Source organism: Azospirillum palustre, from assembly GCF_002573965.1.
Taxonomy (GTDB): Bacteria; Pseudomonadota; Alphaproteobacteria; order Azospirillales; family Azospirillaceae; genus Azospirillum; species Azospirillum palustre.
The window spans coordinates 188,172-245,842 of record NZ_PDKW01000036.1 but is presented as its reverse complement, the minus strand read 5'-3'; the positions used below and the strand labels follow the sequence as shown (position 1 = coordinate 245,842).

44 protein-coding genes and 2 pseudogenes (1 of these 46 only partly in view) are annotated in these 57,671 nt (G+C 65.5%); 27 read left to right on the top strand and 19 right to left on the bottom strand.

Features of this window, described 5'->3' with window-relative positions; all coding sequences use genetic code 11:
- The 4 genes from CRT60_RS37440 to CRT60_RS01465 form a co-directional block, all read left to right on the top strand.
- Positions 1-276: the 3' portion of a right-handed parallel beta-helix repeat-containing protein gene (locus tag CRT60_RS37440; protein WP_098734678.1), read on the top strand. Its footprint begins 2,340 nt before the window's first position; only the last 276 of its 2,616 coding nucleotides appear in the window; its start codon lies beyond the left edge, outside the window; the stop codon is at positions 274-276.
- 161 nt (positions 277-437) lie between these two features.
- The gene (locus CRT60_RS01475) at positions 438-1,376 is read left to right on the top strand and encodes a hypothetical protein (RefSeq protein WP_244592203.1); all 939 of its coding nucleotides are present in this window, start codon (positions 438-440) and stop codon (positions 1,374-1,376) included.
- Positions 1,377-1,441: 65 nt separating this feature from the next.
- Complete coding sequence (locus CRT60_RS01470; RefSeq protein WP_244592202.1) at positions 1,442-2,659, top strand: lysylphosphatidylglycerol synthase transmembrane domain-containing protein; 1,218 nt, start codon at positions 1,442-1,444, stop codon at positions 2,657-2,659.
- Positions 2,656-4,206, top strand: coding sequence for a bifunctional class I SAM-dependent methyltransferase/glycosyltransferase family 2 protein (locus CRT60_RS01465; RefSeq protein ID WP_098734677.1), 1,551 nt, complete (start codon positions 2,656-2,658; stop codon positions 4,204-4,206). The genes CRT60_RS01470 and CRT60_RS01465 overlap by 4 nt, the downstream gene beginning before the upstream one ends.
- Before the next feature lie 4 nt (positions 4,207-4,210).
- On the opposite strand, the gene CRT60_RS01460 is transcribed toward CRT60_RS01465, so the two are convergent.
- The 6 genes from CRT60_RS01460 to CRT60_RS01435 form a co-directional block, all read right to left on the bottom strand.
- Positions 4,211-4,432: a hypothetical protein gene (locus CRT60_RS01460; protein WP_098734676.1), complete on the bottom strand. Its 222-nt coding sequence runs from the start codon at positions 4,430-4,432 to the stop codon at positions 4,211-4,213.
- A gap of 59 nt (positions 4,433-4,491) precedes the next feature.
- Positions 4,492-4,716: a hypothetical protein gene (locus CRT60_RS01455; protein ID WP_098734675.1), complete on the bottom strand. Its 225-nt coding sequence runs from the start codon at positions 4,714-4,716 to the stop codon at positions 4,492-4,494.
- A gap of 261 nt (positions 4,717-4,977) precedes the next feature.
- Positions 4,978-6,906: a PhoX family protein gene (locus CRT60_RS01450; protein WP_098734674.1), complete on the bottom strand. Its 1,929-nt coding sequence runs from the start codon at positions 6,904-6,906 to the stop codon at positions 4,978-4,980.
- A gap of 147 nt (positions 6,907-7,053) precedes the next feature.
- On the bottom strand, positions 7,054-7,359 hold the full coding sequence (locus CRT60_RS01445) for a hypothetical protein (protein ID WP_098734673.1): 306 nt from the start codon (positions 7,357-7,359) through the stop codon (positions 7,054-7,056).
- The gene (locus CRT60_RS01440) at positions 7,356-7,979 is read right to left on the bottom strand and encodes an NUDIX hydrolase (protein ID WP_098734672.1); all 624 of its coding nucleotides are present in this window, start codon (positions 7,977-7,979) and stop codon (positions 7,356-7,358) included. Before CRT60_RS01440 ends, CRT60_RS01445 begins: the two co-directional genes overlap by 4 nt.
- 99 nt (positions 7,980-8,078) lie before the next feature.
- Complete coding sequence (locus tag CRT60_RS01435; protein ID WP_167421605.1) at positions 8,079-9,062, bottom strand: phytanoyl-CoA dioxygenase family protein; 984 nt, start codon at positions 9,060-9,062, stop codon at positions 8,079-8,081.
- Between the two features lie 169 nt (positions 9,063-9,231).
- Here CRT60_RS01435 and CRT60_RS01430 point away from each other — a divergent pair, with 169 nt between their 5' ends.
- The 4 genes from CRT60_RS01430 to CRT60_RS01415 all read left to right on the top strand — a co-directional run bounded on the left by CRT60_RS01430 (position 9,232) and on the right by CRT60_RS01415 (position 14,581).
- Positions 9,232-10,380, top strand: a complete 1,149-nt coding sequence (locus CRT60_RS01430) for a sialidase family protein (protein ID WP_098734670.1) — start codon at positions 9,232-9,234, stop codon at positions 10,378-10,380.
- A gap of 77 nt (positions 10,381-10,457) precedes the next feature.
- Positions 10,458-11,576 carry an aromatic ring-hydroxylating oxygenase subunit alpha gene (locus CRT60_RS01425; protein WP_098734669.1) on the top strand — a complete coding sequence of 373 codons (1,119 nt, stop codon included), beginning with the start codon at positions 10,458-10,460 and terminating at the stop codon, positions 11,574-11,576.
- A gap of 99 nt (positions 11,577-11,675) precedes the next feature.
- On the top strand, positions 11,676-13,271 hold the full coding sequence (locus tag CRT60_RS01420; RefSeq protein WP_098734668.1) for a DUF1800 domain-containing protein: 1,596 nt from the start codon (positions 11,676-11,678) through the stop codon (positions 13,269-13,271).
- 14 nt (positions 13,272-13,285) lie between these two features.
- A complete protein-coding gene (locus tag CRT60_RS01415; RefSeq protein WP_098734667.1) occupies positions 13,286-14,581 on the top strand; it encodes a DUF1501 domain-containing protein in 1,296 nt (431 codons plus the stop codon).
- Positions 14,582-14,603: 22 nt separating this feature from the next.
- Here the strand turns inward: CRT60_RS01415 and CRT60_RS01410 are convergent, their stop codons facing one another.
- The 4 genes from CRT60_RS01410 to CRT60_RS01395 all read right to left on the bottom strand — a co-directional run bounded on the left by CRT60_RS01410 (position 14,604) and on the right by CRT60_RS01395 (position 16,765).
- Complete coding sequence (locus CRT60_RS01410) at positions 14,604-15,038, bottom strand: type II toxin-antitoxin system VapC family toxin (RefSeq protein ID WP_098734666.1); 435 nt, start codon at positions 15,036-15,038, stop codon at positions 14,604-14,606.
- Positions 15,038-15,283 (bottom strand): FitA-like ribbon-helix-helix domain-containing protein, encoded by a 246-nt coding sequence (locus tag CRT60_RS01405; protein ID WP_098734665.1) that lies wholly within the window; start codon positions 15,281-15,283, stop codon positions 15,038-15,040. The genes CRT60_RS01410 and CRT60_RS01405 overlap by 1 nt, the downstream gene beginning before the upstream one ends.
- Positions 15,284-15,359: 76 nt before the next feature.
- Positions 15,360-15,923 carry a GNAT family N-acetyltransferase gene (locus tag CRT60_RS01400; protein ID WP_098734664.1) on the bottom strand — a complete coding sequence of 188 codons (564 nt, stop codon included), beginning with the start codon at positions 15,921-15,923 and terminating at the stop codon, positions 15,360-15,362.
- Positions 15,924-16,000: 77 nt separating this feature from the next.
- Positions 16,001-16,765: an SDR family NAD(P)-dependent oxidoreductase gene (locus tag CRT60_RS01395; protein WP_098734751.1), complete on the bottom strand. Its 765-nt coding sequence runs from the start codon at positions 16,763-16,765 to the stop codon at positions 16,001-16,003.
- Between the two features lie 258 nt (positions 16,766-17,023).
- Between CRT60_RS01395 and CRT60_RS01390 the strand changes: the two genes are divergently transcribed.
- From CRT60_RS01390 to CRT60_RS01335, 13 genes are all read left to right on the top strand, one after another.
- The gene (locus CRT60_RS01390) at positions 17,024-18,118 is read left to right on the top strand and encodes a 3-oxoacyl-ACP synthase III family protein (RefSeq protein ID WP_098734663.1); all 1,095 of its coding nucleotides are present in this window, start codon (positions 17,024-17,026) and stop codon (positions 18,116-18,118) included.
- A gap of 156 nt (positions 18,119-18,274) precedes the next feature.
- On the top strand, positions 18,275-20,653 hold the full coding sequence (locus tag CRT60_RS01385) for an HAD family hydrolase (protein ID WP_098734662.1): 2,379 nt from the start codon (positions 18,275-18,277) through the stop codon (positions 20,651-20,653).
- Positions 20,654-20,765: 112 nt separating this feature from the next.
- A complete protein-coding gene (locus CRT60_RS35415) occupies positions 20,766-21,851 on the top strand; it encodes a hypothetical protein (RefSeq protein ID WP_143273011.1) in 1,086 nt (361 codons plus the stop codon).
- Between the two features lie 50 nt (positions 21,852-21,901).
- The gene (locus CRT60_RS01380; RefSeq protein WP_161957950.1) at positions 21,902-22,996 is read left to right on the top strand and encodes an FkbM family methyltransferase; all 1,095 of its coding nucleotides are present in this window, start codon (positions 21,902-21,904) and stop codon (positions 22,994-22,996) included.
- The gene (locus tag CRT60_RS01375; protein WP_161957949.1) at positions 22,993-24,378 is read left to right on the top strand and encodes a radical SAM protein; all 1,386 of its coding nucleotides are present in this window, start codon (positions 22,993-22,995) and stop codon (positions 24,376-24,378) included. The genes CRT60_RS01380 and CRT60_RS01375 overlap by 4 nt, the downstream gene beginning before the upstream one ends.
- 118 nt (positions 24,379-24,496) lie before the next feature.
- Positions 24,497-26,866: a sulfotransferase gene (locus tag CRT60_RS01370; RefSeq protein WP_098734659.1), complete on the top strand. Its 2,370-nt coding sequence runs from the start codon at positions 24,497-24,499 to the stop codon at positions 26,864-26,866.
- Between the two features lie 47 nt (positions 26,867-26,913).
- Positions 26,914-28,554, top strand: a complete 1,641-nt coding sequence (locus tag CRT60_RS01365) for a tetratricopeptide repeat protein (RefSeq protein WP_098734658.1) — start codon at positions 26,914-26,916, stop codon at positions 28,552-28,554.
- Between the two features lie 22 nt (positions 28,555-28,576).
- Entirely contained in the window at positions 28,577-30,244 is a 1,668-nt protein-coding gene (locus CRT60_RS01360) for a radical SAM protein (protein WP_161957948.1), read from the top strand.
- A gap of 163 nt (positions 30,245-30,407) precedes the next feature.
- The gene (locus tag CRT60_RS01355) at positions 30,408-30,941 is read left to right on the top strand and encodes an adenylyl-sulfate kinase (RefSeq protein ID WP_098734656.1); all 534 of its coding nucleotides are present in this window, start codon (positions 30,408-30,410) and stop codon (positions 30,939-30,941) included.
- A gap of 3 nt (positions 30,942-30,944) precedes the next feature.
- Positions 30,945-31,736 carry a class I SAM-dependent methyltransferase gene (locus tag CRT60_RS01350; protein ID WP_204561554.1) on the top strand — a complete coding sequence of 264 codons (792 nt, stop codon included), beginning with the start codon at positions 30,945-30,947 and terminating at the stop codon, positions 31,734-31,736.
- 5 nt (positions 31,737-31,741) lie between these two features.
- Positions 31,742-34,084: a PEP/pyruvate-binding domain-containing protein gene (locus tag CRT60_RS01345; protein ID WP_098734655.1), complete on the top strand. Its 2,343-nt coding sequence runs from the start codon at positions 31,742-31,744 to the stop codon at positions 34,082-34,084.
- Positions 34,081-34,677, top strand: a complete 597-nt coding sequence (locus CRT60_RS01340; RefSeq protein ID WP_098734654.1) for a gamma-glutamyl-gamma-aminobutyrate hydrolase family protein — start codon at positions 34,081-34,083, stop codon at positions 34,675-34,677. Before CRT60_RS01345 ends, CRT60_RS01340 begins: the two co-directional genes overlap by 4 nt.
- A gap of 57 nt (positions 34,678-34,734) precedes the next feature.
- Entirely contained in the window at positions 34,735-35,457 is a 723-nt protein-coding gene (locus tag CRT60_RS01335; protein ID WP_098734653.1) for a phosphocholine cytidylyltransferase family protein, read from the top strand.
- 13 nt (positions 35,458-35,470) lie between these two features.
- On the opposite strand, the gene CRT60_RS01330 is transcribed toward CRT60_RS01335, so the two are convergent.
- From CRT60_RS01330 to CRT60_RS01315, 4 genes are all read right to left on the bottom strand, one after another.
- The gene (locus CRT60_RS01330; protein WP_098734652.1) at positions 35,471-36,691 is read right to left on the bottom strand and encodes a glycosyltransferase family protein; all 1,221 of its coding nucleotides are present in this window, start codon (positions 36,689-36,691) and stop codon (positions 35,471-35,473) included.
- Between the two features lie 9 nt (positions 36,692-36,700).
- On the bottom strand, positions 36,701-37,735 hold the full coding sequence (locus tag CRT60_RS01325) for an FkbM family methyltransferase (protein ID WP_098734651.1): 1,035 nt from the start codon (positions 37,733-37,735) through the stop codon (positions 36,701-36,703).
- Between the two features lie 68 nt (positions 37,736-37,803).
- On the bottom strand, positions 37,804-38,832 hold the full coding sequence (locus CRT60_RS01320; protein ID WP_098734650.1) for an NAD-dependent epimerase/dehydratase family protein: 1,029 nt from the start codon (positions 38,830-38,832) through the stop codon (positions 37,804-37,806).
- A 127-nt stretch (positions 38,833-38,959) separates the two neighbouring features.
- Complete coding sequence (locus tag CRT60_RS01315) at positions 38,960-40,300, bottom strand: UDP-glucose dehydrogenase family protein (RefSeq protein WP_098734649.1); 1,341 nt, start codon at positions 40,298-40,300, stop codon at positions 38,960-38,962.
- Positions 40,301-40,734: 434 nt separating this feature from the next.
- Between CRT60_RS01315 and CRT60_RS01310 the strand changes: the two genes are divergently transcribed.
- From CRT60_RS01310 to CRT60_RS35410, 4 genes and pseudogenes are all read left to right on the top strand, one after another.
- Positions 40,735-41,907: a class I SAM-dependent methyltransferase gene (locus CRT60_RS01310; protein ID WP_098734648.1), complete on the top strand. Its 1,173-nt coding sequence runs from the start codon at positions 40,735-40,737 to the stop codon at positions 41,905-41,907.
- Positions 41,908-42,317: 410 nt separating this feature from the next.
- Positions 42,318-43,901: a radical SAM protein gene (locus CRT60_RS01305; protein WP_143273009.1), complete on the top strand. Its 1,584-nt coding sequence runs from the start codon at positions 42,318-42,320 to the stop codon at positions 43,899-43,901.
- A 128-nt stretch (positions 43,902-44,029) separates the two neighbouring features.
- Positions 44,030-44,164: pseudogene (locus CRT60_RS01300) on the top strand (IS5/IS1182 family transposase); the annotation flags it as partial.
- Positions 44,165-44,172: 8 nt separating this feature from the next.
- A pseudogene (locus CRT60_RS35410) lies at positions 44,173-44,313 on the top strand (IS110-like element ISAli16 family transposase); the annotation flags it as partial.
- 56 nt (positions 44,314-44,369) lie between these two features.
- Here the strand turns inward: CRT60_RS35410 and CRT60_RS01295 are convergent.
- Complete coding sequence (locus CRT60_RS01295; RefSeq protein WP_098734646.1) at positions 44,370-44,861, bottom strand: RT0821/Lpp0805 family surface protein; 492 nt, start codon at positions 44,859-44,861, stop codon at positions 44,370-44,372.
- Between the two features lie 186 nt (positions 44,862-45,047).
- Between CRT60_RS01295 and CRT60_RS01290 the strand changes: the two genes are divergently transcribed.
- Entirely contained in the window at positions 45,048-45,662 is a 615-nt protein-coding gene (locus CRT60_RS01290; RefSeq protein ID WP_244592201.1) for a GNAT family N-acetyltransferase, read from the top strand.
- A gap of 61 nt (positions 45,663-45,723) precedes the next feature.
- Here the strand turns inward: CRT60_RS01290 and CRT60_RS01285 are convergent, their stop codons facing one another.
- The 4 genes from CRT60_RS01285 to CRT60_RS01270 all read right to left on the bottom strand — a co-directional run bounded on the left by CRT60_RS01285 (position 45,724) and on the right by CRT60_RS01270 (position 48,421).
- Complete coding sequence (locus CRT60_RS01285; protein ID WP_098734644.1) at positions 45,724-46,044, bottom strand: DUF6916 family protein; 321 nt, start codon at positions 46,042-46,044, stop codon at positions 45,724-45,726.
- Between the two features lie 85 nt (positions 46,045-46,129).
- On the bottom strand, positions 46,130-46,801 hold the full coding sequence (locus tag CRT60_RS01280; protein ID WP_098734643.1) for a phage tail protein: 672 nt from the start codon (positions 46,799-46,801) through the stop codon (positions 46,130-46,132).
- 138 nt (positions 46,802-46,939) lie between these two features.
- Positions 46,940-47,653: a phage tail protein gene (locus CRT60_RS01275; protein ID WP_244592200.1), complete on the bottom strand. Its 714-nt coding sequence runs from the start codon at positions 47,651-47,653 to the stop codon at positions 46,940-46,942.
- Positions 47,654-47,749: 96 nt separating this feature from the next.
- Positions 47,750-48,421, bottom strand: a complete 672-nt coding sequence (locus tag CRT60_RS01270; RefSeq protein WP_098734641.1) for a phage tail protein — start codon at positions 48,419-48,421, stop codon at positions 47,750-47,752.
- A gap of 594 nt (positions 48,422-49,015) precedes the next feature.
- Here CRT60_RS01270 and CRT60_RS01265 point away from each other — a divergent pair.
- Positions 49,016-57,671: autotransporter-associated beta strand repeat-containing protein (locus CRT60_RS01265; protein ID WP_204561551.1), on the top strand; the 8,656-nt coding region annotated here is incomplete at its 3' end.

The following is a 57,671-nucleotide window of genomic DNA, read 5'->3' as shown; positions in this document are numbered from 1 at the left end:
TTCGGCACCGACACAACCCGGGCCGACCTGCATTACCTGGGCAGCGGCCGGACGGAGGGGCGGAGCACCGGCTTCGATGCCTCGGCCTATCTGGCCGCCAACGCCGACGTGGCGGCGGCCACCGGCGGTGACCTGACGGCGGCGATGCGGCACTACATCCTGAACGGCCGGCTGGAAGGCCGGGCGCTGAGCCCCGCTGCCGCCCCTGCCCCGGCCCGCGCCGCCGCGGCGCTGCTGCCGGACAGCGCCATGCTCGCCGCCGCCGGTGTGGGGTGAGCATGAACGACATCATGGAAGCGGGGGGCTCCCCCGACCCAGAGAGTCATTACCTGGGATTGCAGAAATTAATAAGCTTTTAGCTCGTAACGACGTTATCCTTCCTCCGATACATCCTGTCGGGGGGTAGCATGGTTACGAAGGCTGTACAGGAAGGCGCCATGTCGCCGCTCTCGTTGCTGACGAAGCTGAAGTCGGCACCGCCTTCCGCGCCTCCTCCTGCCCCATCCTCCTCTCCCGCATCCCCCAAGATCGTGTCGCCGACCGCGCCCCAGGCCAAGACTGCGACCGATACGGTGTCGCTGTCGGCACAGGCGGTCTCGAAGATGACCGGGGCGGCCGACGCTCCGGGAGGTCCGTCCGCACCGCCGGTCCAGCTGAAGATCCCAGGCGATCTCAGTTTCGCGGATTTCAAGGCGATGAGTGCGCGCATGGAGAAGGTCATGGATTATCATCTGGCGAGAGGAAACTTCATCCGACAGAGCATGGAGTCGCTGCGCAGCCAGTTCGGCTTCGAGGGGGAAGGCGAAGCCGCCGGCAATGTCTCGTTGAGTGGCGAGATCGGCAAGGTCGTCGAGCGGCAGGCGGTGTCGAGGGGCATCGCCATGCCGGAAAAATCCCAGGAGGTGAAGGACTGGGAGGCCGAGCGCCAGTCGGAAGCGTCGGTACCGCCGGAAGGCTGGGACAAGTCGTCCCTGATCACGCTGTTCCTGCCGGGCTCCCAGGGAACCGACGACAAGCAGGTGGAGATCTGGCTGGACAACCGGGCCTTCGACAAGCTGGGCAAGATGTCGGCCGACGAGGTCAAGGCCGGTCTGGTCGACATGCTGAACGGTCCCGATGCCGCGGCGTCGCAGGCGGCGGTGGACGATGGAGCGTTCGGCGCTGCGATGCGGGCGGACAGCGAGCACCATTCGGAATTCCAGAAGTCCAAGGCTCGGCTTGGCTTCTTCGATCCCGAGCAGGGGACGAGCGCCCAGCCCTGGCTGATGATCCAGTCGAGAAGCGAACCGGGCTACGTCCAGGAGAATGCCGGCAAGCTGGTCGATACGGTCATGTCGATCCTCAAGGAAGGGGCGGCCGGGCGCACGGCCGGCTGACACCCCCTCCGCCCGTCCCTTTTCCCGCCTGCCCCTCTCCCGCCTGACCGGGTGACAAGCCGGGCGTGAGCCGTTACAACGGCCCGTTCGGCGCCGCTGTCCCGCGGCACCCGGATTTCCATGCGGGGATGATGGCCCAGGCTCTTCTCGACACCCCCTTCGCCCAATCGGCGAAGCCCGGTTCCGGTCCTGCCCCCGGTCCGGACCAGCCCAGCCCAGGCCTGCCCAGTCCGGGGAAGCCGGCCGGACGGCGGTGGCCGGTGCTGGTCAAGCTGGCGGTGACGGTCGTGGTGCTTGCCGCGCTCGCCGCCGGGGCCGATTGGACCGGCATCGCCGCACGCCTGTCGGCCGCCGATCCGTGGCTGTTCGCCGCCGGCTTCGCCGTGAAGGCGATGACCCTGCCCTTCGCCTCGCAGCGGTGGCGGTCGGTCGGCCGCGCCGCCGGCTTTTCGCTGACCCGCTGGACTGCCTTCCGCCTGCAGATGGCCAGCGGATTCCTCGGCCAGATCCTGCCGGGGTCGGTCGGGGCCGACCTGCTGCGCGGCTGGTTCACCTGGCGGCTCGGCCATCCCGCCGGTCCGGTGATGCTGGCCCTGCTGGTCGACCGGCTGATGGCTCTGCTGGGCGTCGTGCTGATCGGGCTGGTCGGGCTGCCGCATCTGGCCGCGGTGGCGCCGCCCGCCGTCGCCGCCACCGTGCTGGTCGGGGCGCTGGTGCTGGCCGTCGCCATGGGGCTGCTGCTGCTGGCCGGGCGCATCCCGCGCGACCGGCTGCCGGTTCCCAAGCGGCTGCGCGACGGGGCGCTGGGGCGGACGGTGTGGACCGCCGTGGCGCAGCTGCGCGCCATGGGCGGCAACCCGGCCGCCTGGGCGGCGCTGGGCCACAGCATCGGTGTGCACCTCGCCACCATCGGGGCCACCATCCTGTTCGCCCGTTCGGTCGGCCTGCCGGTCGGCTGGCTCGACGGGCTGGCCATCGTGCCGGCCGCCATCGTCGCCGCGGCATTGCCCGTCTCGCTCGGCGGCTGGGGCGTGCGCGAGGGAGCGATGGTCGCCGGTTTCGCGCTGCTCGGCTTCAATGCCGACGCGGCCCTTCTGGTCTCGCTGCTGATCGGACTGTCGATCGCCGTCCTGTCGCTGCCCGGCGGCGTCTTCTGGCTGCTGCTGCGCAACGAGACCGCGGTCCAGCCAGACCACCAGACAACTGCCCGGACGGACCACCAGACGTCCCTTCAGACCGCTCCCGGCGGGGCTGACGCCTTTCCCACGGATTTTTCGCGATGACCGAACAGCCGACCTCGACGCTTTCCCAGCCCGTCACCGTGACGGCTGCCGAAGATGGCGCCCCCATGCCGGCCGCCATGCCGGACACCGCTGCCGGGACGCGCGGCCTCTCCCCGCGCCAGCAGCGCATCCGCTCGCTGTTCGACGCCATGGCCCCCCTGCGCGACCGCTGGGCCGAGCGCAACCGCGCCTTCCATGAGGCCGACCGCGCCTATCTGCGCTTCCTGATTCCGGAAGGGGCGACGGTGCTGGAGATCGGCTGCGGCGTCGGCGACACGCTGGCAGCGCTGAAGCCGGCGCGCGGCGTCGGCATCGACCTCAGCCCGGCGACCATCGCCGAGGCCAAGGGCCGCCATCCGCAGCTGGAGCTGATCGCCGCCGACGCCGAGGATCCGGCGACCATCGACACCATCGAGGGGCCGTTCAGCCACATCCTGCTGTCGGGCACCATCGGCTTCCTGGACGACATCGAGGAGACGCTGCGCCTGCTGCGCCGGGTCGCGACGCCGAAGACCCGCATCATCGTCAGCTACCATTCGCGTGTCTGGGAGCCGATCCTGTGGGCGGCTGAGAAGCTCGGGATGCGCATGCCGCAGGGCAAGCAGAACTGGCTGTCGACCAGCGACATCGTCAACCTGCTGGATCTGGCCGGCTGGGAACCGGTGCGCCGCGAATGGCGCCAGCTGATCCCGAAGCGGCTGCTCGGGCTCGGCACGCTGGTCAACCGCTACGTCGCCCCCCTGCCCGGCATCCGCCGGCTGTGCGTGCGCAACTATGTCGTCGCCCGGCCGCAGCCCACCGTCGAGGCGGTGACGGTCGACGGCAAGCCGGCCTCGGTCACCGTGCTGATCCCCTGCCGCAACGAGCGCGGCAACATCGAGAACGCCATCCGCCGGCTGCCCCGCTTCGCTCCCGACGTCGAGGTGATCTATGTCGAGGGCAACAGCCAGGACAACACCTTCGAGGAATGCCTGCGCGTCCGCGACGCCTATCCCGACTGGGACATCAAGGTCATGAAGCAGCCCGGCAAGGGCAAGGGCGACGCGGTGCGCGCCGGCTTCAATGTGGCGCGCGGCGACATCCTGATCATCCTCGACGCCGACCTGACGGTGCCGCCGGAGACGATGGGGAAATTCTACCAGGCCATGGTGTCGGGACGCGGCGAGTTCGTGAACGGCACGCGGCTCGTCTACCCGATGGCGCCGGAGGCGATGCGCTTCCTGAACTTCCTGGCCAACCGGGCCTTCGCGCGCATCTTCTCCTTCCTGCTGAACCAGCGCTTCACCGACACGCTGTGCGGCACCAAGGTGCTGTGGCGCAAGGATTACGAGACCATCGTCGCCAACCGCCATTACTTCGGCGATTTCGATCCGTTCGGCGATTTCGACCTGATCTTCGGTGCCGCCAAGCAGAACCTGAAGATCGTCGAGGTGCCGGTGCGCTATGCCGACCGCAGCTATGGCGAAACCCAGATCTCCCGCTTCACCCACGGCTGGCTGCTCGCCCGCATGGTGGTGTTCGCCTGGAAGAAGCTGAAGGCCTTCTGAGCCTTCACACCGGTTCGGCGGCGGCGAGCGGCAGGAAGGCCTGATAGCCGTCGCGCTGTTCGGTCAGGTTCAGCAGCAGGTCGGTCAGGCTGTCGCGGGCGAAAGTGTCGGTGGTCGAAGCCAGCCGGCGGCGGACGACGGCGATGAACTCCTCCAGCACGTCCAGGTGCAGGGTGGCGGAGGCGAGGACGTCCTGAGCGATCGGGGCGGCGTTCTGGGCGGTCATGATGGCGGTCTTTCGCGGAAGGAAGAGGGCGGCGGCAGGAGCGGACCGAAGCGGCCGGATCAGGCGGCGAGCGCGGTGACGATGGGTTCGGCGGCGGCCAGGACGGTGCGGTAGGTCTCGCGCTGCTCGGTCAGGCCGGCGAGCAGGTCGGCCAGGCTGTCGCGGGTGAAATCGCTGCTGCTGCCGTCCAGCTTCGACTGGGTGATCGCGATGAACTCATCGACCACATCCAGGTGCAGGGAAGCAGAAGCGAAGATGCTGGCGGCGCATTCGATCTTGGACATGGTGTCGATCCCTGTATTCGAGGTGGAGGCTCTTGCCCGTTCTGATGAGCTTATTGAGCCATTCCGCCAGTTAACGAGGCGTTAAGATCACCGATTGGTCCTAGGTCGATTGGTGATTACCTCTTCCAAGAAAAACGCCGCTGTACGATTTGGCGGTAGTGTTACTTCTTTCGATGCGGGTATGAAAAAACGCGGCCGGTTGCCCGGCCGCGTCCTTCCTGTCCGTCCAGCCCCCGGAGGGACCCGGTCGGGCCGTGTTTCTCAGACCGCCTGCGGCAGCCCGTGAATGTAGCCGACACCGCCGCTGCGGCGGTTGCGGTAGGCATCGTCGATCAGGCCGGCGAGGCTGTCCTTGACCTTGTCGTGCAGGCCCTTCTCCCAGTCGCCGGGGTGCTGGAAGTTGCTCATGATGTAGGAGAAGCCGTTGACGTCGTCGACCGCCTGCAGGCCGGTCGACTCCGCACCCGCCGGGCAGGACAGCAGGCGGGCCAGCTGTTTGGTGTCGGCGTTGTAGGCCCACAGGAAGTTGTTGACGTGGTTGCCGCTGTCCTCGCCGATGAACAGGGTGCGCAGCTTCTCGGAGAATTTCAGATTGTCCGGGTTGGCGATCAGGTCGGCGTCGGCGGTGTTGCCGATGGCGTCCGGGGTGGCGAGGTCGCGGCCGACCAGGGCCGGGACGGCGCTGAGATGCACCGGCACCCAGTCGCTGGCGATGGCCGCACCGGCGAGATCGGTCTGGCCGGCCTTCATCGGCAGCTGATAGACGGCGCCGGCGTTGATGGTGTTGACCTTGATGCCGCTCTTGCCGTCGCTCATCGACTTGTAGATGTAGGACATCGCCACATAGGCGGTCTTGTCCTTGGCGTTGACGGTGACGCCTTCCAGCTTGGTGAGCGCCAGCGTGGCGCCGACGGTGGGGGCGTAGCGGTGGGTCTCGAGGAAGGCGGCGGCCTTCTCCATGCCCGGCTTGAACTTGACCCACTGGGTCTTGCCGCTGAAGGGGATGAGGGTGAAGGACGGGTCCTTCGGATCCTCCTTCTTCACCTCGACGATGTCGGCGGCCTTCAGGCTGTCGGCCAGCTTTTCGATCTCGGCGCTGGTGGCGTGGCCCAGCTTGACCCATTTCAGGCCGAAGGCGCCGCCCTTGTCGAGGTCCTTGCCGGCCTCCTGCTCCATCTTCGCGGCATAGAGGGTGCCGGCGGACAGGTCCTTGGCCTTGTCGGCGATGAACATGAACAGGCCGCCGTTGGTGGCGTCGTCACCCATCAGCACGGTGCGCTCGTCCGGCATCACCTGCACCAGCTCGTGCGAGATGCGGCCCAGGCAATAATGCTTCTTGATCGTGCCGGTGCCGTCGGTGTTCACGATCACTTCCGGCAGGTGGCCGTAGTGGTACGGGTTGGCCTTGGTCTCGTCGCCGAACAGGTTCTTGCTGTAGGCGCGGAACTGGTCGTCGAGCGCGGTCGCGTCCGGCTCGTACTCCTCGCTCGACAGGTGGGTGTTCCAGGGCGACAGGCTGGCGCCGCAGGTGATCCACAGGCCATGCGCCGGGCTGGTGTCGACGCTGTGGTACTGCACCAGCTTGAGCGCGCCGGTCTCCTTGTTCTGGTCCAGCGTCAGGACGGCGATCGGCGACGGCAGCTTGCCGTACATCGAGGCGTCCTTGGAATCGCGGGTGGTGTATTCGAACTGGACCACGGCGAACAGCGTGTTGCCGGTGACGCCGGCCACCTTGGCGCCGGGGATCGGGTTCAGCAGGTTGCAGCCGTCCGGGCAGTCGGAGAAGAACTGCGCGGGGGTCGCCAGCGAGCTGTCCATGATCGGCTTGCCGGCGATGTCGACGTAGCCGCCGGCCAGCGTCGTGCCGCCCTTGCCGTCCGGAACCTGATCGCCGGTGATGAACAGCGGCTGGTAGCCGAGCGCGAAGCTCTGCTTGGAGCCGTCGGCCCAGGTCACGACCATGCTGGACTCGACCGTGGTCTTCGCCTGTGCCGCGGCGGCGGTGGGGGCGGCCATGCCGACGAACTCGACGGCGACCGGCGCGCCCTTGGCGGATGCGGCCTCGGCGCCCGAGGCGAACAGCAGCTCGCCGGCGCCGATGCCGGCGACCGGCAGCAGCGGCAGCCCGGCGAGGGCGCGGAGCACCGAACGGCGCGACGTTTCAGGCAGATGGACGGACAGATCGGTCATGGCGGATGTCTCCCGAACCCTCATCAGGGCAAGCGGCTGGCGTGCGCCGCGCCATCGGGCCATGGGCGGACCATGGGAGCCCGTTCGGCGCGGCCTTGTTCTTGGCGAGCGTCGGGAAGCTACCGCGGGGATGTTACAGTTTGACGGTCAGCGGGCGCTGAGCATGCAGGTGCGGTCCGACGGCATCGGCAGCGCCACCGGCTTGCCGTCCGCCCCGGTGCCGCGCACCACGCGGCCGCCGGCCTTCCCGCCAGAGGTCGGCTGAGAGGCGGGCTGTTCTGCGATCTCCGGGTCGGTGACCTGGCCGGCGACCGTCCATTGCCGGGTCTGCGGGTCCTGGCAGCGCAGCTCGTAGCGGCCCTTCATCGGCTCGGCTGCTGCGGGCGAGGCGGTCGGGAGGGCGGCGGCCAGGAGCAGGGCGGCCATCAGGGACATGGGGGAGCGACGGATCATCCGGCTTTTCCTCGGCTGGTTGTGTCCGCCGGGCGGGGGCGGGACACCGCCCGGGCGATGTCGGCCTGCCAGATCATGCTGACAAGGGCGATCTGGGTCAGCAGATGCATCTCGCCGCGGCCGATGGCCTCCAGCAGCTCCGCCCGCGTCAGGAACAGGATCTCGGTATCCTCCAGATCGTCGGAAACCGGATCGGCGACCCGGCGGCAGCCGGTGGCGTGGAACATGTGCGACCAGGCCCCGCCCTGGTTGGCGTTGACGATGTAGGCGCCGAGGTCGGTCCAGCTCTCCGCCTCCATCCCGGTTTCCTCCATCAGTTCGCGTCTGGCGGCGGCCAGCGGATCCTCGCCGGGCGACAGATGCCCGCCGGGAAACACCAGCCCGACCTTGCGCGGACCGTGGCGGTACTGGCGATAGGTGACGATCCGCCCGTCCGCCGTCTCGGCGAAGATGCAGGCGAAGGAGGGCTGGTCGAACTGGTAGTAATCGTCGATCCGCCGCCCGTCCGGCAGCTCCACCGTCTCGACCCGCACCTTCAGGAACGGATCGGCGTCCAGCAGCTCGCGGCTGCCCAGCACGGTCCAGGGTCGGTGCAGGCGGTAGGGGCGATGTCCGGGCATAGGCTGGGCTGTTCTCTGGCGGGTGCGGGGCCGCTATCGCCTATCAGTCCCCGCCCACCGGCGTCCAGCCCCCTCATGGGGAAGGACCGGGACGGAGCTTCAGGCCGCCACGTAGATCTGGTTCACGAAGGGATCCAGCCCGTCCGGCACAGCCGATGAACGGCGGTCGAGCGGCGGAACGGTCGGGCCGTGGGGGGTGCGGTTGACGTTGTACTGCCCGGACAGCAGCAGGCGCCGGCCCCGTTGCGGCAGGGCGCCCTTGTGGACGCCGTAGGTGTCGCCCAGGAACCGGCTGCCGGCCGGGCCCGTCATGGTCACCGTATCGGCGGTGCCGAAGGCGGCGTCGACCTGCGCGTCGGTCAGGGCGCGGCCGGTGGAGAGCAGGCGGCTGCGGTGGCTGCCCTTGACGAAAACATGCGGGCCGCCATCCTCGTCCACGTCGGTCAGGTAGAAGAAGATTTTGAAGCCGCGCAGGCTGTCGAGGTCGCGGTGGTGGCGCTGTGTGCCCTTGGCCGCCTCGCGCCCGCCAAAGCTCTCGCCGCCCCAGGACCACCAGCAGCCGATGTTGTCGAGGATCGGCTTGCAGCCGAGATACAGCTCCGCCGTCTCCAGCACCTGCGGATCGTTGAAGAGAGCCAGCACATGGGGTGCCTGCAGGATCTGGTCGATGCCATGATAGCCCATGTTGGACACCGGGCTGGGCGGGCTGTCGGGCCGGAACCAGCCCAGATGCGGGCGGAAAGGATCGTGGCAGGGGGTGTTCTCGAAATAGGCGCGCAGGTCCGCGACGACGGCCGGGTCGATGGGCTGCAGCAGCGGGGCGATGCCGTCCCTTTCCAGCGTCCGGCACCAGTCCCGCGCCTCCAGCGACGGATGGAAACCGGGTGTGCGCGGACGCCGCGCCGCGATCTGCGCCGCCAGCCGGTCGCGCAGGACCGGGTCGGTGACGATGGGCAGGATGTCGTAGATGGCGTAGCGGGGATCGGCCTTCGCCTTGCGCCAGTAAGCCAGCGGCGATGCGATGCGCGTCCGCACATTGTCCAGAAAGCTGCCGACGGGAGCGGGGACGAAGGAGGACGCCATGGGATGCGGCACCGCGTGAAAGGGGAATAGTCTTCGACGAAGACTCTCCATAAGAGCACCCGCCTTTCAAGCCGTATCCGCTTGTGCGCGCCGCTCCACCGCTGAGGCAGGGCGTCGCACGTTATAAGGCGTAGTGTCTTTTGAGAAATGAAGAAGGCAGGGAAACCCGATGACCATGACCGGTGTCGAACATCGCGTGCTGTACCGCGACCCGCGTTTCTATGCGTCCTTCCCGTCGCTGACCCCGGCGCCGGACGGTTCGGTGCTCTTGGCCTTCCGGCGGGCCCGCGACCATCGCTGGCTGCGCGGGCCGGAATACCGGGCGGGGGAGACCGGGTTCAACCATGTCGACCATCTCGATTCGCGGTCGCAGACCGTCCTGCTGCGGCTCGGCCCCGATGCGGAGCCGCTGGGAGAGGAAACGGTCCTGCCCGCCGACCCGCAGGCGGCCGACCAGGACGCCAGCCTGCTCACCCTTCGCGACGGCCGCATCCTGCTGACCGGCTTCCGCTGGTATCCGGTGCCGTCGTCGCAAGGGGACGCGCTGCGCGCGCTGGGGATCGGGCTGACCGGCAACCCGCAGAAGACCGGCGACCTCTACATCTTCTGGGGCGGCTACAGCCGGCATAGCGACGATGGCGGACGGAGCTGGACCGCGCACCGCGACCTGCCGCCCCTGCCCGGCCATCCCGACATCGTGCCGGGTCGGCGGCCCTTCCATGGCGGTGCGGTGCGCGGCCGGGCGGTGGAGGCGCCGGACGGCACGATCCTGCAAACCGGCTACACCTACCATCCTTCCACCGGCACCTATGCCAGCCATCTCTTCGTCTCGACCGACCGGGGGGAAAGCTGGGCGCACCGGGCGATCATCGCCATCGATCCCGAGGCCAGGGCCGGCTTCTGCGAGACGGCGCTGCATCTGGACGCCGACGGCGTGCTGCACGCCTTCCACCGCACCACCGGGCTGGACGACCATCTGGCAACCTCTCGCTCCAGCGACATGGGCCACAGCTGGGAGCCGTGGCGGCGCCATGCGGTGGTCGGCCATCCCTATGATCCCTGCCCGCTGCCGGACGGCCGGCTGCTGCTGGTCGGCGGCTACCGCCATGCGCCCTACGGCGTGCGCGCCCGCATCTACGACCCGCGCCGCCAACAGCCGGACGAGGGGACGGAGCTGGTGCTGCGCGACGATGGGCCGGCACCGGACCTGGGCTATCCCTGGGCGGCGGTGCTGCCGGACGGGCGCGCCATGGTCGCCTATTACATCTGCGACGCCACCGGCCTGCGCGGCATCGAGGCGACGCTGTTCCAGCCGTGAGAAGAGCCTGGGAGGACGGCCTGCGACCCGCTGTACCCTGGACCGGCCGGCGGGGCGCGGGCTACCCTTCCTGCATCATGGAAAGCCCCCTCCCCTTCGCCGCCGCCAAGGCCGTCCCCGGCATCGACCCCGCCGCCTACCACGACCCGGAGATCTTCCGGGCGGAGGAGGAACGGGTCTTCCGCCGGTCCTGGGTCTTCGCCGGATTCACCGATGATCTCGCCCGGCCCAACGACTATCTGACCCGGCGCATCGGCGGGCTGGACGTGCTGGTGCAGAATTTCGACGGGGAGCTGCGGGGCTTCCGCAATGTCTGCACCCACCGCTTCGCCATGATCCACCGGGCGCCGCGCGGCAACGGCATGCTGCGCTGCGGCTATCACGGCTGGACCTTCGACCGCGACGGCGTGCCCTATGGCATCCCCGGCAACGAGGCGAATTTCGGCCTCGACCGGGAGGGCCGCTGCGGCCGTGCCCTGACCCCGGCGGCGGTGGGGGTGTGCGGGCGCTTCGTCTTCCTGCGGGTGGCGGCGGAGGGGCCGGAGCTCGACGACTGGCTGGGCGGCTATGCCGACGTGCTGCGCCATGCCTCGGAGATCTTCGTCCGTTCCTTCGACGAGCGGTCGATGGAGTGGGCCGCCAACTGGAAGATGGGGGTGGAGAGCGTGCTGGAGGTCTACCACGCCGACCTCACCCACCCGACCACCTTTCGCAAGCTGGTGAAGGGCGACTGGCGCTGCGACTATGACGGCGCCCATTCCCGCGGCGTGACCGGCGTGTCGGACAGGAGTGCCCGCTGGTGGGACGGCGTGTCGGAGCGGCTGGGCTTCCGCCCGAGCCCGGCTTTGCGCGAGTACGACCATTTGCACATCTTCCCCAACCTGGAGATCGGCTTCACCCGCGGTGCCGTGATGAGCGTCCAGACCTACGACCCGCTTGGGCCCGACCGCTGCGCGCTGAGCCTCCGGCTGTTCCTGGCCGATCCGGACGGCGATGCCGGCAGGGGCGGTCCCGCTGCCCGCCGCCTGATCGAGGAGGGTGCCCGCGACCTCAACGTCGCCCTGCTGCGCGAGGACCAGGAGGCGTCGGAACTGGCCTTCCGCGGCTGCCGGCAGACGGACCGCCCGGCGGTGCTGGGCCTGAACGAGGAGCGCATCCAGCAGTTTCACACGGTTTGGCGGGGAATGATGGGCTGACTCCGTCTCCCGCCTCCGCCCCGCTTTTTGTCGCTGTCCAGGGGACCGGGAGTCTGCCACCATCGGGCGGGGGGCTTGGTCGTCGGAGGTTCATCCACCATGGGCGGCACCATGACGATTCCCCCTGCCGTTGTTTTCAGCCGGCTTGCCTTCGGTCCGCGGCCTGCGGAGCCCGACGCCGCCAGCGGCCGTCCCGACTGGCTGGCCCGCTGGCTTGACCGGCAGCTGTCTCCCGATCTTTCCCCCGATGGCCATGACGACCCCGAGGTCGAGCGCCGTCTCGCCGCGGCCAAGCTGCGCATCCGCTATCCCGCCGGGGACGGCTGGGAGGCGGTGGACGAGGACCGGCCGCTGGCCTGCCTGGGCCAGCCGATCGAGGCGCTGTGGCCGCTGGCCGCCAACCGTCCGGCGGTCGCCGGGCCGGAGCGGCAGAGGCCGCGGCTGGAGGTCGCAGCCGCCACCCTGATCCGCGCCGTCCACAGCCGCTGGCAGCTGCGCGAGGTGCTGGTCGATTTCTGGCACAACCATTTCAACGTCAACGCGGCGGGCGAGCCGGCGGTGGCCGCCGCGCTGCCCGTCTATGACCGCGACGTCATCCGCCGCCATGCGCTGGGCAATTTCCGCGCCTTCCTGGAGGCGGTGGCGACCAGCAGCGCCATGCAGGTCTATCTGAACAACCGCTCGTCCCGCGCCGGCGCCGCCAACGAGAATTACGCCCGCGAGCTGTTCGAACTGCATGGGCTGGGGCGCGACGCCTATCTGAACGCGCTGTACAACCGCTGGCGCGACGTGCCGGGGGCGCTGCGCGGCGCGCCCGACGGCTACATCGACCAGGATGTCTACGAGGCCGCCCGCGCCTTCACCGGCTGGACGCTGGAGGATGGCGCCGGGCTGGGCGGCGACGCCAGGCTGCCGGTGACCGGCCGCTTCACCTATGTCGAGGGCTGGCACGACAATTACCAGAAGCGGGTTCTGGGGCGGGAGTTCGACCCCTTCCAGTCGCCGATGGACGATGGGCGCCGCGTGCTCGACCTCGTCGCCGACCATCCGGCGACCGCCCGCAACCTCTGCACCGCGCTGTGCCGCCGGCTGGTCGCCGACGATCCGCCGGCCGGGCTGGTCGCCCTGGCGGCGCGGGTGTGGACGGAGAGCCGGAGCAAGCCGGACCAGATCGCCCGCGTCGTCCGCGCCATTGCGCTGTCCCCCGACTTCGCCCGCATCCGCGATGCCAAGGTGAAGCGCCCGCTGGAGCTGGTGGCGTCCTTCGCCTGCGGCGCCGGCATCGACCTCGTCCCCACCAACGCCCTGCTGGGCGAGTTGGACGGCAGCGGCCAGCGGCTGTTCGGCTGGCCCGCCCCTGTCGGCCATCCCGACCGGATGGAGTCCTGGTTGGGGGCCGCCGCCATGCGCCGGCGCTGGGCGCTGCTGCTCGGGCTGGCGGAGAACCGCTGGGAGACCGGGGCCATCGACCTCGCCGCCCGCTTCCCGGCTCCGCTGCCGGCGGCGGCGGCGGTGGACCGCTGGCAGGGGCTGCTGCATGGCGACGAGCCGGAGCCGGCGACCACCGCCGCCATCCTGACCGGCATGGGGCTGGCGGCCGACGCGATGCTGACCCCCGGCACCAAGGCCGGTGACGACCGGCTGCGGCGGGTTGCCGCCTTCGTGGCGATGGCGCCGCGCTTCAACCAGCGTTGAGGGAGGCTTGAGCCATGACGATTTCACGCCGTGGTGTGATGCAGGGCGGACTGGCGGCCGGCCTCGGGCTGGCCGGGGGCGGTCTGACGGGGATTCCCGGCGTCCGCAGCCTCGCCTTTGCCGCCGATTCTTCCGCTGAGGCGCCGGTCGGGATGCTGGGGGCCGGCACGCTGGTGGTGGTGTTCCTGCGCGGCGGGGCGGACATGCTGGCGCTGGTGGCGCCGGCCGACGACCCCGACTATCGCGCCGCGCGGACGCCTGAGCTGCGGGTGATGGCGGAGGGGGCGAAGGCGGGCATCCGGCTGGAGCAGACGCTGGCCCCTTCCCTCGACTTCCGCCTGCATCCGGACGCCGCCCCGCTGGCGGAGCTTTATGCCGCCCGCCGGCTCGCCATCGTCCATGCGGTGGGGCTGACCGACGGCACCCGCAGTCATTTCGTTGCCCAGGACCTGATGGAGCGCGGCATCGCCCGCGAGGAGGACCTCGCCCGCACCGGCAGCGGCTGGGTCGCCCGCTGGCTTGGCGAGGGCGGGCATGACGAGGGGGAGGGCGGACGGGTTCCGGCCATCGGCACCGCCGCCGCTCCGGCCGCCGCCCTGGCGGGGCTGGGCGGCGCGCTTGCCGTGCCCGACCTGCGCGGCGGGCTGGCCCCTCCCGGCGGGCCGCAGGCGGCGGCGGTGCTGGCGGCGCTGTCCCGGCAGGGCGACGGCGCCTATGAGCGGGCGGCGCGGGCGGCGCTCGACGGGCTGTCGGCGGTCGACGGCCGGCTGCCGCGCGGGACCGACGGCAAGGTCGCCGCCTATGACGCGGAGGGCGGGGCCGTCTATGAGGAGACCGAGGCCGGACGGGCGCTGCAGACGGTCGCCCGCATGCTGAAGATGGACATCGGCCTGCGGGCGGCCTGCGTCGATGTCGGCGGCTGGGACACCCACGAGAACCAGCAGGGGCGCTTCGCCACCGCCGTCGGCCAGCTGTCGCGGGCCCTCGCCGCCTTCCATGCCGACACCCGGCGCCATGAGCGCGACCTGACGCTGGTGGTGATGAGCGAGTTCGGCCGGCGCCTGCGCGGCAACCGCAGCCAGGGCACCGACCATGGCCATGGCGGCGCCATGCTGGTGCTGGGCGGCCGGGTGGCTGGCGGGCGCATGCTGGGCCGCTGGCCGGGGCTGGCCAGCCACCAGCTGGACCGCGGCGTCGATCTGGCGGTCACCACCGATTACCGGACGGTGCTGTCGGAACTGATCGGCGCACCGGCGGCGCGCGGCTTTCCGGGCTTCCAGGGCGCGCCGCTGGGCGTGCTGCGGGGGTGAGGAACAGGGCGGTGGGCTCTTTTCAGGAGGGGAGACTCAAACTTTCCCATGGATTGATGATGGAAACACCGCAATCCAGGAAATCCGCCACGTTCCTGGTTGCCAGGGCAGCGCCGCGGGAGGCTGCAACAGCGGCGATCTGCGCATCGAAGGCCCCCGTCGGCCGGCCCCGTTGCCGCCGTCCCGCCGTGATGGGCGCGAAGGCTTTCGCCGCCATGCTGTCGAAGGGGAGCACTCGCCCGGCGAAGTCTTCGGCAAACATCTGTTCCGCCGCCAGCACCAGATCGCTCCGTCGCCGCCCCTCCGGCAGCAGGGCAAGGCCAAAGAGGATTTCCGCCTGGGTGATCGTCGTCGTGAACAGGGTGGCGGCAGGATGCCCGGCAAACCAGCGCAGTACGGCTTCGGACGGAGCTGGGCGCATCAGTTCCGAGAGCACGTTCGTGTCGAGGATGATCATCAGTCGAAGCCAGGCGGGGGCCGCAGGGTTTCGCGTTTTGTCTCCGCCACCTCCACACCACCGAGCCGCGCGAAGCGCTGGTGGATGGCTTCGCCCAGATCCGGCACCGGCTGGCGCTCTTCCGTGAGTGCTGCCCGCAGAATATGGCGGGCCTCATCCTCCATGGAGCGCCCGTGATGGGCGGCACGGATCCGTAGCTGGGCCTTCAGCGGATCCTCAAGGTTTCGGATCGTGATGCTGCCCATCGATCACTCCTGAGCATGTCGGAAGAAGGAGGCTAAGCCGAGATTGCATCGATTTCAATGATAGCAGCCGGCTCTCCTACCGCCACTCCCGCCCGTCCATGTCCTCATACACCCTGAACCGGTCGCGCACCGTCAGCCAGTCCTCGGCCAGCATCTCGAAGACATGCAGGTCGATCTCCTGGCCGTCCTTCACCACCTGGCGCTTCAGCACGCCGACCGGGCGGTAGCCGATCATCGGCTGGCCCTTCAGCAGGCGGGGGCTGTTGGTGCCCATGATGTGGTTCACCACCTTGCGCAGACCCATCGTGAAGAAGACGTGGTTCAGCATGTAGGCGAAGTTCAGCGGGGCCGCGCCCATCCGTCCCGCCCGCTCGCCCATCAGCACGCCGAAGGTGGCGATCCGCCACTCCGGCTCGGTCACGGTGATCGAGACATGGCCGGCCGGCACGCCGTCGACGCAGAGGAGGCGGTGGACATAGTCGTTGCGCTCCGCACAGCGCCGCAGCCACGCCTTCTGCCGCTCCACGTCGTAGGGCACGACGCTCAGCATCTGGCTGGCGATGTCGGGCCGGGTGCGCCAGCCGAGCAGAAGTTCGGCGTGCTCCTCTGTCGGCTCGATGAAGGTCAGGGAGCCGCTCATGCCGGGAGTCCCACGATGACCCCCGGACCTTTTGTCCCGATGAGATGGCGCATGGCGGTTCTCGGCATCGCGGGGCCTCAGGCGGTGCGGCCGCCGTCCACCGTGACGATGGACCCGGTCATCCAGCGGCTGGTGTCGGCGAGCAGATAGGCGATCATGTGGGCGATGTCGTCGGGATGGCCGAAGCCCAGCGGCTGGAGCGTGCGCAGATGCTCGTACTGCTCGGCGGTCAGCTTCTGCTTGCCGCGCTCGATCAGCTCGGTCTCGACGATGGAGGGAACGACGCAGTTGACGCGGATGCCGTCGCTCAGCAGTTCCACCGCCAGCCCCTTGGTGGCGGCGATGATGCCGCCCTTGCTGGCGGCATAGACGACGTTGCCCGGCGAGGCCGCCGTGGCGGCGGTGGAGGAGATCAGCGCCATCGCCGCCCGCTCGGCATGACAGCCCTTCTGCCGCAGCCCGCGGGCGAGCGCCAACGCGCTGCCCAGGTTGGCCCGCATCACCTCGTCGAAGAAGGCGGCGGAGAAGATGCGGATCGGCCGCAGCGTCTGGATGCCGGCGCAGTGCGCGATGCCGTCGAAGGGCGCGTCGTCGGCGCACAGCCCCTTCACCCAGCCCGGCACCGCTTCCAGATCCGACAGGTCGAAGGGGGCGATGGCGTGGTCGTCTCCTTCCAGACGGTCGGCGGTCTCGGCCAGCCGCTCCTCGTCGCGGCCGTTCAGCACCAGCCGCGCCCCCAGCTTCGCCAGCATCACCGCCGTCGCCCGGCCGATCCCGGCCGACGCCCCGGTCACGAGGATGCGGCGTCCGCTCAGGTCCATGGGATTGTAGACGGCTGTCATGGCGGGGAAATCCAAGTTGATGGCGTATCGGGTGCGGACCATAGCATGACGGTCAGCCGACAGCAGCGCGTCCGGGACTGCGGCCTTTTGTGCGGGGCGCCACGCCCGTTTCCCAATCGGCAGAAACGGTGACGGCGGAGCCATGCGGCGCAATCAATCTTTCGGAAACCAATCCGGCGTCACTGTGCGCTATGGTGCCGGACACCGATTGAGACAAGCGCCCTGCCGGGCTGCGAAGACGCGAAGGACAGGACAGCCATGAAAGCCATCATCGACGGCATCCGGATCGCCGGCCTGCGCGCGGTGGTGCCATCCCAGCGCCATTCCTTCGTCGATGAGCCGGGCATGTTCACGGTGGAGGAGGCGAAAAAACTGGCCGCCACCATCGGTGTCCAGGAACGCCGCGTGCTGCCGCCGCCCTATTGCGCGTCGGATCTCTGCCTGGCCGCGGCCGAAGGGCTGATGGAACAGCTGGGCTGGGAGCCGGCGACGGTGGAGGTGCTGGTCTTCGTCTCGCAGGACGCCGATTACGTGCTGCCGGCCACGGCCTGCATCCTGCAGCACCGTCTGGGGCTGCCGACCAGTGCGGCGGCCTTCGACGTGCCGCTGGGCTGTTCGGGCTATGTCTACGGCCTGTGGATCGCGGCGAAGCTGCTGGGCGGATCCTCGGCCAAACGGGCGCTGGTGCTGTGCGGCGACAACCCGACCCGTCATCTGCATCCGGAGGACCGCGCCACCCTGCCGCTGTTCGGCGATGCCGGATCGGCCACCGCGCTGGAGGTGGACGCTTCGGCCCCGCCCATCCCGGTGGTGATCGGCACCGACGGCGCCGGGGCGCCGCACATCTTCGTCAAGGCCGGCGGCAAGCGCCATAGCCTGATCCCAGGGGTGGGCACCGCCGGGCGGATCGCCGACGAGGAGACCGCCGCTCAGCTGGAGCGCGAGTCCCGCCTGACGCTGAACGGGGCGGAGGTGTTCTCCTTCACGCTGCGCGCCGTGCCGCCGCTGCTGCGCGAGGCGATGGAGCATGCCGCCACCGACGTGGATGGCATCGACCGCTTCGTCCTGCACCAGGCCAACGCCTTCATGCTGGAGCATCTGCGCAAGCGCATGAAGGTGCCGGCGGAGAAGTTCATCATCGACATGCAGGGCTTCGGCAACACCAGCTCCGCCTCCATCCCGCTGGCGATCTGCCACAGCATGGGGCCCCAACTGGCCGCCGGGCCGGTCAAGACGCTGATGGCCGGTTTCGGGGTAGGCTGGTCCTGGGGGGCGATGGTGGCGGAGCTGGGGCCTATGCCGGAGCCGCAGGTGGTGGATTTGCCGGAGGGGTATCCGGTTCTGGCGGTGTGAGAACGTCCAAAATGCTTAAGAGCGCGGATCGCGACCGGATTTATGTTGAGGGAAAACAAGCGATTTCAGCGCTTAAAGCCAGAGTTTCGATGTTAAAATGATGGTGATGGATTCTCTTGTTGACTGTGGGCAGCTGAATGAACCCTTGTTGGAAAGATGATTGTGGATTTTTCTCCATCTTTTACCTATTCCGAACTGGCTGATGCAGATCTCGTGTCTTGCGATGTCTTCGACACGCTGTTGCTGCGACATGTCTCCAGCCCTGCGCTTGTTTTCGACATCGTCGGACGGGAAGCGGTGGAAAGGGGGATGGTCGACAGTGGTCTGAGTCCGATGCTTTTCCGATTGGCGCGACAGGATGCAGAGCGCCGCGCCCGTGCTGCGGCACGAGGGGGTGAAACCGATCTGGCGGGCATTTACCATTGTGCCAAGCTGGGGAATGCAGAGACTCTTGCCGACCTCGAATTGGAAATCGAAGCGTCGTTGATCTATGCCAATCCCCTTATGCTGCCGGTCTTGGAAGAACTGGCGCGGCAGGGGCGGCCCGTGGTTTTGCTCTCGGACATGTATTTGGGGGCGGAGCAGATCAGGCAATTGCTGTGTGGCGCTGGAATCCGCGACGAATTTTTCCGCGCCCTTTTCGTATCCAGCGATCATGGTTGTTCGAAGCGGAATGGCGGGTTGTTCCGACGGCTTCTGGAGGATAATCCCGCCGTGCCGCCCTCGCGGATTCTGCATATCGGTGACGATCCCATTGGCGACGTCGCCATGGCTCGCTCCGCCGGACTGGGCGCCGTGCATTATACACCTGGCCCCTCCCTTGCGCGTCTGCATGACCGCGAGCGGATGATTGGCGGAATGGCGGCTACGGTTGCGGTTCCTCGCCGTCTTCCGGCATCGCTTGCCGGCAGGCATGATCCGTCGGATCAGGCTCCTTGGTTGGAGTTCGGCAGCTTGGTTCTGGGGCCGGCCGTTGCCGAATATTGCCGATGGGTCGTCGAGGACTGCCATCGGCGCGGAATTGCCCTGGTCGCGCCGCTGATGCGGGAGGCTGCGGTTTTCGCCCCGCTGATGCAGGATTGGATCCGGCATCGTGGCTATGCGATGCAGGTCGTTCCGCTTCACGTCTCGCGTCAGGCGCTGGCTCCCTTGGAGTTCGCGGAACTCGATCATGCCGTGGCGCGACGAATTCTGACGGCGAAGCCGCATATGGCCTGGGACCGGTTGTTGGAGCAGGCCGGCGGTCTGGTTCCGGAGGAACTCGCGTTCCTGGCCGGGCAGACGCTGGAGATGTTGGCTGGCAAGATTTTGCCTTCGGGGTCCTCAGCCCTGGAAGCGGTATTGCGCCTGTTCGACGATCCTGTCCTGCGCAGAACGGCCGCTTTGCGGAGTGCCGAGCGAAGGGCCCTGATCCTGGAGCATCTGGCGGAACGGATCGGTACGTCCGGGCGCGTCTCCTTGATGGATCTGGGGGCTCGTGGCAGTACTCCTGCCGCCCTTGCCAGGCTGGTTCCGGGCGGACGGGCCCGCTTCCATATCCATCTCTGCTATGCTGTTGCCGATGTCGGAGCACTTCTGGCCGATGGACTGCATGTCAGCGTGTATGCGAGCGGATCTGAGCGGGCCATGGCGATGGGACGCATCCTTTACCGTAGTCCGCAAATCTTGGAGCGTGCGTTGACCGGCCTGTCCGGCACCACGGTTGGCTATAAGCATAATGCTGGAGGACGGTGCGTCCCGGAAATCGCGCCGGTGTCCGCCACTGCGGGTGAAGCGGAGAAACTGGCCCTGTTGCAGGCCGGCATCCGCCGCTACGCGGCGCTGCTGATTGCCACCACCTCCTCGTCCGGCGATCCCCGGCTGTGCCTGGGAGAGGAAGCCCTGCTGCCCTTGACCGCGGCCCTGACCATCCCCACCGCCTGGGAGGCCGATGCCTTGGGAAATCTTGCCTATGACCAAAATGACGGCGTCGATGGGGTGCGCAGGATCTGCGATGCGGACACTCTCGAAGGAGTGCGCGCCGTGGCGGCAATGATGGAGGGGCCGGCCATGGGACTAGCGCTCGGGCTTCGCCCGTCTCGGGTGCCGTGGCCGCAGGGAGCGCTGACCCGTCTGGACCCTGAGATATTCCGACGCCCCGCCGACATGCTCGCGATCGATGCGGGCCATGCCCCGATCTGCCGGGCCATGGTCGCCCGTCTCCGAGCGGAAGGGTGGATGCGCGTCGCGGTTCTCGCGGTGGGGGGCGACGGTGGCATGGGCCCCGACTTTATCCGTACCGCGCGTGAAAGCGGAGTTGAGCTGGCAGCCTATGCGGACCTTATGGAGCATTTGGTGTCATCCTCCCTGTTCCATGGGGTTCCCGTGGTGGAAATGAGCCATCTGGTATCTCTGGCGCCGCTTCCCCTGGTTCTGGTCACGCTGGGTTATGCGGAGCGTCTGGCCGACCTGGTGCAGCGGCAGTTCGCGGCGGTAGGCCGCATACCGCATATCGTAGCTCTGTGCCGTCCCGATCTGGAGGTTCGATCGGGATAAGCGGCTGACGGCGACGGATGCATTTGCCTTTTCTCTGCATGCTTCACGCTTGCAGCTCAAGGTCCAAACCCTGTAAGGGGTGCAGGATCGCACCAGCACGAGGCCAGTATTGGTGGTGGAAAATCCCTATCTGACGGTCGTGGTCGGAACACGGAACGACAATCACGGCGGCGATATTCTCGCCCGGATGCTGCATTGCTTCCACAGCCTCAAAGAGCAGGCGGACGCCTTCCGGCTTCCGACCGAGCTACTTGTTGTGGAATGGAATCCTCCAGCCGACCGCGGCCCTTTACTGGATGCCGCAGAGTGGCCGGGATCGTCCGAATACTTTTCCATGCGCATCGTTACGGTTGGAAGCGTGCAACATCGCCGTAATGCCTGGTCGGACCGCATCCCGTTTTTCCAGTATCTGGCCAAGAACGTTGGGCTGCGACGGGCGCGCGGTTCCTACATCCTGGCCACCAACGTCGACGTTATCTTCTCCGATGCGTTGTTCGGACGGCTGGCGGCTCGGGACCTGCGTCCGGGCTTCTGGTATCGGGCCGACCGCTGGGATGTCGATCCGTCGATCCCGGTTGGCATCCCAGCGGCCGAGCGGCAGAGGCGGTGCCTGACCGGTCTCAAGAAGATCAATCACCGCTTCGGCGCCTTGTGGGCTCATGATCTGGCCATCCCCGCCTTCGAATCCATGACCATGGAAGAGGCGATCACCGACATCGCCTCGCAGGCCGCAGTTGAAGTGGAAGGCCTGCCGGACAGCGTCGGCCCGTATCTTGGCCGGCAAATCCATTTCAATGCATGTGGGGACTTCACCCTGATGCACCGTGACGACTGGGATCGCCTGAACGGATATCCGGAGCTTCCGATCCACAGCTGGCATTTCGATTCGATCTTTCTGATCCAAGCCTATGAAGCTGGTCTGCGGGAATGCTTCTTCGGCTATGAGTGGCCCGTGTTCCATCTCGATCATGATCCGGGTTGGGGCCTTGACGCTTTCACGGCCTTCCATCATCAGATGCTCCACCCGGAAGATGGCTCCCACCGTCTTGTTCCGCGCCCGACCCGGGTGCCTGTCATGGACTGGGACTCCGTGGTCAAGGATTTCATCAAGCCCGTGACGGGGCGCGGTCTGGTGACTTTCAATCCAAGCGGTTGGGGACTTGCGGAAGAAGACCTGCCGGAAAGCATGGTCTCCTGAAAGGCGTCTGGCGTGCAAAGGGGCTGGCATTCCTCAATAAGGAACAGGATGTGGACGGGATACCGAAACCAGAGGACTGCACCGCGCACAACCGAAGCCGGGTCGGAAGCGGCGCCGTTGGGGTGCAGGTTGCAGGGTCGGCCGAGCCGTGGTCCTATGCGGTCAGCTTCGACCTGAAGCATGCTGTAGCCAGCCTCGCCCAATCTTGCCTGATCGCCGTCGAGGTCGAGGTGCTGGCGGGGGCGGTCACCATCGGGGTGGTCGAAGCGGATTTCTCCACCTTCCTCGACGAGGTCCGGTTGGAGCGGAAAGGCGCGGCATCGGTGGAACGGGTCGAACTGGTCGTGGACGTTCCATCCCGGGCGGCCGCCCTGGTGGTTCGGACTGCTGAGCGGGCCGAGGCACCCGAATTCGTCATCCGGCATCTCCGGCTGGGGCCGGTTTCACGCCTGCATCCCTGGCGCCGCCGCGGCTTCCATGCCGAAAAGGAGCCGATCGCCGATCTGTCTTTCCTGTTGGACGGGCATGCCGACGTCATCGTCGATGTCGGCGCCAATGTCGGGGACACCGTCGCGGCTTTTTCCCGCCATTTTCCCAAGACCCGCATCCTTGCCTTCGAACCGCATCCTCAGGTGGTCGAAGAGCTTGTCCAACGGTTCGCCGGCTCACCGGAGGTCGAGGTCCATGAGTGTGCGCTCGGTGCCCAGTCAGGACGAATGACCTTGCACAGCTTTGCCAACAGCGCCACCAACTCGCTCCGCCCCATGGCGGATGAAGCCGCTCTCTACACCGAGGGCGCGATTGAAGCTATGCCACCAGTTGAGGTTCCGGTCCGCACCCTTGCCGAAGTCTGCTCCGGGCTGGGGGTGGAACATATCGATATCCTGAAGCTCGATACTCAAGGATTCGAAAGGGATGTATTGGCAGGGGCAGAAACCCTACTGAGAAGTGGGAAAATAAAAATAATCCTGTGCGAGGTCCTGTTCGTGCCGCTGTATAAAGGTCAGGCTATGCATTTTGAAATTGCTTCGACCTTGCATGGCTACGGATATCAAGTCTACGATTACTACAGTTTCAGGCATTCACCGGACGGACAGGTGAAATGGGGGGATGCCGTTTTCCTGAAGACTGGAACCCGGCCATGATCGAACAAATTCTGTCTGTATCCGATTTCATGCTGAATTCCGGTACGGTTCATCCCGTTTCCGAAGAGGATGCGGATGCCGGGATCGAGGTCACCACCAGCCGGACCCGCTGGGATTATGCGGTAGTTTATCGGCTGCCGCCTGACCTTGCCGCGCGCTTGGGCGAAGCTGAGCGGTTGCGTGTCGAGGTTCAAGGGGAGGTTCAGGAAGGGCGTGTCGGCATAGGTTTGGTTGAGGAGGATTTCTCAACCTTTCTGGCAGAGGAATGCCATGAAGGGGATGAAGGCCCCGATGCCGGACCGTTGACTGTAGACCTGCCCCGGGAGCGGTTGGATCAGGCGCGTTTCCTGGTCTTCCGCAATGCCGGTGTCGGCAGGGCCGTGTTTCGCATCAAGCGGATCGCCCTTGTGCAGGCCGAAGCTGGAGAGCTGGACGAGAATGGGTCTTCCGGGGCCAAGCTGCATGAGGTCACTTTGCAGCCCTTCTCGCCGCGTGCCGAGCGCGTGCCGGGGTTCCGCATGGGATCGGTCGCCGTCACGGAGGTGTGCAACCTGACATGCGTGATGTGCCACTTCAACGGTCCGCATGCCACCCGGCGCAGTCGTTCCCTGCGGCCGACCGCGGTCCAGTCGGTCCTCCAGCAGATGCCGTCGGGAGAAACCATCTGGTTCGCGGCGACCGGCGAATTCTTCATGGACCCGCATGCACTCGACCATGTGCGTAGCGCGGGCGACCTCGGCTTGAAGCCGGCGGTGCTCACCAACGGACTGCTGTTGACGCCGGCCGTGGCCGATGCGCTTCTGGCTGCCGGTGTCCGGCTGATCCGCATGAGCGTAGACAGCCATGATCCCGACGAATACCGCAAAATCCGGCGAGGGGGAGAACTGTCGGACGTTCTCGCTCACTGCGATTACCTGCGTCAACTCAAAGATAAATATCAGGATCTTCGTGTTGAGATCAATGTGACGTTGCTTGGACGCAATATGGGCAAAATGGATGCAATGATAGATTTCTGGCGTCCACGTGTCGATCAAGTAAACTTCAACACTGAATATTATGATGTTTTCCGCTTCCGCCAAGCCTTCTTTGTTCCCAAGAAGCGCACCAACTGTGAAATCCAACTCTACGTCATGCCGTCTGGCCGGGTTGCGCCTTGCTGTGCGATGGCCGTTTATCAGCACGAGCATGACGTCTCTTGGCTTCCGCACATCGACAGCGGTCGCAGCATGGAGGAAATCTACCAATCCCTGTGCGATCTCTATGACGATCCGGACAGTCCTCTGAGCAAACTGTGCGCTACCTGCGACTGGTGGATGCTGTTCCATTACAAGGATGGCCAGACGCCCTATCTCAAAATGGTTCCGTTCGATAAACCGGCCTGAATGCGCAGGCGTGACCGGGTTACCGCCCGCTATGCGGATGGTCTATCATCGGCCTCTCCGACGGACTTCACTTCAAGCGGCCGGATCAGAGCGGCCGGAAATACGTGATGGATGAACAATGGGTAACCTGCCGCGCCTCAGCATCGCCCTGGCCATCGAGGCCCAGAACGAGGACGCCGCGTCCCGTCCATTGCTTGCGCTTACCTTGGCATCCCTGCGCGAACAGATCGCGGAGTCCGAGCTAGACGCGGAAATCCTGGTTGCCGTCTGGGGCGGGCGGGCCGATGCCTTCGGTCTGGATCGTGAAGCGGTCTGGCCGGCTTCCCTCGATGGTCTGGACCTGCGCATCGTCACGGTTCCGGATGAGGTGATTGCCGAATATGTTCCCGAAAGCCAACGCCATGCGCGCTTTTCCCTGCGTGCTCTCAATGTCGCCATAAGGCGGGCCCGCGCTCCGCGTATCCTGTGTCTCCTGCCGGGCGTGGTCCTGTCTCCCGGCCTTTTGGATGCGGTCGTCGCCGGTGCCGACGACGAGCTGTGCTTCAGCCGGACCGCCCATCTTCCAGCATCCTCCCTGCCGGGCTGGCCGGATGCCGGGGAAGGCGCCATGCATCTTCAGGGGCTGGCTTCGGCCCTCGCCCTGGATGGGCGGCACCATCTGCGCCGTTTCCACGAAACGCACCGGGATGCGTCGCGCCGTGGGTATCTTTATGGCGCTATGCGCATGGTCTCGGCGCGCCGTTTCATGCTGGCCCCGACCAAGGTCTTCCACACCCTGCGCGGCTTGCCGGAATGGGAGTTGCGGGTCGAGAATCTTGGCTTCATGACCATGTTCCAGGCATTCAACCACGGCATTCCGGTGCGCTTCCTCAGCCCCGACAAGGCCCATTGGCAGGTGGGGGCCGGCACGGCCAAGGAAACTCCCGATCCTCTCGATGCCCTGGAACTGTGCGCCACCGCGGCGGACGGCAGCCGGATGCCCCTGCACATCGGTTACAGCGCCCGTGGCTGGCCTACGGTGAACCATGCCATCGATGCCTTCGCCTGGCTGCGACGCAACGGTTACTTCGACGATGTCCGGATCGAACGCTGTTTCGCCCAGAATGGCGATGGAGGACCCTTCGACATTCTGGCCCGTGGGGTTGCAGGACAGTTTCCGGCAACGCTGCAGGCCAACGATGCCGATTGGGGGCTGGGGAGCCTCCAGTTGCCGGAGACCAAGCCGCAGGTGCATGCGGCACTCAAAGGAAGATCGACCGTTCGCTATTCCGGCGGTTCCACTCCGTTGCCGGGTCGCAAGGATCTGGAGCATGTGCTGTCCCTGCCCGTGGCACAGCTGTTCGCCACCGGCCGCAGCGGCACGACGGTGCTTCATGCCCATCTCGATGGGCATCCCGAGGTTCTGCACATTCCCTACGCCTTCTTCTTCCCCCGCCTGCTGCGTGCAGGGCAGGAGCGCTACGACCCGATCGCCGCGTGCGAACGGGTCCTGACGGAGCATTGGGCCGCGCCGCTGTTCGACACCGCCGTCTCTCCACACACCGGGGGCAGGCTGGGGGCGGACTGCCGGACCGTGGTCCGCGTCGACCGCCGGACCTTCCGGCAGGCGGTGAGGGCGATTGCCGGTTCCGCTCCGATGACCGAACGGGAGCTGTTCTGCACCTTCCATCTCGCCTATGCATGGTGTCTTGGCAGCGATCCCAAGTCGGCCAAGGTTCTGCTGCACCATCTGCATCATGGCGACTGGCTTTTCCCCGACCGGTTGATCGAGACCGCCAACATCAATCCGCTCCGTTCCAGGGAGTGCGCCTATCCCTTCCCTGCCGACTCCTATGTGGTCCCGGTCCGTCATCCGGTATCTGCCCTGATCTCCTACAAGCACTTCGCCGACGCTGTCGGCCATACGCCCGAGGAGCGTGCGGAGCTGCACGAGCGTTATCTGCGGCTGCTGGTCCAGGACTGGGTCCGCACCGACATTCTGCGCCGCCAATCCACTCCCGTGCTGTTCCTTCAGCTGGAGGCGGTGAAACGGGACACGCCCCGCGCCGTGCAGGATCTCTGCCGGCATCTGGGGATCGATCCGACCCATCCGGCTCTCGGTTCCATGACGTTCTATGGATTGCCATGGCATGGCGATCCCTACGGCAAACCTTCGACCGGACTGCGAGCCGAGCCGTCGGATTCTCAGGCGGATGCTGTGGACATAGCTTTCCTCCTGGCGCTGATCGGTGATCTGGCCGAGCAGCAGGGCTACCCTCTGGGGTGTTCTGCCTTCTCTCCGGAGTTGGCCCTTGCCACTGTGCGCTCCTCCTTCGATGTGCCGGGGCCACGATGGGGCGACCGCGTTCCTTATGCCGAAAAGCACAGGGAAGCCCGCATCGCCTTCGCACAGGCAATCATCGCACAACGCTCTGCCCTTGCCGGCGGTGCCGGCTTGAGTCCGATCGGCCAGAACCCCGACCCTATCGGAAGCATTCAATCTTCATAAGGAAGTGGTGCTGTGAGAGACAGGGTCGGAAAGGGAGTTCATAAGCTATGACCAGCGTTTTCAAAGAAAAGCTGCTTCGCGAATCGCTGGAGAATTTCAGCTATCATCTTGGCAATGGCGCCTATGCTTCTGGTGATCGTGAGGGGGCTTTGGCTCTCTACAAACGGTGCCTGGACGGCTTTCCGCACCACGCCAAAGCATCGTTCAACGCATTTCTGGCCGCGCGCGATCTTGGGATAGAGGCCGAAGCCCAGGCATTCCTGGTGCGGACCAATGACCTTGATCCGAAAGCTGGCGCCCAGGCACTCTCCGATCTGGCCGAGGTCTTCACGATCCAGAACAAGCTACAGGATGCGTTGGTCTGCAGCCGGGCAGCTTTCGAACAGAATTCTGACGACCCCGCCCTGTGCCTCGACCTGCTGTGGCGTGCATTGACCGATGGAGGCAACACTCCAAGCGGTCCCCAGCCGGTGAATCCTCCCGATCTCGGCTTGGTCGATCAACTGCTGGGGATGTCCTGGCGCTTCGGTGCCGCCGACAGGGCGCCGTGTCAATTGGCTGATCTGTTCCGTGCGCTTCGTGCTTCCGGCGACCATCCCCGTCTGGAACGGGCGTATCAGGCCGCCGCGCAGTCCGATTTCGGTGATTGGGGCTGGTGCGAGCTGCTGTTGCGGCTGGCCAGGGAATCCGAATGGATTGTCCTCGTTCCGCTGTGCCGCATCATGATATCCCGGTTTCCAGAGGTCGGGACGCCTTACCTCCTGCTCTGCGTGGCCCGATCCCAGATCGAGGGCGGGTCGGCGGAAGCGCGCAAGGAAATCCTCGACCTGTGGCCCAAGGCCGCCGATCAGCCGTGCTACGGCGCTCCCGTCGACATGTTCCGCTGGCTGGGCATCTATCTGTGGAGCAACGGCAAGCCGACGGCGGCGTTGAGGGTCGCCGAGGCCGGGGAGAAATACCATCCCAACGCCATGCCGCTCCGTTCCGTCCTTGCCCATGCCAACCGTATGCTGGGACGGTTCGATGTGGCGGAGCGCATCTTCCTTGAGCTGAGCGAGACGGGGGATGCCGCGAACCGGGCTGAAGCCAAGCTGTCTCTCGGGTTGATCTGCATATCCCAAGGGCGCTTCGCCGAAGCCGAGACCCGCTTTATCCAGTCCGGGGCACAGCACCAAAACCCGAGCCTGCTGTTGAACCGTGCCGCGGCCATCATGCTTCAGTCACGCTTCGCCGAAGCCCGCGACCTTCTGGAGAGTGCTGAAGGCAGAGCCCTTGGTTGGGTCAGCCTCTATTTCCTGGTGTTGCTCGATCTGCTTGCCGGCGATCTCGATCGGGCGGACCGGGATATGGAGCGATGGCAGGCGGATCCGGATCAGGCGAAGGATGGAATGATCCTACAGATCACCGGCTTGCTGCGGCAGGCGCGCGGCGATGCCGCCGCCGCATTGGAGCTTTACCGGGAGGGAGCGCGCAGAAATCCCGGATGGAGCATGTCGCCCCTTTGTCTGGCGCTGGGCCTGTTCTCGAACGGCTTGGCGGAAGAGGGGGACGCGGTGCTGCGGGACGCCGCCCAGGATGGGCTGGGCGAACTGATGTTCGGCTGTATGTTCCTGCCGTCGTGGGCGCGCGACATTGTGGGCCGCGGAATTCCGAAGAGCATTCCGTCTCTTTTCCCCGTTTCTGAATGATGCTCTGATGAATGGACCAGCCATGGCCAGTCCGTCCTGTTCGACTTCCGTCTCCACCGCGCCGGTCCATCCGCCTTTTTCGCAGGGCGACGGGAACCATGCGCTGGAGCTGGTTCCCGACTCCTCTGAAGCGGAGGACAGGGGGGCGTGGATTCTACCTGTGGCGGACACCGTCGGGAAACGGCTCGTACGGCTGTCGATCCGCTGGAGGGACGGACTGGTGCTCGACGAGCGGGCGTCTCTGGTCCTCATGGACGAAGGGGGGCAGGCCTATCGGCCTTTCACCTTTTGTCGGCGCACCAGCCCTTCATCCACATGGTATTTCGTGCTGCCGGCGGAAACCCGTATGGTTCGCTTGGAACCGCGCGATATGCCTGCCACATCGGCATTGCCCACCTGTTCGGAAACGCTTTACGCCATCTTCGGTGTTTCGTTCATTGAAGAAATTCTCAAATGTGGCGAGTTCGATGAGAAGTCCGTCGCCTTTTTGAGAGCCCTTTCCTATGAAGACATAGAGCCATGGCGCCACATTGGTGACCAATGGTTCTGGAATTATCTTTTGAACCGATGGGAATACGCGCATCGGAAAATTTCCCTTCAGACCTATCCATGGCAAATTTATTTGCCAATCTCAGATTCCTGCAATGCTCGATGCGAGTTCTGCACATCTTGGCTTGGCAGATCAAAATATATGACAGCGGCAAATGTTCAGGATTTTTCTCAAGTTCTGGCCAATGCCAAATGTATTGACCTCTGTGGCTATGGCGAACCCCTGTCGAATCCCGAATTCGAGGATATCGTCCATCAACTGGATGGTTGTGTCGATCCGCGTTGCCAGTTCACTCTTTTCACCAATGGCGCTTTGCTGCACCGCTGGGTGGACCGTCTGCTCGGATTGGGGGTCAACATCTTCAACATCAGCATCAACGCGGCGACGGCAGCCACGCATGATGCGGTGATGGGGCTGGGACCCAAGACATTCGACCGCATCCTGGACTCCATCCGCTATCTGGTTTCGAAGCAGAAGTCCCTTGGCATCCTGGTGTTCGTCTCATTCGTGCCAACCAGCACGAACATGCATGAGGCTGCGGATTTCATCCGTCTTTTCGATGAAATCGGTGTTTCCGGCATTTTCATGCGTGTGTTGCAACATATGGACACGCTTCCGCCTGGGCTCAACTATCACACCCTGTCCCCGGTTCTGCGGCCGGATTTCGAAGAAGAGAAACAGCGGGCCGTAGAGGCCATCGCCCAATGCCGGTGCGATGTCTACGCCTCTCCGGAAAACTGGAGCCTGCCGATCCTTCCCCCTTCGGTGGTCGAGGAAGCTGCCGCCCACCCTCCCGCCCTGCTTTCCCGGTCGATGGCATTGGACAGCAGCCGGACCTGGCCCGAACCGGTGCATGACGACACCGAACCGCCGATCCATGCCGCGGACCCCAATCCGTTCCGGCGCTCGGCCCCATTCGACTGCACCTATCCCTACTACAACCTTTTGCTGAACCGGACGCAGTATCTCGTCACTCCATGCTGCTACATGCGGCAGATCGGAGAGCAGGCGCCGGTGTACATGAAATCCGACCAGGATTTCTTCCAGGTCTGGAATGGCCCAGCCTTCACGCATCTCCGGCGGAGCTTGACGCAGGGACCGTTGCTGGCGCGTTGTCAGCTTTGCCCAGAGAACCGGTGAGCGAGAACCGGTGAGCGGGCGGGACGTCGAAAAGCGTCCCGCGCAGGAACGGAGCGCCCGGTCCGCACTGCGACGCCCTATGGTTTGCCATTTCTTAACATTCATTATCGATGATGCCGTTCGGTAAGCCGGGCGTTCCTGCCGGGATTGTGGATGGACGAACATGGGGCCGGCGCGCACGGGCGAGCTCTATTGGGTGACCGGGTTGTCCGGGGCGGGGAAGAGCACCGTCGCCACGCTGCTGCACGACCGGATGATCGCCGCCGGATGCTGCTGTGTGCTGCTCGATGGCGACCGGCTGCGTGCCGTGCTCGGTGTCGAGGGGGATCACCATCCCGACGGCCGCCGCCGCCTTGCCTTCACCTATGCCCGGCTGTGCCGTGAACTGGTCGACCAGGGCCTGACCGTCGTCTGCGCCACCATGTCGATGTTCCACGACGTCCGGCGCTGGAACCGCGAGCACATCCCCGGCTACCGCGAGATCTACCTGAAGGTTCCACGCGAGGAGCTGGCCCGCCGGGATGCCAAGGGGCTTTACGCCGCCGCCGCCGCCGGCGCCATCGACAACGTCATCGGCGTTCATATCGAACCGGAGGAACCGGAATTGCCCGATCTGGTGATCGACAACCACGGGACCATGTCGGCCGAGGCGGCGGTCGAGCGAATCTGGAACGCCTTCGGAGCAGGACAACGGTAGGGCATGATGGCAACGCAGACGCTCAAGCACGGCGACTTCACAGGCCTGGCCGGGAATTACTCCAAATACCGGCCGGACTATTGTGCCAGCGTGCTCTCCGCCTTGCTGGCGCTGGTCGGCAAACCGATTCCGGAGATCGAGGCGGCCGACATCGGCGCCGGTACCGGCATCTGGACGCGCATGCTGGCGGCGCGCGGCCTGCGTCGCGTCGTCGCGGTCGAACCGAACGAGGACATGCGCCGTCACGGCATCGCCGACAGCACCGGCACCGGCATTGAATGGCAGGCCGGCAGCGGCGAGGCGACCGGCCTGCCCGCCAGTGCCTTCGACCAGCTCTCCATGGCCTCATCCTTCCATTGGGTGGACATCGATCGCGGGCTGGCCGAGTTCCACCGTGTGCTGCGGCCGGGGGGACGCTTCGTGGCGCTGTGGAACCCGCGCTTTCTCGACAACAGCCCGGAACTGCTGGACATCGAAGCGCACCTGAGCAGGTTGCGCCCCGACATCCGCCGCGTTTCTTCCGGCCGGTCCGGCATTACCGAAGGGCTGACCGATCGGCTGTCGCGGAGCGCCCTGTTCGACGACGTCGTCTACCTGGAGGGCCGGCATAGCATTGAAATGCCGGTCGAGCATTATCTGGGCGTCTGGCGCTCGGTGAACGACTTGCAGGTACAGCTCGGACCGGCCAAGTTCGAGGCGTTTCTCGGCTACTGCGCCGACCGGCTGAAGGACCGGGACACCGTCCGCGCCGAATATCTGACCCGCGCCTGGTCGGCGCGCCGGACCGGCGGCTGAGCGTCATGGCGGCGGCCCTGGCGGATGCCGCGCCGCGGTCAGGCACCAAGGCGGAAACGCTTGAGTGGCTGGCGCCGCGACTGTGTTCCGGGCGGGTGCTGCCCCTGCGGTACTTTACCGTTGCCGACTGGCACCGCCGGCCGAAGGCCATCGTCGATTCTGTGCTGTCGCAGCCCTGGGGCGCGGCGCCGCTGATCGTGCGCAGTTCCGCACAGGGCGAGGACGGCGCCACGGCATCCATGGCCGGCCGTTTCACGTCGGTGCCCGACGTGCGTGCCGGCGAGGGCCTTGTCGGCGCGGTGGACATGGTGATCGCGTCGTACGGCATGCCCTTCGACGACGCGCATCAGGTGCTGGTGCAGCCGATGCTCCATCGGAACCTGGTGCTGAGCGGCGTGGCCTTCACCCGCGAGCCGGGTTCGGGCGCACCTTATCTGGTGGTCAACGCGCACCGCGGTGCCGATACCACGGCGGTGACCGGCGGCGCCGGGACCGACCTGCTGACCCACTATGTCCACCGCAGCAGCCCTCCGGGCGAGCCGTGGCTGGCGGCGCTGCGGCGTCTGGCCGACGAACTGGAGGAACTCCTGGGTGCCGAGGCGCTCGACATCGAGTTCGCCTTCATCGCCGACGACGACATGCCGGTGCTGCTGCAGGTCCGCCCGCTGGTGATGGCCACCCCGCCGCTGGATACGGAGGAACATCGCCGCCACGTCGCGCTGATCGCCGAGAAGGTGCGGCAGGGCAACCGGCCGCACCCCTACCTGCACGGGCCGCGCACCGTCTATGGCGTGATGCCGGACTGGAACCCGGCGGAGATCATCGGCGTGCGTCCACGCCCGCTGTCGCTGTCGCTGTACCGGGCACTGGTCACCGACTCTATTTGGGCCTACCAGCGGCACAATTACGGCTATCACAACCTGCGCAGCTTTCCGCTGATGGTCAGCTTCCACGGGCTGCCCTATGTGGATGTGCGGGTCAGCTTCAATTCCTTCCTGCCGGCGGACATCGATGGCGAGCTAGGCGACCGGCTGGTTTCGCATTACATCGACCGTCTGATCGCCGCCCCCGCGCTACACGACAAGGTCGAGTTCGAGATCGTCTTCTCCTGCTATACTTTCGACCTGCCGCAGCGCCTGGCGAGGCTGGAAGAGGCGGACTTCTCCCGGAACGACCGGGACCGCCTGTCGGAAAGCCTGCGTTCCCTCACCAACCGCATCATCGGCCGGGACACCGGCTTGTGGCGCGGCGACGCCGCCCGGATCGAGGAGCTGGAGCGCCGCCGCGCCGCCATCCTCGCCGCCGACCTCGACCCGGTGGCGCGCATCTATTGGCTGCTGGAGGACTGCAAGCGTTACGGCACGCTGCCCTTCGCCGGGCTGGCGCGCGCCGGCTTCATCGCCACCCAGACGCTGCGCTCGCTGGTCGCGGTCGGGGTGCTGTCCGATGGGGACGTCGCGCGCTTCATGGCCGGAGTGGACACGGTGAGCGGGCGCATGGCCAGCGACTTCGCCACCCTGGATCGCGATAGCTTCCTGGCGCGGTACGGCCATCTGCGGCCGGGCACCTACGACATCCTGTCGCCCCGCTACGACGAGGCGCCGGACCGCTATTTCTCCTGGGACGACGAACCGCCATCGCCGCGCCGCCATCCCCGTTTCGCCCTGACGCTGGAGCAGATGCGGCGCATCAACGCTTTGCTGGCCGAGCACGGACTGGAGCATGACGTCGTCGGCCTGTTCGACTTCTTGGAGGAGGCGATCCGCGGGCGCGAGCATTCCAAGTTCGTCTTTACCCGCAGCCTGTCCGACGCGCTGTCGCTGTTCCGCGGGCTGGGAGCGGACCATGGCTTCTCGGCCGACGACATGTCCTATGCCGACGCAGCGCTGGTGACGGAGCTGTATGCCGGCAGCGCCGACATGCGCGCCACGCTGGCCGGCAGCATCGCCGCCGGGCGTGCCCGTCACGAGCTGACCCGCAGCTTGGTGCTGCCGCCGCTGATCGCGGATGCCGATGCGGTGTGGGACTTCGCGCTGCCGCCGACCGAACCCAACTTCGTCACGCAAGGCCGCGCCTGCGGTCCGGTGGCGACGCCGGACGGTTGCGACCTGAGCGGCACCATCGTGCTGATCCGCAACGCCGATCCCGGTTTCGACTGGATCTTCTCGCACGGGATAGCAGGATTCGTCACCGCCTATGGCGGGGTGAACTCGCACATGGCGATCCGCGCCGCGGAGCTTGGGCTGCCCGCCGTGGTCGGCGCCGGCGAGACCCTGTTCGCCCGCTGGTCGGCGGCGCGCGTGCTGGAACTCGACGCCGGCAACCGGCAGGTCAAGGTGCTGCAATGATTCCGGTCGCGGTGACGCAACGGGTCGTCATCGACCAGGCCCACGGCGAGCGGCGCGACGCGCTCGACCAGCGTTGGTGGCCGTTCCTCGCCGCCTGCGGCCTGCTGCCGGTGCCGGTGCCGAACGACGCGGAGCTTGCCATGGCACTGGCCGGGCGGGCAGGCGTGGCCGGCCTGCTGCTGACCGGCGGCAACGACATCGGTACGGCGCCGGAACGCGACGAAACCGAAGGCCGGCTGGTGGCCTGGGCGGAGGAACGCGGGCTGCCGGTGCTGGGCGTGTGCCGCGGCATGCAGATGCTGCTGACGCTGGCCGGCGCCATGCTGGAGCCGGTGACCGGCCATGTCGGGGTTCGCCATCCGATCCGTCTCGATGGTGAACGGGTGGAGGTGAACAGCTACCATGGCCTCGCCGCGCGGGCGGTCGACGGCGACCTGGAGGCGTGGGGCGTTGCCGATGACGGCGTGGTGGAGGCGGTGCGCCACCGTTACCGGCCGAGCGTGGGCATCATGTGGCATCCGGAGCGCGAAGCGCCGTTCCGGGCCTTGGATATCGGACTGGTCGCGACCCTTTTCCGAGGCGGTGCGCGATAGGCGATTGTGGACGCCCCGGCAGGCCGGGGATTTGAGTTGAATCGACGAGGTGCAGGCATGAAGGCCGTTATTCTCGCCGCCGGGCGCGGCAGCCGCATGAAGGGACTGACCGATGACCGGCCCAAATGTCTGGTCGAGTTGAACGGGCGCCCTCTGCTCGACCTGCAGGTGGCGGCGCTGCGTGGCGCCGGCTGCGACGCGGTGGCGGTGGTCGCCGGTTACCGGGGCGACCTGCTGGAGGGGCGGGGGCTATCCATTTTCACCAACCCGCGCTGGGCGGAGACCAACATGGTGGTCTCTCTGACCTGTGCCGCTTCCTGGCTGGAGGCCGGCCCCTGTCTGGTCAGTTACGGAGACATCTTCTACACGGCGGAGACCGCGCGCCGTCTGGCCGGGACCGAGGCCGACATTGCAATCAGCTATGATCCCGACTGGCTGGCGCTGTGGTCGGCGCGCTTTGCCGATCCTCTCAGCGATGCCGAAACCTTCCGTCTGCACCCAGACGGGACGATGACCGACATAGGCCGCCGCCCATCGGGCTTGCACGAGGTGGAGGGACAGTACATGGGACTGTTGCGCTTCACCCCTGCCGGCTGGGCGCGCTTCACCGCGCATCTGGAGACGGTCGGCCCTGAAGCGGCGGCGAAGCTTGACATGACCTCGATGCTGGGCGCGCTGATCACCGGCGGCGCCACGGTGCGCGCCGTGCCGGTCGATGGTTCCTGGGGGGAAGTGGACAGCGCTTCCGATCTGAAGCTCTACGCCGACCGGCCGCTCTGACGGCAATCCCTTTTCAGGACCCGTGGCAGCCCAGTCGATCGAGGAAACGGTCCACTGGGCGGCAGCGGCGGAATTCTTTGCTGATCGAGGCCATGGCGGCCTTGTAGCCGTCGAGCCCGTCGACCGCCTGTCGGCAGGCCGCGGCGACACCTTCCCCGGTCCATTCGGCATATGACGGCATCGAGACGCCCAAACGCCGCAGGGTGTCGGCCATGCTGGAGCGCGAGGGCACCACCACCGGTTTGCCGTACCACAATCCCTCATGCAGGATTCCGGAGGGTTGCCATTCATAGGCCGGTCCATAGGGCAGCGCCAGCACGTCGCATGACAACATCCGGCGCTTGTAGTCGTCCGGCGCAAGGCAACCGTGGCAGACTTCGACCTCTGGTGCGTTCAGCACGTCTGCATACTCGGCCAGCAAGGCGTCGGCGTCGTAATCGGCGAAGCGGACATCGATCTGCAGCAGGTATCTGACCCGAACGTTCCAGCCGCGCAACAGGCGGATGGCGCCCAGTATCTGCCTCAACCCCTTATGAATCCACCAGCTGTTGCCGAGATAGCCAAGCACGGGACCATCGCTTCCCTGCCCGTCAGGCTCCGGCTTTTCCTCACCTCCGAAGTTGAAGGAAAAGCCGTTCAAAGGGAACTCGTTCAGCTCGACACGTGCATCGCACAGGTGGGATAGATGTTCCACATGCCGTTCGGAGAAGGTGTAGACGGTGATCCGGCTCTGGTCCTGCTCAGCAACCCAGGACAGAAAATGACGGAAGAGCTCGCTGTTGCGATGGTGAATGGTCCCGGTCGGTCCGTCGAAACATTGCTGGCTCCACAGAAGGAAGATCAGCTTTGGCAAGGCCCCGCGTTCAGCCTTCACCCGGTCGAGCCACCGAGTAATCCCGAACAGGTTGCGGATGACGACGGTGGTGAAGAATAGGACCTCTTCCGGAGCCGGGGCTCCCAGGGCGGACAGGTCCAGATATGTCTGGTGATTGGCCGCGCCGATGTCGATCACCGGGACGTCGAACAGCTTGTCGGTCACCCGGTGAAGGGTCTGTTCAGGCTGAAGGCTCCGAAAGCTGGCCGGATCGTCGAGCCTGCCGGGGGTATGGACGCGAACCTTCCAGTTCCGCTGCTCCAGCGCAGTCTTCAGGCTGTAGGCCATGCTGAAGCAGTGGCCGGACTGGTTCACCAGATCCGGATCGATGATCTGAAAGGTCCCGTTCACGTCCTGCATCCAATCGGTTCAGGCTTTGGGCTTCAGCGCTTCGGGGAAGAATCGGGTCGGGTCCTCCATGAAGCGTGCGAGATAATCGGCGTGGGACAGGGACTCGCCGTTGAGCGGCGGGGTCAGCAGATCGAGCAGGCGATCGATGTCGACCAGAGGGGCCAGGGTCGAACGCCAAACCTGGAGTGCCTCGGCGGCCAGATCGGGAAGCCTGAACATTTCGTAGAGCCCGACCATCTTGAGCAGTTGCGAGGGCGTCGGCTCTTCATCCCACAGCTTGCGGTATTGCGGGGACGCGATGTCGCGCAGATAAACTGCATCGCCTTGGATGGGTTGGCCAAAGCGGGTTTGAGCGAACATGTTCAGCAGGAAAGGCGCCGGCAGGGCCGCACGGGAATAGCGGCGGATGGACAGGTCGCACAGCACGAACCCCATCGAGCGCATGATGAGATCGGTGTTGTGCAGCGTGTTGTCGGACTCGTAGTGGCTGCCCGTGAAATTGACTTCCAGCGAAAAGCCCAGCACGCCGCAGGGGCGGACAATGTCGCGGGTGGTTCGCAGAACGTCCAGGTCCGGACCGTCCACATCGATTTTGATGAAATCCACCCGCTCCAGCTTTTCGTCGCGGATGAAATCATCGATCCGGACCGGAACCTCGTCGACCAGATCCTCACCGATGCTGTTGGACTGGGCACGAGCACGGGTGAAGTTGTTGTAGGCGTAAGCGGTGCTTAGACGGTTCCATGGATTGAAATACTCCATCACCTCCCGATCCATCGACGACTTGCCCTGGACGAACGGATCGTCCGGTGGCAGGCCGACGAAGGCGGCGTGATAATGGACACCGGGGAAGCTTTCCCTCTCCTGAAGGCGGCGGCATTCGCTCTTTTGCGGATCGAAACCGTGGGCCACAAGATTCCGGCCGAAGTGACGCCAGATTCCATCGATGCCGCCGCTGCACCCCGCGTCGATCAGAACGAACGGATCATCGTTCAGCAGCCCCTGCGCAACCAGATGATCGAGGGCGGGGACATGTCGGGTCACTTGGTCCATAGGACAGATCCGTCGTGCGAATTGCAGCGGGACGCCGGCGCGGGCGCTTGGAGAGGCAGGCGAGGAACCTATTGTCGGAAGACGAGCCGCTGTTTGCCGTCTGTCGACGTCAGCTGTTCGAAAACCCAGGCATAGGTCTTTTCGAGGCCCTGTCGCAGGGTGATGCCCGGTTCCCAGTCCAGCCGTTGGCGGATCAGCGTGTTGTCGCTGTTGCGACCGCGCACGCCCTTGGGGGCATCGAGCTTGTAGCGGCGCTTGAGCGTACAGCCGGCAATGCTCTCGACGATGTCGACCAACTGGTTGATCGACACCAGTTCGCTGCTGCCGATGTTCAGTGGTTCGCTGATGTCGCTCCACATCAGGGTCTGGCTGCCGTAAAGGCAATCGTCGATGAACATGAAGCTGCGGGTTTGTTCCCCGTCGCCCCAAATCTCAATCTCGTTGGTTTTGTCGATGATCGCCCGGGCCACTTTGCGGCAAATTGCCGCCGGAGCCTTTTCGCGACCGCCATCGTAGGTGCCGAGCGGGCCATAAACGTTGTGATAGCGGGCGATGCGGACCTGAAGTCCAAAATCCTCGGAGAAATGGCGGCACATCCGCTCGGTGAACAGCTTTTCCCAACCATAGCCGTCCTCGGGCATCGCCGGATAAGCGTCGGCTTCCTTCAAGGCCGTCACATCGGCCGAAGTCTGCTTGTCGGCTGCATAGACGCAGGCGGAAGACGAGTAGAAGAGGCGCTCGCATCCGTTGTCGCGCGCCGCCATCAGCATATGGGTGCCGATCAGCACCGACAGCATGCATTCGGCCTTATGAGTTTCAATGAAGCCCATCCCACCCATGTCGGCCGCAAGGTTGAAGATGTAGCGGGCCCCTTTGGCCGCGGTGTAGCAATTCTCTTTGTCGCGGAGGTCGAGGGTAAGGTTCTCTATGTCCGGGAAGCGCTGGAACCATTCCCCGGCCGCCTTGATATCGACAGCCCGCAGGCGCCGGTAACCCTGCGCCCGCAAATCTGCGATCAAGTGGCCGCCGATGAAGCCACCTGCACCGGTTACAAGGATCAGGTCATCCTTGCCCGGGTTGTTAGCGAGCTTGCTCATTGGGTCGATCTCCATAGCACCGTTCTTGTTCTTGCGGTGCCTCTTTGGCCGGAGGCCGTTACGAAGGACTGCTTACTCGGAAGGAATGGCGCCGGATATCCGGGAGCCGGATGTCCGACGCCTTCGATCACGCTCCGACGCCGGGATAGATGATGTCCGCAACCCCCGCATAGCGTTCGGCGGGCAGGATCCGCCACAGGTCGATGACCGTCACTGTCTGTCCCACCGGTCGACGCAGTGCATCGACGGAAAGGGTCCGGAATTGAGGCCAAGCAGTGGCGATCACCACCACGTCGGCTTCTCCGACGCAGGCGTCCGCCGATACCGAGGCGACAACCCGGGTGCCGAGGGCGTCGATGGCGGCAGGCATCGCTTGGGGATCGTAGACCAGCACCTCGCATCGGTTTCTGGCCAGATGATCGGCCAGCATCAGCCCCTGGCTTTCCTCGACCACGCTGGTGTCCGGCTTGTACGACAGGCCGAGAACCGCGACGCGGCGGCCAGTTCCCACATGACGGTCGATGATCCCGGCGATGCGGTCGATCTGGTGCTGGTTGAGCGCCTGAGTTGCCTCTGCAAGATCGGCACGCGCTCCCATCTTACGTGCCAAGGCAGCGAAGGCCACGTTGTCCCGGGGGAAGCATGGGCCGCCATAACCGATCGCACCCTGCAGGTATTTGCGGCCGATGCGGCTGTCGGCGCCTATGGCATCTGTAACGACATCCACGTCGGCACACGGAAGCCGTTCGCACAACCCCGCCAGCATGTTCGCGTAGGAGATCTTGGTGGTCACGTAGGAGTTCACCGAAATCTTGGTAAGCTCTGCATTGACGAAGTTCATCCGCTTTATCTGCGGATCGTTGTCGCAAGACTTCTTGTAGATGCCGGCCAGCAATTCGCCCGCCTTGGGATCGGATTCGCCGATCAGGATGAAATCGGGGGCCAGCATGTTGCGGACGACACTGCCCAGCGCGATGAATTCGGGATTGTAGCACAAGCCCAGTTCGGCCCCGACCGTTCGGCCGGAATGGTGCTCCAGAACCGCACGCAACTCGCCATCGGTGGAACCGGGCATGACGGTGCTGGTGATGACGACGAGATGGTAGCCGGATTTGCTGCGCAGCGCGTCGCCGACATCGGCGAGAGCGGCAAGCAGATGGCGGTTGCTGAACCAGCCGTCAGAATTGCTGGGCGTGGGAACGATGATGAACGTGACGTCGCTACCATGAATGGCGGAGGTGACGTCGGTCGTCGCACTCAAGCGAGCACGGTTGGCATCAATCAGTTCCTGCAGGCGGGGTTCCTCGACGGGAGCACGCCCGTCGTTGAGCGCCTGGACGAAATCTGCATTGAGATCGACACCGATAACCGGAAAGCCCTTGCTCGCCATTACCGCCGCCAATGGAGCCCCAAGCTTACCCAATCCGATCACAGAAAAGCGAAGCTCTGCATCCTTCCCATGTGCCATTCGTTTCTCCGTGCCCTCTTTAAAATGATTATGGCTGGCAAGAGGCCTCCCGACGGAAGCGCTAAGCCAGCGTAGGGGGCACCGTATGTCAGAGCTATGTCAACCGCAATCCAGTAAACAATGTGTTAATTTATTGTTTTTCTTGGGGATTGGGGATAGCTTGCCGCAGCTTGCCGGGATGCAACTGCACAAATGCAAGTGCCGTTCGTTTGCCTTTGTTCCAGCAGAACGCTTCCATGTTCAGAACACCATGCTTGAACCTGTTTTGTATCTTGGGCTATCTCCAAACAAGGGATGCCGATTGTCTGGTTCAGTCGTCTGCGGTTTTTGGGGAGTGGCCTTTGGAACGATTGTTCCGCATAAGGCCTCCGCCTGCATAGAGGCCGAACCAAGAGCTTGGCACATTCCTGGACCGTCCATGGGGGTATAGGGCAATGAACTGGGTGCGCACTGACTGGCGTCGGGTTTCTCAACCGATTCGGCAGCTCTCTCTTTCCTCTCCCGTTGTGGAGACCGGAGCCGAATTGCTGGGAAGCGAACCGTTGCGCATTGTCACTCCCCCGTCGCGATGGTTCTACGCAGCCGGCTTCCCGCTAGACGAGGTATCGGCAGGCGGGAAGCCAAGTGGACCGATGGTGGTGCGGGTGACGATGAGTGTCCAGGAAGGGGCAGTCGGGATCGGCGTTCTGGCCGCGGACCGTTCCACGTTCCTCGATGAGCGCAGCGTGCATGCACCGGCCGACATCATCGTCGACCTTCTGGTGGAAGACGCTGCGGCCGCCTGCATGGTAATGCTGCGCAACCACCGCCCCGATGGAGCGAGCCGGGCTCAGATCGAAAATATCACCCTTCATCGAGCGGAGCGGATCGCGTCTCCCTTCGCAACGGCAGTGGTATCCCGCAACTTTGCCGCCGAGCCGGTTCCCATGGATGAGGGCACATCGGTATTCGATGACGCCGTGGCGACGGCCCTCAACCAAGCGCGTCTTGCCCATCTCGACACCCTGTCCCTGCCGCTCGACGGCAAATCGGTGCTCGACATCGGATGTGGTGTCGGCGCCTTCGCCGATTTTTATCTGGATCGTGGATGCCGCTATGTCGGGATAGATGGCCGAGCGGAGAACATCGCCGAAATGCGGCGGCGGCGGCCGGAAGCGGTCTGCGCCGTTGCGGATGTCGAGGTCGACGACCTGTCCGAGTTCGGCCGATTCGACGTCGTGCATTGCTATGGGCTGCTTTATCACCTGGAAAGCCCGATCAGGGCCCTGCGCGCACTGGCTGCAATTTGCGACAAGGTCCTCCTGCTCGAAACCATGGTCTGCGATGCAGACGATGCGGTCATGATGCTTGTCGACGAAAGCAAGACCTACAATCAGGCTCTGCGCGGGCTGGGATCCCGTCCCAGCCCGGCCTATATCGCCATGGCTCTCAATCGGATCGGCTTCGCTCATGTCTATGGCGTGGCCATCCAACCGGCCCATGAAGATTTTCAATGGACCGGAACAAACAGCCTGAAGCGTCGGATTGGCGACCATGATCTGCGCCGGATGTTCATCGCTTCCAGGGAACAGCTTGACCACCCTGCACTGGTGCCACTGGTCGTGTGAGGCGGAGGAACCGGCACCTCTCCCCTCCCACCGACGAGCACTGACAGTGGGAAATATTAGGCACAATTCCAGAATGGGATAATGGGTTGCTTTGAACATTCGAGCAATGATCTTGGTATTGCGGTCAGCAACCATGCGCATCGCCTTTCGATATCAGCTATTAACACTTTATTTATTAAAAGGTAACATTGTTTGGCCGAGCATTACTGATGCGCGGGAGATTTCATAGCGGCGTACAAAACAGAAAGTCTTCTGCAATTTTATATAGAAACAAATTGAGTGAGAGAAATTTTCTTGCACCCTTGATATACTTGTGCTGTCAATGCCATGCATTGAATAAATATTGCGAAAATACAGAACGAATATTCGTCGATCGTCTGGAATGGCCTGAACGCTGGATGGAGTGAGGAATGCAAAGCCAACGCTGCAACGCCCCCTGGTATGAATTGAATATTTCATGCCCAGACGAGCGCGTGAGCTGCTGCTGCTATTATAATGGCCCGATCGACCCTTATAAGATCGACGAGAAAAACGTCGATGCATACTGGAACAGTCACAATATGCAGCGCGTTAGAGAGCTTAACTCTAGCGTCGATAGCGATGAGAAAAACGGCTGCTCAAACTGCTTCTATTTTAATAATTTTAATAATGCAGATTACTTTTCTGGTTTGAACCCGGATTCTCCGCCACGCAATATGTCGGATCTGCAGAGAAAAAATTGGGAACTTTCTGTCAGTGAGTATGCCGCGGGTCGGACGAGTGTTGAATCTCGACCGATGCTCTATTACTTCAACTTTGGGTTCGCCTGCAATCTTTCCTGCATCCAGTGCATTCAGGTTCCTTATCGGACCACCAACAAGAAGCAGCTGAAAGCAGAAACGCTGTTTTCCTGGAAGGATGCTTTCCGGTCGGCTCTGGAAGTACGAGTGATCGGGGGAGAAGTCTTCGTTCTGCCGGAGGCCATCAAGTTTATCCGCTGGTTCATCGACCAGGATGATCTTGAGGATGTTACCCTTGGCATCATTACGAATGGCTCCCTGCTGCACAAGCATCTCAACACCCTCAAGCGCAAGCGCAAGCTAGTGCTTTCATTCAGCCTGGATTCGGTTGGGGAAAGCTACGAGGAGATTCGAACCGGGGGTGTTTGGAAGCAAGTCGCCGAAAACATTGCCGAATTCCTCAGCGTTGCTCAGGAGGAAGGGCGGGAATGGTCGGGAGCGATCGGCTCGGGTCTGATGCGGACCGGCTTGCGCCATTTGCCGGATCTGGCGGCCTGGGCCATGGACAATCGAATGGGAATTTCCTTTTTCGAAGTCGGCATGGTTCGCGGCAATGAGGCCGTGATCGAACATGAAAGCTATTTGTGGAATCCCTTGGTTCTGGATCATGTCCCCAACTGGTCGGAGAAGTTCGATCAAGCCATCGATATCTTCCGGACTCACGGCCACCCGCATACGGCTGATACCCTCGGCATCTTTCAGAAGACGCTGCACAGCAAGATCGAACGTGCCCGCCGCGAGGCGAGTGACTTCGACCGTTGGGAGGCTGAACGCGAAACCGTCCCTCTCTTCGACCTCCAACCGACCCAGGACAGCATCCACAACCTGATGCCTGTCGTCATCGGTGACGCCCTGGAAAAGGTGTTGGTCCCCGGCCCCGCTGGTCTTTGCTTCCGCCCAACCAAACTATACGACCATTTGGCCACGGAGTTCGTCGAGATCGAGCGCAACGGCGATCGCCAGCCGCTTCTTCGCTTGACTGTCGAATGGCCCGCAGATGTGAAGCCGGCCGATCAGTGCTGGATCATGGTGCAGGATCAGAACTTCAACTATACCAACGGCGTTCATCAAGAAACGCATGTTGGCGAAACGGTTCGTCTGGAAAAGCGCATCCGGCTCAAGGACCATGTCCGCCGTGTCCGCTTGATTCTTTACGGTAATGAACAAGAAGCCAAGCGTCTGCCGCTTTCGGTCAAGGTCATGCTCAGCCCTTGATCCATGCACAGACACACCGGACAGGTTCTCCCCCTTGTGTCTTTGACCTGAGCTAATAAGAGAGCTCCCCTGGGGAAGCGAGGGATGCCCCGCTTCCCCAGGGGGGATTGGCGCCCGTTTCCCCCCACGGCAGCGGCGAGCCGCCGGGGCCGGGGCGCAACGGCGACCGCGACTTTCATGGCGAGAAGCGGTCCAACGAGCCCCACACCTCAACCAGCGATCCCGAGGCGCGGCTGTACCGCAAGGGCAACGGACAGCCAGCCAACTCACCGCCCTTACCGCCATGCGCTACGACGACAGACCCAAGGCCTTCTATCAGCGTCTTCGTGACGCCGGAAAGCCGGGAAAGGTCGTCGTCGTCGCTGTCATGCGCAAGATGCTCACCATTCTCAACGCCCGCATCCGGGACGCTACCCACCCAGACGCAATCTGAAAGACAGTTGCTGGAGGGGAGGCTTGACGAGCAGTTTAACCCACGATCTTCCACGACCCGTCGGACTGGCGGCAGGCGGTGCCGAAGGCCTGTTCGGTGCGGCTGCCGACGACGATGGTCTGCTGGAACTCGCGGCAGTAGGAGCCGGAGCCGTCATAGCCGTCGCGGACCGGCACGACGGTGCCCTGGTTGCCGGACTGCGGGTTGTTCCAGCTGATCCGCTGGCCGATGGGCGCGCTGTAGGCCTGGTAGGCGGCGCGGTCGGCATATTGCTGGTCGGCGCGGTCGAGCGAGGCGCCGATCTCGCGGCCGGCGAAGGCGCCCAGCAGCGTGCCGATGCCGACCGCCACCAGCTTGCCCGAACCGCCGCCGAAGCGTGAACCGATCAGGCCGCCGGCGACGGCGCCGCCGACGGTGCCGACCCCCTCCTTGGTGCCCATCGACCCGGTCTGGCAGCCGGCCAGCATGGTGGACAGCGCAAGCACGGCGACGGCAGCGATACGGGTGGGGCGGATGTGGGCACGCATCGGAGTGGGCTTTCTTTTTTCCAAAGGGCGCTGTCTCCGTTTATAGCGCAAGCGTTGCCTTTTGTGCAGCCGGTCCATCCCGTTTTCCCGTCACATTTCCGTGCAGCCTGCTCCTGCCGGACCATCAACGGGTGTCTTGCCATCCACCCGCTCCTGGGGCTATCTAGATGGAATGTTTCCACCACCATGAAGAGTGATCGTATGGCGGCCTATCAGGGAAGCCTGCCATTGATGGGCGGCCTGTCGATGCGTCATCCCCGGCCTTCGGACGATGATTTCCTGCTGGGGCTGTTCATGGATGCCCGCCCCTGGCTCGCCCAGGCCCATCACGACCGCGATTTCATCCGCACGCTTTACGAACAGCAGTACAGTGCCATGCGGACCGGGCAGGAAACCCGCTATCCGCAGCATCTGGATTTCGTCGTGGAGAAGGTCGGGCAGCCGGTCGGCCGGATCGTCATGGATCTGGGGCGCTGGGACTGGCGCGTGGCCGAGGTCGAGATCCACAAGCTCGCCCGCGGCAAGGGCATCGGCACCGATCTGCTGCGCAGTCTCCAAGGCTCGGCGATGGAGCTTCGCCTGCCGATGACCCTGTCGGTGAGCGAGACGGATACGCGCGTCCACTGGTTCTACCACCGGCTGGGATTCGACCTGCTGGTGCAGGCTCCGCCGATGCTGGAGCTGATCTGGCTGCCGCCCGGCCATCCGGGCATCCAGCATCTGCCGCCGCAGATCCTGCCGCCCCAGCTGCGGCAGGGCGGCATCGCCGGTGCCCCGGCCATGCCGAAGGCCGGCCTTTGAAATGAGAACCGTCGCTCCCGCATGCGGGGCGGCGGTCCGCAGGCCGATTGTGCGGTTGCGGTCAGTTCATGACGAGTTCGAAGCAGGCCCGCGCCGGGTCGCGTGGAATCGACCGGACGACGAAGAACGGCCCCATCGCCCCCTCGGTCGGGTGATCGATCAGGTAATTGCCGTTCCCCAACCCGCTCTCCCCCGGCGTTTCGAACGTCAAGGCGAAGGATGTCCGCTTTGCCCAGCGGGGGGTGAACTCCGGTCGCTCGATAACAACGGTCAGTTCGACCTCGGCGATCAGGGACCGATCCTCCGGCGCCAGGAAGCGGAAGGTCTGGCCGACATGCGGCATGAAGGGTTCGGCGGACAGCGTGCTGTAATCGGCGGTCATGGCGGGCGTTCCGGAGGCAGGGTGGCGTTTTACGGGCGAAAGCGCCCCGGCCCGCAGAATGCGGAGCCGGGGCGCCAGCCTATGCTCAGTCGCGGGTCGGGAAAATACCCATGGTGACGATGTACATGGTGACCGCCAGATAGGGCTGCAGGTTCGTGAACGCAGCCGGCGTTGCCTGGCCGCCGCCCGGCGACACGGTGACCGCGCCGCCGCCGCCGGTGACGGTGACGGTGCCGGTGGCGGTGCCGATCAGGTTCGCACCGGCACCGGGGGCGGTGGCGGTGTAGGGGCCTTCGGTCTGCCAATCGGTGAAGGTGCCGGCGTCGCTGACCTTGACGCCGCCGAGATAGTTGGTGCCGGCCCCCGGCGTCGGCAGATTGGCCTGCGCCGTCGAAATCGGGATCGTCACGTTGGCGTTGATGGTCGAGCTGGACGAACCGCCGCCCGGCGTGAAGCTGGCGGCGTGGGTGTGCAGCGGCAGGTTGGTCAGGTTCAGCGTGCTGGCCGCCGTACCGCCGCTGGAAGCGACGTTCACGGTCGCGTTCAGATAGGGGCTGACGCCGGATCCCATGAGGACGCGGCCGCGCAGGTCCGGCACCTTGAAGTTCGGGTTACCGGTGCCGCCGTACAGGGTGCTGATGATCGCGTACAACGCCTGGTTCTGCGATACGGGCAGCTCCTGGCCCCAGCATTGGACGGTGCCCTGCGGCGCGAAGGTGCCGGCGAACGGGAAGATCAGGCCGAGATAAGCGTCCATGACGAAACCTCCAATATGACTAAGATTGATTGATGCGGACACCGACGCGCCGCCGCGGAGTGCGATGCGAACCGAGGGACGCGCACGGTGAAAAGTGTGAGGTGATGCGAATGGGCAGGTTGCCCTTGCAGCCGACCGTCAGTCGCGGGTCGGGTAATAACCCAAGGTGACGATGTACATGGTGACCGCCAGATAGGGCTGCAGGTTGGAGAACGCAGCCGGCACCGTCTGACCGCCGCCCGGTGACACGGTGACCGTGCCGCCGCCGCCGGTGACGGTGACGGTGCCGGTGGCGGTGCCGATCAGGTTCGCACCGCTACCGGGGGCGGTGGCGGTGTAGGGGCCTTCGGTCTGCCAATCGGTGAAGGTGCCGGCATCGCTGACCTTGACGCCGCCGAGATAGTTGGTGCCGGCCCCCGGCGTCGGCAGGTTGGCCTGCGCCGTCGAAATCGGGATCGTCACGTTGGCGCTGATGGTCGAGGTGGAGGAACCGCCGCCCGGCGTGAAGGTGGCGCCGTGGGTGTGCAGCGGCAGGTTGGTCAGGCCCAGCGTGGTGGTCGCCGTACCGCCGAAGTTGCCGGGATTCAGGCTCGTGTTCAGATACGGACTTTGGCCGGAACCGACAAGGACGCGGCCACGCAGATCCGGCACATTGAAAACGGTTCTCGAATCACCGCCATACAGATTGTATACAAGAGAAAACAATGCCTGATTTTGCTGTACGGTCATTTGCTGGCCCCAGCATTGAGCGGTGCCCTGCGGCGCGAAGGTGCCGGCAAACGGAAAGATCAGGCCGATATAAGCGTCCATGAAATAACCTCCAATATGATTAAGACCGATTGACGCGGACATTGACGCGCCGCTGTGGAATGCGACGCGAGCCGGGGGACGCGCACGGTAGAAAGTGTGAGGTTATGCGAATGGGCAGGTTGCCCTTGCAGCCGACCGTCAGTCGCGGGTCGGGTAAAGACCCATGGTGACGATGTACATGGTGACCGCCAGATAGGGCTGCAGGTTGGAGAACGCAGCCGGCGCTGCCTGGCCGCCGCCCGGGGACACGGTGACCGTGCCGCCGCCGGTGACGGTGACGTTGCCGGTGGCGGTGCCGATCAGGTTCGCACCGGCACCGGGGGCGGTGGCGGTGTAGGGGCCTTCGGTCTGCCAATCGGTGAAGGTGCCGGCGTCGCTGACCTTGACGCCGCCGAGATAGTTGGTGCCGGCCCCCGGCGTCGGCAGATTGGCCTGCGCCGTCGAAATCGGGATCGTCACGTTGGCGTTGATGGTCGAGGTGGAGGAACCGCCGCCCGACGTGAAGCTGGCGGCGTGGGTGTGCAGCGGCAGGTTGGTCAGGCCCAGCGTGGTGGTCGCCGTACCGCCGTGGGAAGCGACGGCCACGTTCGCGTTGTTCAGATAGGGGCTGACGCCGGATCCCATGAGGACCCGGCCGCGCAGGTCCGGCACATTGAAATTGGTTTTGAGATCGCCGCCGTAGAGATTGAAGACGAGGGAATACAATGCCTGATTTTGCTGTATGGCCATTTGCTGACCCCAGCATTGGGCGGTGCCATACGGCGCGAAAGTGCCGGCAAACGGGAAGATCAGGCCGAGATAAGCGTCCATGAGGAACTCTCCAAACCGATTGATGCAGAATTGTCGTGAGCGGCGATGAGCACCCACCGGCCGGAGGGAAGGCTCCGTGCTGGCAAGGTAGAAAGAATACGCGAATATTCTCCATAAACGCTAGTCTGTCCATATTGCATGGACAAGGATTTGCCTTTTCATAAATATTAACTATCCAAAAATCATACTATTATATGTAACGACATACCGCTGTATGCGTATTCGCGAGGAATTTTGACCGTTGCGAAAGGGTGCCGTGACAGATCTGAAACCTTTCAGACAATGTTTGACGAGATATTGCAAAATGAAGCGTGCTCTTGGCCATGCAGGAACACGAATCGGACAAAAAAGCATAGAGACTCCGCAACCTTGAGATCTCACGACGTTGTATGAATATGTGATTAGGTGGTATCTTCCCTCGAATATCACACTTATGGGTAACCGCTTCTGGCGCAAAGTCGGGCGGTCTGGTGAATGTCGGGGAGAGGGGCTATGGCGCGCATGCGTGGTGCGAAGGGCGTTGGCGGGAACGGCGGCTCCGGCAAGACGCGCAAACCGTCCCAATCCCCGTCCCAATCCCCGTCCAGGTTCGCCATGGCCCTGGAACAGCGCTTCATGTTCGACGCGGCCGGTGTGGCGACGGCGACCGATCCCGCGGCCGCGGTTCAACCGGACATCCACACCGACACGGTGGCGGCCGACCACGACGTGACGAAGACGGCCATCGTGGATGCGGTGGCGCCCGCCGCCGCTCCGGTGGCCGATGCGGCACCGGCTCCGCAGGTTCTTCGTCAGGCCGATCCGGCGGCGAACGGCGGGCGGAAGGAAGCGGTGTTCATCGACCGGAACGTCGCCGGCTGGCAGTCCCTGGTGGACGGCACGAATGCCGGCGTCGAGGTGGTCCTGCTCGATGCCTCCCAGGACGGCCTGTCGCAGATGGCCCGGTGGGCGGAGACGCACCAGGGATACGACGCCATCCATATCGTGAGCCACGGCAACGAAGGCTCCGTGAATCTCGGCGTCCTGACCTTGGATACGGCAACGATCGGCACACGCTCGGCCGACCTGGAAACCCTGGGGAAATCGTTGACCAGCGGCGGCGACCTGCTGCTGTACGGTTGTCAGGTGGCCGGCGGCGAAGGCCGGCTCTTCATCGACAGCCTGTCCCGTGCCACCGCCGCCGACGTCGGCGCCTCGCTGGACGTCACCGGTTCGGCAGGATCGGGAGGCAACTGGGTCCTGGAAGCGAATGCCGGAAGCGTCGAGCATGGGGTGCCGTTCGACGCCGCCACGGTGTCCGCGTTCGACACCGCATTGACGGCGCCGCTCAAGAGCACCACCCTGACCTTCGGCACGACGGGTGCCGTAATCTCCAATACGAACACCAACTTTACCGCATCGGCATCGGACATTAAGACTGAGAGTGGCGGTTCGACGGCCAGCGGCCTGAATGTCTCTGGAACTGGAACCTCGAACGTCACCATCAGCTACAATGCCACCGATGCCGCGAAATCCGGCATCGCGGCAACCGGCGATGCCGCGTTGACCTTCGGAACCTCCAGCGAGGCCTTGCTGAGCGCAACCATTTCAAGCAATGACGGCAGTGCCTTTGCGCTCACCTCCTTCGACTGGGGATATTACCGGATCGCCGGCGCCACGGATGGCTCGGTCTCCGTGACGATCACCGCGCATCACCTTCAGCGTGGAACCGTCACGGTTTCGAACACCACATTTTCGGAAGAATCCGCTCAGGCCTTCTCGAACCAGGAAGCGTTCAGGAACATCGATTCGTTCACCATCACCTTTTCGCAGGGCATTCGAATCCTGCAGATCGACAATCTGCTGCTCGGCAACGCGGTTCCCGATACCGGAGGCGGCGACACCACCCCTCCGACGGTGAGCAGCATCGCGCTGTCCGGCAGCCCTGCGGCAAACGCCTCATCCGTCAGCTATACGGTCACCTTCAGCGAAGACGTGTCGGGCGTGGACGCCAGCGACTTCAGCCTGGCGAAGACGGGCACGGCGGACGGGACGATCGGGTCGGTCACCCAGGTGTCGGCCAGCGTCTATACGGTTTCGGTAACCGGCATCTCCGGGGCCGGCACGCTGGGGCTGAACCTGAATGGCAGCGGCACCGGCATCCAGGACACGGCGAACAACGCCATCGCGACGGGCTCGACCGGCCCCACCCGGACGGTGGACACGGTGGCGCCGACCTTCGACGTCGCCGCCGCGGCGTCCGGCAGCACTTCCACCGGCTTCTCCCTGTCCACCAGCCTCAACGAGGCCGGCACCGTCTATTACGTCATCGTCGCCGATGGCGCCACCGCCCCCACCTCGGCCCAGATCAAGGCGGGCCAGGATTCCACCGGGTCGGCCGCCTTGAAATCCGGCAGTTCGGCCGCCACGACGGGCAGCTTCGACAGCAGCTTCAGCGCCGTCACCGGCCTGACCGCGGGCACCGCCTACGATGTGTATTTCGTTGCCGAAGACACCCTCGGCAACCTGATGGCGTCGCCCACCAAGGTCGACGCCAGCACGCTTTCAAGCAATACCGACCCGGTGATCGGCAACCTGAACGGCGACAGCGTCGCCTGGGCCGGCGAAGGCCAGACGGTGCTGCTGGATACCGGCGCCGCCGCAACCGCATCCGATACGGAGAACGGTGCAAGCAGCTGGAACAACAGCGTCCTGACGATCCGCCGCTCGGTCTCGGGTACGGCGACGCCGTTGGTGTCGGACATCTTTTCGTTCAACAGCAACGCCGCCTTCTCGGAAAGCGGCGGCACCCTGCTGGACAGCGCGAACTCCAACACGGTCTTCGGCACCGTCACCAACACGAACGGCACGCTGACCGTCACCTTCAACGGCAGCGCCACCGCGACGCTGATCCAGACGGTGATGAACAACATCCTGTACCGGAACGACACGCCGACCGGCGACACCGTGATCCGCTACAGCCTGACCGACGGCAACGGCGGCAGCACCACCGCCGACGTGACGGTGACCAGCGACACCATCTATGTCACCAACAACGCCGACGCCGGGGCCATCGATGTGTCGGACGGCGTCAGCCTGCGCGAGGCGGTGGCGATCGCCCTGGCCGACACCACCGGCACCCAGACCATCAAGTTCGCCAGCGGGCTGGCCAACGACACCATCACGCTCGGTTCCGGTCTGTCGGTCACGGAGAATCTGACCTTCGACGCCGATGCCGCCGGCAGCCTGACCATCGCCGGCAGCACCATCACCGTGTCGACGGGAACGGTACTGACCCTCAGCAACGGCAGCGGCGACACGCTGACCGTCTCCAGCAAGATCTCCGGCAGCGGTGCGGTGACCAAAACCGGCGCCGGCACGGCGACGCTGAGCGGCGGCAACGACTACAGCGGCGCCACCACCATCGGCGCCGGCACCCTGACGGTCAGCGGCGGCATCGGCGACAGCAGCGCCGTGACGGTGGCGAGCGGCGCCACGCTGGAACTGACCGGCAGCGAGACCATCGGGTCGCTGACCGGCAGCGGCGCCGTCACGCTGGGCGGCAACACGCTGACCACCGGCGGCGACAACACCAGCACCAGCTTCGACGGCGTCGTCAGCGGCACCGGTGGCCTGTCCAAGGCGGGCAGCGGCACCCTGACCCTGACCGGCACCAACAGCTACACCGGCACCACCACCGTCGGCGCCGGCACGCTGGAGCTGAACAGCAGCGCCGGCACCGCGCTCGCCGACGGCAGCGCCGTGACGGTGACGAGCGGCGCCACGCTGAAGCTGTCGGCGGCGACCGAGACCATCGGCACGCTGACCGGGGTCAGCGGCGCCACGCTGGCGCTGGGCGGCAACGCCCTGACCGTCAAGCAATCGACCAACGGGACCTTCAGCGGCGCCATCACCGGCACCTCGTCGGGCAGCCTGATTCTGAACGCCGATGCCGACAGCAGGAGCCTGACGCTGGATGGCACCGCCAACAGCACCGGCTTCGCCGGCGGCATCACCGTCACCAAGGGCTGGCTGGTCGCGACATCCGACAGCAATCTCGGCGCCGGTACCCTGACGCTGAACGGCGGCACCCTGCGGCTGAGCGGCGCCGTCGGCACCATCGACAACGCCATCGCCGTCGGCAGCAGCGGCGGCAGCATCAGCGTCGCGCCCAGCGGCAGCGTCACCCTGTCCGGCGCCATCAGCGGATCGGGCACCCTGACCAAGACCGCCTCCGGCAACCTGGCCCTGTCCGGCGACAACAGCAGCTTCAGCGGCGCCTTCGCCATCAACGCCGGCACGGTCACCGTCAGCAACGCCAACGCGCTGGGCAGCACCGCCGGCGGCACCACGGTGGCGGACGGCGCAGCACTCTCCCTGTCGGGCGGCATCACCATCGCCGAGAACCTGACCCTGTCGGGCACCGGCGTCTCGTCGGGCGGCGCGCTGGTCAGCGCCAGCGGCACCAACACGGTCAGCGGCACCGTCACGCTGAACACCGACACCACCGTCACCACCACCAGCGACCTCACCCTGTCGGGCGTGATCAGCGGCAGCAACGGCCTGACCAAGGCGGGCAGCGGCACCCTGACCCTGTCGGGCAGCAACACCTACACCGGCGCCACCACCGTCAGCGCCGGCACCCTGGCGCTGAACAGCAGCACCGGCACCGCGCTCGCCGATGGCAGCGCGGTGACGGTGGCGAGCGGCGCCACGCTGACGCTGTCGTCGGCCAGCGAGACCATCGGGACGCTGTCCGGCGTCAGCGGCAGTACGCTGGCCATCGGAGCCAACGCCCTGACCGTCAGCCAGGGCAGCGCCGGAACCTTCAGCGGCGTCATCACCGGATCGGGCAGCCTGATCAAGACCGGAAACTTCAACCTGTCGCTGGGCGGAACCACCAACCGCGCCAATTTTTCCGGAACCATCACCATCGACGGGGCCGGCCAGCTGGTGGTGGGGTCCGCCGACGCCCTGGGCAGCGGCGACGTCACCCTGACCAATGGCGGCGAGCTACGCCTCAGCGGCAACATCACCGTCCCCAACAACATCGTCGTCGGCACCGGCGGCGGTTCCATCGCCGCTCTCTCAGGGAACAGCTCCGTCATCTCCGGCACGATCAGCGGATCGGGCGCGTTGGCCAAGACCGCCGGCGGCACGCTGACCCTGTCGGGCGACAACAGCGGCTTCACCGGCAGCATGAGCGTCAACGTCGGTATCTTGATCGTCAGCAACGCCAACGCGCTGGGCAGCACCGCCGGCGGCACCACGGTGGCGAGCGGCGCGGCGCTGTCGCTGTCGGGCGGCATCACCATCGCCGAGAACCTGACCCTGTCGGGCACCGGCGTCTCGGCGGGCGGCGCGCTGATCAGCGCCAGCGGCACCAACACGGTCAGCGGCACCGTCGCCCTGGCGGCCAACACCACCGTCACCACCACCAGCGACCTCGCCCTGTCGGGTGTGGTCAGCGGCGCCTATGCCCTGACCAAGTCGGGCACCGGCAGCCTGACCCTGTCGGGCAGCAACACCTACACCGGCGCCACCACGATCAGCACCGGCACGCTGGTCGCCGGCCACAACAACGCGCTCGGCACCACCGCGGGCGGCACCACGGTGGCGAGCGGCGCCACCCTGGCGGTGGCGAACGGCGTCACGCTGACGGAAGCGCTGACCCTCTCCGGCACCGGCGTGTCGTCCGCCGGTGCGTTGCAGGTCACCAGCGGCAGCGGCACGGTCGGCGGCGCCGTCACCATGGGCGCCAACACCACCATCGGCGTGTCGGGCACCGGCCTGACCCTGTCGGGCGTGGTCAGCGGCGCCTATGCCCTGACCAAGGACGGCAGTGGAATGCTGACCCTGTCGGGCGACAACACCTACACCGGCGCCACCACCGTCAGCGCCGGCGTCCTGTACATCACCCACGCCAACGCGCTGGGCACCACCGCCGCCGGCACCACCGTGTCCAGCGGCGCCACCCTGCGCATCGGAAACGGCCTGACCATCGCCGAGAACCTGACGATCAGCGGGATCGGCGTGTCGTCCGGGATCGGTGCGGTGAAGGTCAACGGCGGAACGGCCACCATAACCGGCACCGTTACCCTGGCGGCGAACGCCGACATCGGCTCCTACAACAGCGGCGATACGCTGACGATCAGCAGCACGGTGTCCGGCGCCTACAACCTGACCAAGGTCGGCGCCGGCACGGTGGTGCTGAGCGGAACCAACGGCTACACCGGCACCACCACCGTCAGCAACGGCACCCTGTCGATCGCAGGGTCCGGCAACATCAGCAGCGCCGGCATCACGCTGGACGGCGGCACCCTGGACGTGACCGGCAGCGCCGTCACGCTGGCCAACGCCATCGCGCTGGGCAGCGGCCACGGCACCGTCAGCGTCGGCACCGGCAACGCGCTCACCCTGTCGGGCGTCATCAGCGGAGCCTACAACCTGACCAAGTCGGGCGCCGGCACGCTGACCCTGTCCGGCACCGGAACCTACACCGGCACCACCACGGTCGGCGCCGGCACGCTGGTCGTCACCGGCACCCTGAACGGCGCTTCTGCCGGCGCGGTCACGGTGGGCAACGGCGGCACGCTGGCAGGCACGGGCACCGTCAATGGCGGCCTGACCGTGCAGTCGGGCGGCACGCTGTCGCCGGGCATCGCCGGCACCAACAATGGCGTCGGCACCCTGACCGTCAACGGCGGCCTGACCATCCAGTCCGGCGGCACCCTGGCGGTCGATCTGGCCAGCACCAGCAGCTACGATCAGGTGAACGTCACCGGGGCGGTGAACGTCGGCAGCGCCACCCTGACCGCCGGCGGCAGCTACACGCCGGTGAAGACGGTCAGCGGCGACAGCTTCGCCATCGTCACCAACGATGGCAGCGACGCCGTCACCGGCACCTTCAACGGGCTGGCGTCGGGCGCCGCGCTGACCCTGAACAGCGGGTCGATCACGATCAGCTATGCCGCCGGCAGCAACAGCAACGACGTCGTACTGACCGGGCCGGCCAATCAGGCGCCGGTACTGGGCGGCACCTTCACCACCGCCGGCACGGTCGACGACAACGCCACCGCCACGCCCTTCACCAACGTGACGGTGACGGATGCCGACGACACCACCGGCACCTTCACCGTCACCATCACCTACACCGCGGCCAACGGCACGCTGTCGAGCGCCGGCGGCGGGCTGACCGGCACGGCCGGCAACTACACCCTGACCGCCACCACGCCGGGCGACCTGCAGACCCTGCTGCGGGCGCTGGTCTTCACCCCCACCAACAACCAGGTGGCGCCCGGCAGCACGGTGCAGACCACCTTCAGCCTGACCGCCAGCGACGGCGTCGGCAGCAGCAGCGCCAACACCAGCACGGTGGTCACCGCCAGCTCGATCAACGACACGCCGACCGACATCGCCCTGTCGAACAGCTCGATCAGCATCTTCGAAGGCGCCAACGGCGTGGTCGGCACCCTGTCGGCCACCGACGCCGACACCGGCCAGACCCTCACCTACACGCTGGTCAGCGGTACCGGCGACACCAACAATGCGCTGTTCAACATCTCCGGCACCTCGCTGCAGGCGACCAACGCCGCCACCCTGACCGGCGGGCAGAGCTATTCGGTCCGCGTCCGGGTCAGCGACGGCACCGCCACCTACGAGAAGACCTTCAGCATCAGCGTGACGAGCGACCTCGTGGTCGACATCACCGCCATCGACAGCAACACGCCGGTCGGCACCTATGCGGCCGACAAGGCCGACGGCGGCGGCCTGGACCTGCGGGAAGCGATAACCCTCGCCAACAACCTCACGGGGGCCATCACCATCCGCTTCGCCAGCACGCTGAGCGGCACCATCACGCTGCCCGTCGCCCTGACGGTGCGCAGCGGCGTGACGCTGGCGATGGACAGCGATACCGACAGCCGGTCGATCACCATCACCGGCAACGGCTTCACGCTGGGCAGCAGCTTCGACGTCAGCGTCGGCGAAGGCGACACGCTGACGATCAACTCGACCCTGGCCGACAACGGCACCGACACCGCGGCCCTGACCAAGGCCGGCACCGGCGCGCTGGTGCTGGGCGGCACCAACAACACCGCCAGCGGCAACACCGGCATCAACACCATCACCGTCAGCGCCGGCACCCTGTCGGTGGCGGGCGACGCCAACCTGGGCACCGATGCGGTGACGATGGCCGGCGGCACCCTGGCCGTCACCGGCGCCACCACCATCGACAACGCCATCGCCCTGTCGTCCGACAGCAGCATCACCAACCCCAACGCCGTCACCCTGTCCGGCGCCATCACCGGGACCGGCGGCCTGACCAAGCTCGACAGCGGCAAGCTGACCCTGAGCAATGCCGGCAACAGCTGGTCCGGCGGCATCACGCTGCGCGGCGAGGTGGAGCTGGGCGCCACCGGCACCATCGGCAGCGGCACCATCACGCTGAACGGCGGCACGCTGACCACCACGGCCTCCAGCCAGACGCTGACCAACGCCATCGCCATCGGCAGCAACGACGGCACGGTGAAGACCGCCAACGCCCTGACCCTGTCCGGCATCGTCAGCGGCAGTGGCGCCCTGACCAAGACCGGCGCCGGCACGGTGACCCTGTCGGGGACCAACACCTACACCGGCGCCACCACCGTCAGCGCCGGCACCCTGAGGGCGTCGGGCGGCAGCGCCATCGGCGACGGCAACGCCGTATCGGTCGGGGCAAACGGCACGCTGAACCTGTCGGCCAACGAGACCATCGGATCGCTGAGCGGTTCCGGCGCGGTGACGCTGGGGGGCTATACCCTCACCACCGGCGGCGCCAACAGCGACACGACCTTCTCCGGCGTGCTGTCCGGCACCGGCGGCCTGACCAAGACCGGCAGCGGCACGCTGACCCTGACGGGCGCCAACAGCTACACCGGTTCGACCACGGTTTCCGCCGGCACGCTGGCGGCGAGCGGCAGCGGCACCGTCGGCAGCGGCAGCGCGGTGACGGTGGCCTCCGGCGCGACCCTGAGTTCGACCGCGGCCAGCCTGTCGCTGGGCTCTCTGGCGGGTGACGGCACCGTCTCGATCGGCGCCAACACGCTGGAGGCCGGCAGCAACGACGCCAACACCGGCTTCTCCGGCACCCTCAGCGGCTCCGGCGACTTCTACAAGCGGGGCACCGGCACCCTGACCCTGTCGGGCACCAACAGCAGCAGCTTCACCGGCACCATGACGGTGCGGGACGGCGGCACGCTGAGCGTGGCCGGCGACGCCAACCTGGGCGCCG

Excerpts from the sequence above, each read along its gene's own strand:
- CRT60_RS01320 (WP_098734650.1), bottom strand. The coding sequence starts at position 38,832 with ATGAGCAAGCTCGCTAACAACCCGGGCAAGGATGACCTGATCCTTGTA.
- CRT60_RS01430 (WP_098734670.1), top strand. The coding sequence starts at position 9,232 with ATGACCATGACCGGTGTCGAACATCGCGTGCTGTACCGCGACCCGCGT.
- CRT60_RS01370 (WP_098734659.1), top strand. The coding sequence starts at position 24,497 with ATGGGTAACCTGCCGCGCCTCAGCATCGCCCTGGCCATCGAGGCCCAG.
- CRT60_RS01450 (WP_098734674.1), bottom strand. The coding sequence starts at position 6,906 with ATGACCGATCTGTCCGTCCATCTGCCTGAAACGTCGCGCCGTTCGGTG.
- CRT60_RS01295 (WP_098734646.1), bottom strand. The coding sequence starts at position 44,861 with ATGCGTGCCCACATCCGCCCCACCCGTATCGCTGCCGTCGCCGTGCTT.
- CRT60_RS01395 (WP_098734751.1), bottom strand. The coding sequence starts at position 16,765 with ATGACAGCCGTCTACAATCCCATGGACCTGAGCGGACGCCGCATCCTC.
- CRT60_RS01275 (WP_244592200.1), bottom strand. The coding sequence starts at position 47,653 with ATGTCCGCGTCAATCGGTCTTAATCATATTGGAGGTTATTTCATGGAC.
- CRT60_RS01305 (WP_143273009.1), top strand. The coding sequence starts at position 42,318 with ATGCAAAGCCAACGCTGCAACGCCCCCTGGTATGAATTGAATATTTCA.
- CRT60_RS01350 (WP_204561554.1), top strand. The coding sequence starts at position 30,945 with ATGATGGCAACGCAGACGCTCAAGCACGGCGACTTCACAGGCCTGGCC.
- CRT60_RS01310 (WP_098734648.1), top strand. The coding sequence starts at position 40,735 with ATGAACTGGGTGCGCACTGACTGGCGTCGGGTTTCTCAACCGATTCGG.
- CRT60_RS01345 (WP_098734655.1), top strand. The coding sequence starts at position 31,742 with ATGGCGGCGGCCCTGGCGGATGCCGCGCCGCGGTCAGGCACCAAGGCG.
- CRT60_RS01365 (WP_098734658.1), top strand. The coding sequence starts at position 26,914 with ATGACCAGCGTTTTCAAAGAAAAGCTGCTTCGCGAATCGCTGGAGAAT.
- CRT60_RS01390 (WP_098734663.1), top strand. The coding sequence starts at position 17,024 with ATGAAAGCCATCATCGACGGCATCCGGATCGCCGGCCTGCGCGCGGTG.
- CRT60_RS01325 (WP_098734651.1), bottom strand. The coding sequence starts at position 37,735 with ATGGACCAAGTGACCCGACATGTCCCCGCCCTCGATCATCTGGTTGCG.
- CRT60_RS01460 (WP_098734676.1), bottom strand. The coding sequence starts at position 4,432 with ATGACCGCCCAGAACGCCGCCCCGATCGCTCAGGACGTCCTCGCCTCC.
- CRT60_RS01270 (WP_098734641.1), bottom strand. The coding sequence starts at position 48,421 with ATGGACGCTTATCTCGGCCTGATCTTCCCGTTTGCCGGCACTTTCGCG.
- CRT60_RS01340 (WP_098734654.1), top strand. The coding sequence starts at position 34,081 with ATGATTCCGGTCGCGGTGACGCAACGGGTCGTCATCGACCAGGCCCAC.
- CRT60_RS01435 (WP_167421605.1), bottom strand. The coding sequence starts at position 9,062 with ATGGCGTCCTCCTTCGTCCCCGCTCCCGTCGGCAGCTTTCTGGACAAT.
- CRT60_RS01410 (WP_098734666.1), bottom strand. The coding sequence starts at position 15,038 with ATGATCATCCTCGACACGAACGTGCTCTCGGAACTGATGCGCCCAGCT.
- CRT60_RS01440 (WP_098734672.1), bottom strand. The coding sequence starts at position 7,979 with ATGCCCGGACATCGCCCCTACCGCCTGCACCGACCCTGGACCGTGCTG.
- CRT60_RS01420 (WP_098734668.1), top strand. The coding sequence starts at position 11,676 with ATGGGCGGCACCATGACGATTCCCCCTGCCGTTGTTTTCAGCCGGCTT.
- CRT60_RS01280 (WP_098734643.1), bottom strand. The coding sequence starts at position 46,801 with ATGGACGCTTATCTCGGCCTGATCTTCCCGTTCGCCGGCACCTTCGCG.
- CRT60_RS01415 (WP_098734667.1), top strand. The coding sequence starts at position 13,286 with ATGACGATTTCACGCCGTGGTGTGATGCAGGGCGGACTGGCGGCCGGC.
- CRT60_RS01285 (WP_098734644.1), bottom strand. The coding sequence starts at position 46,044 with ATGACCGCCGATTACAGCACGCTGTCCGCCGAACCCTTCATGCCGCAT.
- CRT60_RS01330 (WP_098734652.1), bottom strand. The coding sequence starts at position 36,691 with ATGCAGGACGTGAACGGGACCTTTCAGATCATCGATCCGGATCTGGTG.
- CRT60_RS01455 (WP_098734675.1), bottom strand. The coding sequence starts at position 4,716 with ATGTCCAAGATCGAATGCGCCGCCAGCATCTTCGCTTCTGCTTCCCTG.
- CRT60_RS01375 (WP_161957949.1), top strand. The coding sequence starts at position 22,993 with ATGATCGAACAAATTCTGTCTGTATCCGATTTCATGCTGAATTCCGGT.
- CRT60_RS01360 (WP_161957948.1), top strand. The coding sequence starts at position 28,577 with ATGGCCAGTCCGTCCTGTTCGACTTCCGTCTCCACCGCGCCGGTCCAT.
- CRT60_RS01475 (WP_244592203.1), top strand. The coding sequence starts at position 438 with ATGTCGCCGCTCTCGTTGCTGACGAAGCTGAAGTCGGCACCGCCTTCC.
- CRT60_RS01445 (WP_098734673.1), bottom strand. The coding sequence starts at position 7,359 with ATGATCCGTCGCTCCCCCATGTCCCTGATGGCCGCCCTGCTCCTGGCC.
- CRT60_RS01400 (WP_098734664.1), bottom strand. The coding sequence starts at position 15,923 with ATGAGCGGCTCCCTGACCTTCATCGAGCCGACAGAGGAGCACGCCGAA.
- CRT60_RS01465 (WP_098734677.1), top strand. The coding sequence starts at position 2,656 with ATGACCGAACAGCCGACCTCGACGCTTTCCCAGCCCGTCACCGTGACG.
- CRT60_RS01405 (WP_098734665.1), bottom strand. The coding sequence starts at position 15,283 with ATGGGCAGCATCACGATCCGAAACCTTGAGGATCCGCTGAAGGCCCAG.
- CRT60_RS01315 (WP_098734649.1), bottom strand. The coding sequence starts at position 40,300 with ATGGCACATGGGAAGGATGCAGAGCTTCGCTTTTCTGTGATCGGATTG.
- CRT60_RS01335 (WP_098734653.1), top strand. The coding sequence starts at position 34,735 with ATGAAGGCCGTTATTCTCGCCGCCGGGCGCGGCAGCCGCATGAAGGGA.
- CRT60_RS01290 (WP_244592201.1), top strand. The coding sequence starts at position 45,048 with ATGAAGAGTGATCGTATGGCGGCCTATCAGGGAAGCCTGCCATTGATG.
- CRT60_RS01355 (WP_098734656.1), top strand. The coding sequence starts at position 30,408 with ATGGGGCCGGCGCGCACGGGCGAGCTCTATTGGGTGACCGGGTTGTCC.
- CRT60_RS01425 (WP_098734669.1), top strand. The coding sequence starts at position 10,458 with ATGGAAAGCCCCCTCCCCTTCGCCGCCGCCAAGGCCGTCCCCGGCATC.
- CRT60_RS01385 (WP_098734662.1), top strand. The coding sequence starts at position 18,275 with ATGATTGTGGATTTTTCTCCATCTTTTACCTATTCCGAACTGGCTGAT.